At 59.4% G+C, this 57,671-nt stretch carries 47 protein-coding genes; 15 read left to right on the top strand and 32 right to left on the bottom strand.

What is annotated here, in order from left to right:
- Positions 1–362: 362 nt before the first annotated feature.
- The 5 genes from ACK59Z_RS12870 (at position 363) to ACK59Z_RS12850 (ending at position 7,829) form a co-directional block, all read left to right on the top strand.
- On the top strand, positions 363–1,184 hold the full coding sequence (locus ACK59Z_RS12870; RefSeq protein WP_108190312.1) for an ABC transporter permease: 822 nt from the start codon (positions 363–365) through the stop codon (positions 1,182–1,184).
- Positions 1,174–2,448, top strand: a complete 1,275-nt coding sequence (locus tag ACK59Z_RS12865; protein ID WP_108190311.1) for an ABC transporter ATP-binding protein — start codon at positions 1,174–1,176, stop codon at positions 2,446–2,448. The genes ACK59Z_RS12870 and ACK59Z_RS12865 overlap by 11 nt, the downstream gene beginning before the upstream one ends.
- A 14-nt stretch (positions 2,449–2,462) precedes the next feature.
- Complete coding sequence (locus ACK59Z_RS12860) at positions 2,463–5,525, top strand: glycosyltransferase (RefSeq protein WP_121162035.1); 3,063 nt, start codon at positions 2,463–2,465, stop codon at positions 5,523–5,525.
- Between the two features lie 109 nt (positions 5,526–5,634).
- Positions 5,635–6,738 carry a non-hydrolyzing UDP-N-acetylglucosamine 2-epimerase gene (gene wecB, locus ACK59Z_RS12855; protein WP_108190309.1) on the top strand — a complete coding sequence of 368 codons (1,104 nt, stop codon included), beginning with the start codon at positions 5,635–5,637 and terminating at the stop codon, positions 6,736–6,738.
- On the top strand, positions 6,729–7,829 hold the full coding sequence (locus ACK59Z_RS12850) for a glycosyltransferase (protein WP_108190308.1): 1,101 nt from the start codon (positions 6,729–6,731) through the stop codon (positions 7,827–7,829). Before wecB ends, ACK59Z_RS12850 begins: the two co-directional genes overlap by 10 nt.
- 16 nt (positions 7,830–7,845) lie before the next feature.
- Here ACK59Z_RS12850 and ACK59Z_RS12845 read toward each other — a convergent pair whose 3' ends face one another.
- From ACK59Z_RS12845 to mtnA, 16 genes are all read right to left on the bottom strand, one after another.
- Positions 7,846–8,757, bottom strand: a complete 912-nt coding sequence (locus ACK59Z_RS12845; RefSeq protein ID WP_108190307.1) for a glycosyltransferase — start codon at positions 8,755–8,757, stop codon at positions 7,846–7,848.
- Positions 8,758–8,792: 35 nt separating this feature from the next.
- On the bottom strand, positions 8,793–9,353 hold the full coding sequence (gene rfbC / locus ACK59Z_RS12840; protein WP_108190306.1) for a dTDP-4-dehydrorhamnose 3,5-epimerase: 561 nt from the start codon (positions 9,351–9,353) through the stop codon (positions 8,793–8,795).
- A 192-nt stretch (positions 9,354–9,545) separates the two neighbouring features.
- The gene (locus ACK59Z_RS12835) at positions 9,546–10,994 is read right to left on the bottom strand and encodes an MBL fold metallo-hydrolase RNA specificity domain-containing protein (RefSeq protein WP_108190317.1); all 1,449 of its coding nucleotides are present in this window, start codon (positions 10,992–10,994) and stop codon (positions 9,546–9,548) included.
- Between the two features lie 116 nt (positions 10,995–11,110).
- On the bottom strand, positions 11,111–11,362 hold the full coding sequence (locus ACK59Z_RS12830; RefSeq protein WP_108190305.1) for a LapA family protein: 252 nt from the start codon (positions 11,360–11,362) through the stop codon (positions 11,111–11,113).
- 19 nt (positions 11,363–11,381) lie between these two features.
- Positions 11,382–11,678 (bottom strand): integration host factor subunit beta, encoded by a 297-nt coding sequence (ihfB, locus tag ACK59Z_RS12825; protein WP_108190304.1) that lies wholly within the window; start codon positions 11,676–11,678, stop codon positions 11,382–11,384.
- A 609-nt stretch (positions 11,679–12,287) separates the two neighbouring features.
- Positions 12,288–13,706 (bottom strand): hypothetical protein, encoded by a 1,419-nt coding sequence (locus ACK59Z_RS12820; RefSeq protein WP_108190302.1) that lies wholly within the window; start codon positions 13,704–13,706, stop codon positions 12,288–12,290.
- Positions 13,699–14,760 carry an acyltransferase gene (locus tag ACK59Z_RS12815; protein ID WP_108190301.1) on the bottom strand — a complete coding sequence of 354 codons (1,062 nt, stop codon included), beginning with the start codon at positions 14,758–14,760 and terminating at the stop codon, positions 13,699–13,701. The genes ACK59Z_RS12820 and ACK59Z_RS12815 overlap by 8 nt, the downstream gene beginning before the upstream one ends.
- On the bottom strand, positions 14,750–15,721 hold the full coding sequence (locus tag ACK59Z_RS12810; protein WP_108190300.1) for a glycosyltransferase family 2 protein: 972 nt from the start codon (positions 15,719–15,721) through the stop codon (positions 14,750–14,752). Before ACK59Z_RS12810 ends, ACK59Z_RS12815 begins: the two co-directional genes overlap by 11 nt.
- Entirely contained in the window at positions 15,721–16,191 is a 471-nt protein-coding gene (locus ACK59Z_RS12805) for a GtrA family protein (RefSeq protein ID WP_108190299.1), read from the bottom strand. The genes ACK59Z_RS12810 and ACK59Z_RS12805 overlap by 1 nt, the downstream gene beginning before the upstream one ends.
- Before the next feature lie 279 nt (positions 16,192–16,470).
- Complete coding sequence (rpsA, locus tag ACK59Z_RS12800; protein ID WP_003252673.1) at positions 16,471–18,147, bottom strand: 30S ribosomal protein S1; 1,677 nt, start codon at positions 18,145–18,147, stop codon at positions 16,471–16,473.
- Between the two features lie 124 nt (positions 18,148–18,271).
- Positions 18,272–18,949 carry a (d)CMP kinase gene (gene cmk, locus ACK59Z_RS12795; RefSeq protein WP_003252672.1) on the bottom strand — a complete coding sequence of 226 codons (678 nt, stop codon included), beginning with the start codon at positions 18,947–18,949 and terminating at the stop codon, positions 18,272–18,274.
- 5 nt (positions 18,950–18,954) lie between these two features.
- Positions 18,955–21,162: a bifunctional prephenate dehydrogenase/3-phosphoshikimate 1-carboxyvinyltransferase gene (locus ACK59Z_RS12790; protein WP_047605316.1), complete on the bottom strand. Its 2,208-nt coding sequence runs from the start codon at positions 21,160–21,162 to the stop codon at positions 18,955–18,957.
- 189 nt (positions 21,163–21,351) lie between these two features.
- Positions 21,352–22,446: a prephenate dehydratase gene (pheA, locus tag ACK59Z_RS12785; RefSeq protein ID WP_004575796.1), complete on the bottom strand. Its 1,095-nt coding sequence runs from the start codon at positions 22,444–22,446 to the stop codon at positions 21,352–21,354.
- Between the two features lies 1 nt (position 22,447).
- Positions 22,448–23,533, bottom strand: coding sequence for a 3-phosphoserine/phosphohydroxythreonine transaminase (gene serC, locus ACK59Z_RS12780; protein ID WP_010952806.1), 1,086 nt, complete (start codon positions 23,531–23,533; stop codon positions 22,448–22,450).
- Positions 23,534–23,747: 214 nt separating this feature from the next.
- A complete protein-coding gene (gene gyrA / locus ACK59Z_RS12775) occupies positions 23,748–26,507 on the bottom strand; it encodes a DNA gyrase subunit A (RefSeq protein ID WP_012053386.1) in 2,760 nt (919 codons plus the stop codon).
- Between the two features lie 362 nt (positions 26,508–26,869).
- Positions 26,870–27,946: an S-methyl-5-thioribose-1-phosphate isomerase gene (gene mtnA, locus ACK59Z_RS12770; RefSeq protein ID WP_004575797.1), complete on the bottom strand. Its 1,077-nt coding sequence runs from the start codon at positions 27,944–27,946 to the stop codon at positions 26,870–26,872.
- Between the two features lie 110 nt (positions 27,947–28,056).
- Between mtnA and ubiG the strand changes: the two genes are divergently transcribed.
- The 3 genes from ubiG to ACK59Z_RS12755 all read left to right on the top strand — a co-directional run bounded on the left by ubiG (position 28,057) and on the right by ACK59Z_RS12755 (position 30,327).
- Positions 28,057–28,755, top strand: a complete 699-nt coding sequence (ubiG, locus tag ACK59Z_RS12765) for a bifunctional 2-polyprenyl-6-hydroxyphenol methylase/3-demethylubiquinol 3-O-methyltransferase UbiG (RefSeq protein WP_003252662.1) — start codon at positions 28,057–28,059, stop codon at positions 28,753–28,755.
- A gap of 2 nt (positions 28,756–28,757) precedes the next feature.
- On the top strand, positions 28,758–29,429 hold the full coding sequence (mupP, locus tag ACK59Z_RS12760; RefSeq protein WP_108190297.1) for an N-acetylmuramic acid 6-phosphate phosphatase MupP: 672 nt from the start codon (positions 28,758–28,760) through the stop codon (positions 29,427–29,429).
- Between the two features lie 157 nt (positions 29,430–29,586).
- Positions 29,587–30,327 carry a YciK family oxidoreductase gene (locus ACK59Z_RS12755; protein WP_003252656.1) on the top strand — a complete coding sequence of 247 codons (741 nt, stop codon included), beginning with the start codon at positions 29,587–29,589 and terminating at the stop codon, positions 30,325–30,327.
- 105 nt (positions 30,328–30,432) lie between these two features.
- On the opposite strand, the gene ACK59Z_RS12750 is transcribed toward ACK59Z_RS12755, so the two are convergent.
- The 7 genes from ACK59Z_RS12750 to ACK59Z_RS12720 form a co-directional block, all read right to left on the bottom strand.
- On the bottom strand, positions 30,433–31,218 hold the full coding sequence (locus tag ACK59Z_RS12750) for a TenA family transcriptional regulator (protein ID WP_003252654.1): 786 nt from the start codon (positions 31,216–31,218) through the stop codon (positions 30,433–30,435).
- Positions 31,219–31,248: 30 nt separating this feature from the next.
- The gene (locus tag ACK59Z_RS12745) at positions 31,249–33,705 is read right to left on the bottom strand and encodes an EAL domain-containing protein (protein WP_279913864.1); all 2,457 of its coding nucleotides are present in this window, start codon (positions 33,703–33,705) and stop codon (positions 31,249–31,251) included.
- 288 nt (positions 33,706–33,993) lie between these two features.
- Positions 33,994–35,826 carry an ABC transporter ATP-binding protein gene (locus ACK59Z_RS12740; RefSeq protein ID WP_003252650.1) on the bottom strand — a complete coding sequence of 611 codons (1,833 nt, stop codon included), beginning with the start codon at positions 35,824–35,826 and terminating at the stop codon, positions 33,994–33,996.
- Positions 35,819–36,451, bottom strand: a complete 633-nt coding sequence (locus ACK59Z_RS12735) for a DsbA family protein (RefSeq protein WP_003252648.1) — start codon at positions 36,449–36,451, stop codon at positions 35,819–35,821. Before ACK59Z_RS12735 ends, ACK59Z_RS12740 begins: the two co-directional genes overlap by 8 nt.
- Positions 36,452–36,454: 3 nt before the next feature.
- Entirely contained in the window at positions 36,455–37,387 is a 933-nt protein-coding gene (locus tag ACK59Z_RS12730) for a rhodanese-related sulfurtransferase (RefSeq protein WP_003252646.1), read from the bottom strand.
- Positions 37,388–37,613: 226 nt separating this feature from the next.
- On the bottom strand, positions 37,614–37,910 hold the full coding sequence (locus ACK59Z_RS12725; RefSeq protein ID WP_003252644.1) for a BolA family transcriptional regulator: 297 nt from the start codon (positions 37,908–37,910) through the stop codon (positions 37,614–37,616).
- A 10-nt stretch (positions 37,911–37,920) separates the two neighbouring features.
- Positions 37,921–38,445, bottom strand: coding sequence for a DUF2059 domain-containing protein (locus ACK59Z_RS12720; protein ID WP_003252642.1), 525 nt, complete (start codon positions 38,443–38,445; stop codon positions 37,921–37,923).
- Between the two features lie 154 nt (positions 38,446–38,599).
- Between ACK59Z_RS12720 and ACK59Z_RS12715 the strand changes: the two genes are divergently transcribed.
- Positions 38,600–39,994 (top strand): class II fumarate hydratase, encoded by a 1,395-nt coding sequence (locus tag ACK59Z_RS12715; RefSeq protein ID WP_003252640.1) that lies wholly within the window; start codon positions 38,600–38,602, stop codon positions 39,992–39,994.
- Between the two features lie 276 nt (positions 39,995–40,270).
- Here the strand turns inward: ACK59Z_RS12715 and ACK59Z_RS12710 are convergent, their stop codons facing one another.
- The gene (locus tag ACK59Z_RS12710; protein ID WP_088513602.1) at positions 40,271–41,224 is read right to left on the bottom strand and encodes a DMT family transporter; all 954 of its coding nucleotides are present in this window, start codon (positions 41,222–41,224) and stop codon (positions 40,271–40,273) included.
- A 236-nt stretch (positions 41,225–41,460) separates the two neighbouring features.
- Positions 41,461–42,954 carry a polyphosphate:AMP phosphotransferase gene (gene pap, locus ACK59Z_RS12705; RefSeq protein ID WP_003252637.1) on the bottom strand — a complete coding sequence of 498 codons (1,494 nt, stop codon included), beginning with the start codon at positions 42,952–42,954 and terminating at the stop codon, positions 41,461–41,463.
- A gap of 136 nt (positions 42,955–43,090) precedes the next feature.
- Here pap and mnmC point away from each other — a divergent pair, with 136 nt between their 5' ends.
- From mnmC to ACK59Z_RS12680, 5 genes are all read left to right on the top strand, one after another.
- Positions 43,091–45,055, top strand: coding sequence for a bifunctional tRNA (5-methylaminomethyl-2-thiouridine)(34)-methyltransferase MnmD/FAD-dependent 5-carboxymethylaminomethyl-2-thiouridine(34) oxidoreductase MnmC (gene mnmC / locus ACK59Z_RS12700; protein ID WP_108190294.1), 1,965 nt, complete (start codon positions 43,091–43,093; stop codon positions 45,053–45,055).
- A 130-nt stretch (positions 45,056–45,185) separates the two neighbouring features.
- Positions 45,186–46,973: an N-acetylglutaminylglutamine amidotransferase gene (locus ACK59Z_RS12695; protein WP_108078304.1), complete on the top strand. Its 1,788-nt coding sequence runs from the start codon at positions 45,186–45,188 to the stop codon at positions 46,971–46,973.
- A 3-nt stretch (positions 46,974–46,976) separates the two neighbouring features.
- Positions 46,977–48,722, top strand: a complete 1,746-nt coding sequence (ngg, locus tag ACK59Z_RS12690) for an N-acetylglutaminylglutamine synthetase (protein WP_409293118.1) — start codon at positions 46,977–46,979, stop codon at positions 48,720–48,722.
- A 206-nt stretch (positions 48,723–48,928) separates the two neighbouring features.
- A complete protein-coding gene (locus tag ACK59Z_RS12685; protein ID WP_108190292.1) occupies positions 48,929–50,113 on the top strand; it encodes an osmoprotectant NAGGN system M42 family peptidase in 1,185 nt (394 codons plus the stop codon).
- A gap of 83 nt (positions 50,114–50,196) precedes the next feature.
- Positions 50,197–50,424, top strand: a complete 228-nt coding sequence (locus ACK59Z_RS12680) for a YheU family protein (RefSeq protein ID WP_004575803.1) — start codon at positions 50,197–50,199, stop codon at positions 50,422–50,424.
- A gap of 14 nt (positions 50,425–50,438) precedes the next feature.
- On the opposite strand, the gene csrA is transcribed toward ACK59Z_RS12680, so the two are convergent.
- Together csrA and ACK59Z_RS12670 are read right to left on the bottom strand one after the other, a co-directional pair.
- Complete coding sequence (csrA, locus tag ACK59Z_RS12675) at positions 50,439–50,618, bottom strand: carbon storage regulator CsrA (protein WP_004575804.1); 180 nt, start codon at positions 50,616–50,618, stop codon at positions 50,439–50,441.
- A gap of 120 nt (positions 50,619–50,738) precedes the next feature.
- Positions 50,739–51,548, bottom strand: a complete 810-nt coding sequence (locus ACK59Z_RS12670; RefSeq protein ID WP_108190291.1) for an SDR family oxidoreductase — start codon at positions 51,546–51,548, stop codon at positions 50,739–50,741.
- A gap of 205 nt (positions 51,549–51,753) precedes the next feature.
- Here ACK59Z_RS12670 and ACK59Z_RS12665 point away from each other — a divergent pair, with 205 nt between their 5' ends.
- The gene (locus ACK59Z_RS12665) at positions 51,754–51,906 is read left to right on the top strand and encodes a DUF3309 family protein (RefSeq protein WP_003252624.1); all 153 of its coding nucleotides are present in this window, start codon (positions 51,754–51,756) and stop codon (positions 51,904–51,906) included.
- A gap of 73 nt (positions 51,907–51,979) precedes the next feature.
- Here ACK59Z_RS12665 and ACK59Z_RS12660 read toward each other — a convergent pair whose 3' ends face one another.
- The 5 genes from ACK59Z_RS12660 to ACK59Z_RS12640 all read right to left on the bottom strand — a co-directional run bounded on the left by ACK59Z_RS12660 (position 51,980) and on the right by ACK59Z_RS12640 (position 57,571).
- The gene (locus ACK59Z_RS12660; RefSeq protein WP_409293115.1) at positions 51,980–53,143 is read right to left on the bottom strand and encodes a hypothetical protein; all 1,164 of its coding nucleotides are present in this window, start codon (positions 53,141–53,143) and stop codon (positions 51,980–51,982) included.
- Positions 53,144–53,154: 11 nt separating this feature from the next.
- Positions 53,155–53,928, bottom strand: coding sequence for a hypothetical protein (locus ACK59Z_RS12655; protein WP_014861133.1), 774 nt, complete (start codon positions 53,926–53,928; stop codon positions 53,155–53,157).
- Positions 53,929–53,982: 54 nt separating this feature from the next.
- Complete coding sequence (locus ACK59Z_RS12650) at positions 53,983–56,451, bottom strand: CS1-pili formation C-terminal domain-containing protein (RefSeq protein ID WP_409293113.1); 2,469 nt, start codon at positions 56,449–56,451, stop codon at positions 53,983–53,985.
- A gap of 74 nt (positions 56,452–56,525) precedes the next feature.
- A complete protein-coding gene (locus ACK59Z_RS12645) occupies positions 56,526–57,017 on the bottom strand; it encodes a CS1 type fimbrial major subunit (RefSeq protein WP_108190287.1) in 492 nt (163 codons plus the stop codon).
- Positions 57,018–57,085: 68 nt separating this feature from the next.
- Positions 57,086–57,571 carry a hypothetical protein gene (locus ACK59Z_RS12640; RefSeq protein WP_409293110.1) on the bottom strand — a complete coding sequence of 162 codons (486 nt, stop codon included), beginning with the start codon at positions 57,569–57,571 and terminating at the stop codon, positions 57,086–57,088.
- Positions 57,572–57,671: the final 100 nt, after the last annotated feature.

The raw sequence follows: 57,671 nt of genomic DNA, 5'->3' as shown, positions 1-57,671 counted from the left end.
CCATGACCCGCTGGCCTCAAATCAAATTCCTGCAGGACATTTACCTAATGCTCTGCAGGTTTTTTCTGAAATTTGGCACCACCGGTTTGCCACCATCGAGCCCTGCTATCATCAGGACAAAGCACCGCCTCTACATATGCTAGACGCTCTCCCTCACCGCATTCGAAGGCTGCATCGGCCGTCTCCCACTCCACCTCTGGAAAAGCCTCTCTCAGACCAGTAGGATGTGATCGGGAATCAGCCCGGAAGCGCTACCGCAGTTGCGCCTCTGGCCAAACGATAGGGTGAGGCCTGCTGGGATATGCGGCCTGCAAGCGGGACTTATAAGCTCCCTATTTGGTTAATGGAAATGAGCGCGCTCAATGCAAAACTATTCAGTATCGCCGTTGGAGATGATTAAGAGCCTTTGGCGCAACAAGCTATTGATCGTACAACTCAGCAAACGAGAAGTTCTTGATCGTTACCGCGGGTCGGTCCTCGGACTATCTTGGTCCTTTTTCAATCCCGTTCTGATGCTAATAATTTACACTTTCGTTTTTTCCGTAGTATTCAAGGCACGCTGGGGTGGAAATCCGGAGGAAAGCAAGTCTGACTTTGCGATCATCCTCTACATCGGCTTGATACTTCACGGCCTGTTTGCTGAATGCATCAACCGCTCGCCCAACCTTATTACCTCCAATGTAAGTTATGTAAAGAAAGTGGTATTCCCGCTGGAAATCCTGCCTTGGGCGGCGTTGCTTTCTTCCCTATTTCACGCTTTTATCAACTTCCTCGTCCTGCTTATTGCAATGTTCTTACTGAATCAGTCAGTGCCCCTTACGGCTGCGCTGTTCCCGCTCGTCATACTGCCACTTATCTTGGGCACGCTTGGCTTCAGCTGGTTTATCGCCGCCTTGGGCGTCTACCTGCGAGATGTCAGCCAGGTCACAAACATGATCACCACTATCCTGCTTTTCATGTCCGGGGTGTTCTTCCCAATCACCGCCCTGCCGGTGGCCTACCATGAGTGGCTGCGCCTGAATCCTCTGGCGACCATCATCGAACAAAGCCGCAATGTCCTAATTTTTGGCCACTCCCCCGATTTGACCGCACTTGCGTACCTCTATGCACTGGGCCTGCTGACTGCAATCTGTGGCTTCGCCTGGTTCCAGAAAACTCGCAAAGGATTCGCAGATGTGCTCTGAAAATGTCATTACAGTGGCCGATGTCTCCAAGTGCTACGAGATCTACGAGAAGCCTCATCACAGGCTCCTGCAGATACTCAGCCGAGGCCGTCGAAATTATTGCCAGGAGTTCTGGGCAGTCAGGAATGTGTCATTCGAGATAAAGGCAGGTGAAACCGTTGGCATTATTGGCAGCAATGGCTCTGGCAAGTCCACGCTGCTGCAAATGCTGTGCGGTACGCTCAATACCACCGCGGGCGAGATCACGGTAAAGGGCCGCATTGCGGCATTGCTTGAGCTTGGCGCCGGGTTCAACCCCGAGTTTACCGGCCGGGAAAACGTGTATCTGAATGCTGCGATACTCGGCCTGACTCGAGAGCAGATCGACCAGCAATTCGAGGCTATCGAAGCATTTGCCGAAATAGGAAGTTTTATCGACCAACCGGTCAAGACCTATTCGTCTGGCATGTATGTACGTCTGGCTTTTTCCGTAGCGATCCACACCAGTCCAAGCATTCTGGTGGTCGACGAGGCGCTGTCTGTCGGTGACGCGCGCTTCCAGGCCAAATGCCTGGACCGAATCAAGCAGATGAAGCAATCTGGTGTGAGCATCCTGTTCGTTTCGCATGATGTGGGCGCTGTCCGCAGCTTGTGCGATCGGGCAGTCTGGCTCGACAAAGGTGTCGTACGCGGTATAGGTGATGTCTTCATGATTACTGCGCTCTACACCGAACACCTGTTCAACGGTAGCAAGCCTGAAACAGAATCTGGTGAGGCAGGGCAAGCCGAGCCTGCAGCCCTCCCCCCCCTGCAACACCGGCCGATCAATCACTGGGGCTCACACGTGGGGCTGATCGTCAGCGCCGGCCTGTACGATCGTCACGGCCAACAGAAAAGCCTGTTCGTCGATTACGAGCCTATTACCGTCAAAATTCGCTTCCGCCCACAAATACTGAAAGGAATCGATGGCCTTTCTGTATCATTTTCCATCAAGAACCTGGCGGGAACCGACTTGGTGGTCGGCAGCACTTGGAACCATGATCATTTTTTTGATGAGCACACGACCCAAGACGAAGTGACTTTCCAATTCGAAAACCCATTGATTACCGGTGAGTACTTGCTGGTCGCAGCTGTTGAAAATCGCTCATCGGCCAGCATTCACTATTACGAATACGTGGAAGGTGCGCAGTACTTTTCTTCTTCCTTTGTGAGCAACCCGTTTGGACAATTCATGCCACGAATGGCGGTGTCCATGGCGGCGACCAATGCAAACACTTCGATTTAAGGACGACTCGCCCGATGAAGCAGCCTTCTGCTCCTGATTCACATGACAGCCCGCTGGACGACGTCAACTCTTTGACATACTGGGATCATCGCTTTTCCACCGATTGGGAGGAAAACCATGGGCGCGAACAGAGTCGCTTCTTTAGCGAAATCGCCGTCGAATTGATGCCGCAATGGCTCACCGATTATTGGCGAAACGAGGGGCTCTCCCTTTGCGATTGGGGCTGCGCCCAGGGTGATGGCACCTCCAGACTCGCTGAAGTACTGGGCCTGAGCAAAGTGACTGGCGTCGACTTTTCGCCAGAAGCAATCGAAAAAGCCACTGAACAATATCCCGCGCAAGCTTTTCTCTGCACTGACTTTCTGGGTGAAGACAGTCCCCAGTGCTGGGATATCGTTTTTTCTTCGAATACCCTTGAGCATTTCGAGCACCCCTGGGAAGTACTGAAAAAGGTCGCTGCGCACGCCAAGGACTTTGTGGTGCTGCTACTACCGTTCCGGGAACAGGAGCGCATCAAAGAGCACTTTTACACGTTTGACTACGCCAACATCCCTTTCACCCTGAATGACTGGACCCTCGTCCACTCTCGCTCAATTACAACAAGTGACCGAACGCCTAATTATTGGCCAGGTGAGCAGCTGCTACTCGTCTATGTCAGCCACACTATGCTCACACAGGTCGGTCCGACCTTGGATCATATGGAAATTGAAACCGCAGCAGGTAGGCTGATGCCACATGAACTCGAGATTCACCAGCAGACCCGTGAGGCGCTTGATGAGCTGAACAGGGTCCGCCAGGACCTGAGCAAAGCCACCAAGGCCCTCAACGAAGCCAACCAGGCGCTGCGCGACTCATCAACGCGCGAAGAGAGCCTGCAGAACAGCCTTGCAGACTCACGTTTGTCCCAAGCCCGGCTCAAGGAACAGCTTGAGCAGCTAATGCAAAGCCACTCCTGGAAAATGACATCCCCGCTGCGCTTTGCAATGCGGGTAGCCAGGCACGGGTTGCTGGCTCAAGACAAACACACCGTCAAGCAGCTTTGCAAAAGCAGCTTCCACCGCCTGCCATTGCCCGCCAGCATCAAGCAGCAAGCACTTAACCTGTACCGGAAATCCAAAGGCCAGCCAGTCATGAATGCCCCACTGCCCGTCGCAGCAGGCAAGGTGGCTTTGCCTGCTATCACGCCGACAGCGCAAATACCTGGCGTTCCTGACTATATCTTCTGGGGGGTCATTGACTGGCACTTCAGACACCAGCGCCCACAACAACTGGCACAAGCCTTGGCTAACGCTGGTCGCCGGGTCTTCTATATCTCTGTCAATCTGGTCGACTGTCCTGATGAAGGGTTCAATGTCGAGCAGCTTGACAGTGCCGGTCGCCTGTTCCAGATCAATTTGTATGCCAAGGGCGCGCCGGTCATTTATTACAATCCGGCAGGCGTCGACACAACTCACCAGTTACGCAATTCTATCGGTCGCATGCTCACCTGGGCCAACTCCCGCGCTTTGGTCTCAGTGGTTCAACACGCTTTCTGGTATGAAACTGCTACCGTGCTGCCAAACAGCAAGGTGGTGTACGACTGCATGGACCACCATGAGGGCTTTGGCAATGTCTCCGAGGAAATGCTCGCCATTGAAAAAGCACTGGTGCTGAACTCTGATCTGACTATCACCACTTCGTCGTGGCTGGATGAATTGGTAGGTAAAAGCACCTCGAAACGCGCCCTTATCCGAAACGCCGGCGAGTATGGGCATTTTGCCAACCGCCCAGACAAACTATTCCAGGCACCTCAAGCACAAAAGGTCATAGGCTATTATGGCGCCATTGCCGAATGGTTCGATGTAGACCTGCTGGCGTCCATTGCAGCACGCTTCCCTCAACACTTGATCTTGCTGATAGGCGCCGATACCGTTAACGCATCGGCTCAGCTGTCTCAATACAAGAACGTTGTATTTACCGGGGAGAAGCCTTATGCCGAATTGCCTGGTTACTTGCACGCTTTCGACGTATGCCTGTTACCGTTCAAAGTTATTCCGTTGACGCTAGCAACCAACCCTGTAAAAGTGTATGAGTATCTGAGCGCCGGAAAACCTGTTGTGTCTGTAGATCTACCGGAAATGCTCCAATTCGAAAACCTGGTACATACGGCAAAGGATCATGAAGCGTTCCTTCAAGCGATTGAGCAGGTATTGACTCATCCTTGCAGCGATCAGGATATTATCGAGCGCCAGCAATTTGCCAGCAATCAGACCTGGCTGCACCGCGCCGAACAGCTCAGCCATGTTATCGAGAATCCTGAAATAAATGGGCCTCGTATCAGTGTTGTGGTTGTTACTTATAATAATTTGGAGTTGACCAAGGCCTGCTTGAGCAGCTTGGATGAACATACCAACTATAACAACTTCGAAATTATTGTCGTGGACAACGCGTCTGCAGACGGCTCACCGGATTATCTACGCGAATGGGCCAGCAAAGGCGGAAACCGTCGGCTGATTCTCAATGACGACAACCTGGGCTTCGCCGCAGGTAACAATGTGGGGCTTGCTGTCGCCGATGGCGACTATCTGGTGCTGTTGAACAATGACACCTACGTCACGCCTGGCTGGCTGAGCACACTGTATCGCCACCTGGAACGCGACCCCACACTGGGCATCATCGGCCCCGTCACAAACAATATTGGCAATGAAGCTAAAATTCAGATCAGCTACTCCAACATGGACGAAATGCTGGAAGCTTCCAATTTGTACACACGAGCCAATATAGGCAAGACACACAAGCTGCACACAGCGGCATTCTTCTGTGTAATGTTCTCCCGGAGTATTTACGAACAAGTGGGACCTCTGGATGAAGCCTTCGGTCGCGGTTTCTTCGAAGATGACGACTACTGCCGCCGCATTCAACAACTGGGCCGTTCAGTGGCGTGTGCTGAAGACGTGTTTATTCACCACCACCTGTCTGCCTCCTTTAACAAGCTACGCAGCGCCGACCGTCAAGCCTTGTTTGAACAAAACAAGGCGCTCTATGAAGCGAAATGGGGCCCTTGGGTACCGCATGGTTACAGAGCGGAGGGCAAATAGGCCATGACGCCCGTGGCTGCATGTTTTGACCCCCACTAAAGCTCCCGAAAATATCTGATGGGCGGCGGGGCTCTCCGCCGTTCTCAGCCACAAGCAAGCAGGTGTACGCATGAAAATTATCTGTACGGTCGGGACCAGACCAGAAGCCATCAAAATGGCCCCCGTAATTCTCGAGCTAAAGAAGCAACCTTGGGCAACGGTGCGCGTTCTTGCAACTGCGCAACACCGTGAAATGCTGGATCAAGTGATGGCGTTCTTCGATATCGTGCCGGACATCGACCTGAACATCATGAAGCCTAACCAGAACCTAACCGAACTGACTGCGCGGCTTCTGGTCGAGCTCGACAAAGTATTGCTGGAGGAGCAACCTGACGTCGTGTTGGCCCAAGGTGATACCACCACAGTATTTGCCATGGCGCTGGCCTGCTTTTACCGCCGCATCCCCTTCGGACATGTTGAGGCGGGCTTGCGCACGTGGGACATTCAAAATCCGTTCCCGGAAGAAGCCAACCGCGTGCTTGCAGGTCGTCTCACCCGCTGGCATTTCGCTCCGACAGAAAGTTCGAAAGACAACCTTTTACGCGAGGGTATACCGGCAACGGACATCACCGTAACCGGCAATACTGTCATCGATGCACTGTTGATGACGGCCCAAAAGGACCTGGAAATCGGCGTAGATATTGATCCAAAGAAACGCCTGATCCTGGTTACCTCCCATCGGCGTGAAAATTTTGGCGAACCCATCAAAAATATCTGTAGCGCGCTGAAAACACTCGCCGAGCGTAATAGCGACATTCAGATTCTATATCCGGTACATCCCAACCCTAATGTGCATGATGTGGCCCACGCCATGCTCGGTGATATTGATAACATCATCTTGTGCAAGCCGCTCGATTACGCACCGTTCATCGCTGCCATGAAACGCGCTTATTTGATCATCAGTGATTCCGGGGGTGTTCAGGAGGAAGCACCCGCGCTGGGAATACCAGTACTTGTACTGCGAGAAGAAACCGAGCGACCTGAAGCCGTCGATATGGGCGTAGTGAAGCTCGTTGGGCCCAACCAACAGCGCATTATTGACGAAGCCCAACAGTTGCTCGACGACGCAAGCGCCTACGAATCAATGGCGCGAGGGGTTTCACCTTATGGCGACGGAAAAGGCGCGGCTCGTATTGTCGAGGTGTTGAAGGAACACTTTGCACAATGCAGCTAATTTATCTTTCCCCCGTCCCGTGGAGCAGTTTTTCCCAGCGGCCGCAAAAGTTCGCAAATTGGTTTCATCACTCGACCAATGGCAATGTTATGTGGGTAGACCCTTACCCCAGTCGATTGCCACAGCTCAGCGATCTGACCCACTCACGCGGTAGCGACAGGGGGATTGAGGCTCAAGAACCTTGGGTTGATGTGCTCAAACCACGCTCATTGCCAATTGAGCCATTGCCCTTTTCCGGGGCAATTAACAGTAGATTGTTCTGGTCATCGAACCTGCAAAAAGCGCAGCGCTTTGGAACGGCGAACCCGACTATTATTGTCGTCGGCAAACCCTCTGAACTGGCGATCCGACTCATTCAATCATTGCCGGATTGCCCTGCCATTTACGATGCGATGGATGATTTCCCAGCGTTTTTTTCGGGCTTATCACGCACGGCCATGCAGAAACGTGAAGCTAAGTTGGCGACACTTTGCCACACCGTACTGGCATCATCCACGCTACTAGTGGAAAAATGGCGGAAGCAGCATTCGGACGTCCGTTTCGTGGCAAATGCTTTGGATACACAGATGATTCCGGCATGGTCCGAAAAAGCCTCTCACAGTGAGCGTAAACTGTTTGGCTATGTCGGGACCGTCGGCGCCTGGTTTGATTGGAACTGGACCATAAAGCTGGCACGTGCGCGCCCAGAGGATACAGTGCTTATTGTCGGACCTATCAGTAATCGTTATGCCGGTAAATTACCCAATAATATTGTCATTCGCCCGCCGTGCAGCCATCGCGAAGCACTCGAGCTGATGCACACTTTTGACATCGCGCTCATACCTTTTCAGAAAACATCTCTGACAGCGAGCGTCGACCCTATCAAATACTACGAATACATAGCCGCCGGCTTACCGGTAATTACCACCAGCTTTGGTGAAATGAATTACAGACGCAACGAAACGGGCGTTTATATTTGCGACGTTCAAGATTGCATTGACGAAGTCGTTCATCAGGCGCTGAATTATAGAGCCACACCCGAGTTCATCGAAACGTTCAAGCGCCACAACAGTTGGTCAAGCCGTTTTTTGAGTGCCGGAATTCTTCAATAAAGGCAAAAACACAAAATTAATATATATTTAGCAACAACATAATAAGAAATACCAGCCGATCCTTGGGATTACGGCGAGTCTGACCTATATTTCTCAACAAAAACCAGCGGTTTGAAATATCGATCTCGGGACGGTCTGGCGACGCTTCCCGCTCTGCTTGTAGCAGGGCGGCGATTTTCTCCACCTCGCCCCGATACCATCCTTCACGCACAAGATTTAGCCGTTTTAAAATTGGCTTTAAGCCGCTGTTAGCGCCCATCTGGTTGGTCGCATGCTGTCGATAGTCCAACTTGGGACGCGCGTCGATAAACCATACCCATCCAGAGCTTCGTGCCCACGCGTAGATCAGCCAATCATGCAATGCCACTGCATTCACCGATTGCCAATGGCTCTTTATGAATCTCTGAAAATCCTGCGCCAAGCATCGGCGCAATACATAAGTACAGCCCGGCCCCGCCGCCTCAAAAAAATAGTCATAGCGCTTTTGAGCAAAGGCTTTATTGATAAGTTTTTTTCGCCCGCCCGACCAAAAAGCAGTGACATTGGCCGAATAAGCATCCGCCACGCCACTGCGGATGATCTCATGCGCCGTTATCAACTTATCTGAATGCCATATGTCATCCTGATCCGAAAATGCCACGTAGTCATAACTTGAAACATCGACATCGCGCAAAAGCCGGAAGAAATTCTTACCCGCCCCTCCAAACACGCCACTGGGCAGCACCCGCAATGCGGGGTTACGCTGCCCATACTCCACTAACCACTCATGCGTTCCATCGTCAGACCGGTCAACGCTGGCATAAATGGTAACATCAACATGTTTTTGTTGCAGGATGGATTCAACCTGCTCGAACAACCACTCGACACCATTATAAGCAGCCATTAATACTGCGACATGAGGCCTGCTATTGGGCGCGGAACTAGGCATATTCAACAACCATTGAATCGACGGAGATGAAAAACTTATTCAAGGACGGCAGCTGCCAAGTACGGTGCCTCTTTATCCTTTGCGCTCACAATCAAATCCCGATCAAGACGCGGCCACGCTATCGCAATTTTCGGATCTGCCCAATTCACACTACCCTCACAATCGCGCGCGTAATAATCACTGACCTTGTAAAGCACCTGGGTACCTTCTTCCAGTGCCAAGAAGCCATGAGCGAAGCCAGCTGGAACCCACAGCATCCGCCCATTCTTGGCACTTAGCTCCACCCCTACCCATTTGCCAAATGTTGCTGACTCTTTCCTAATATCAACGGCCACATCGAAAATGGCACCCTGAGTGACGCTGACCAGCTTATCCTGCGGGTGGGGGGAGCGCTGGTAATGCAATCCACGTAGCACACCCTTCCTGGAACAAGACCTGTTATCCTGTACCAGGCGGGGTGCCTTGATGCCCAGCTCGCTCAGCGTAGCCTGAAATACACGCTCATTGAAACTTTCGACGAACCAACCACGCTCATCCTCATAAAAGTTCGGTTCAAGTATCAACACATCAGACAAATCAGTTCGGGTTACCTTCATCGCTCAATACCAGATTTATAAAATAGAAAGCTTATACACTGAGGTCATTCCAAAAACTTGAAACATGCGAAATGTCCACGCAGCTACTCCAGTCAGTCTAACACGCTCATCATCATGCGGGTACGCCTGATTGAAATGCATTGCATTCGAACATTTTCGAATGAGAGGACCAGGCCTGTCGCTGGGGGCTGATCATTGTGGAATCTTTATACATATTTTTTTTTGCTTTTCGCCATAACGCTTGCGCAACCTATCGGCCAAGGCAGCCTTCGCTCTGCGCTCACCATGTACCAGAATAATCTCCCGGGATACAGTCAATTCCCCGGCCGCAAACTGCAAAAGCCCTTGCTGATCCGCATGAGACGAATACCCGTTTAAGCTGGTTATCTTTGCTCGTATCTCATGCATTTCGCCATCCAGATCAATCTGCACAAACCCTTCAGCACCTTCGCTGGCCTGAATCACAGCACCGGGCGTACCCTTTGCCTGATATCCGACAAACACGACCTCATGGCGCGGATCACCCAACATGGCCTTCAGATAATTGACGATACGCCCACCTGAACACATGCCGTTACCTGCAATGACAATGGCCGGTCGCCTTGTGCTTTTCAGGTAATTGACCACTCTTTGATGATCTGTATGGCTATCGACGCAGATAAGTTGACCGAACCCAAGCGGCGCCCTACCCTCGCTCAATCGCTGCCTGGCCTCTGCCCCCCAATACTCATGCAAAGTCAGATACGCACGGGTAATGCGCTTGGCAAGAGGTGAATCAAGAATTACCGGCAATTCTGACCAGTCCATGGTCTGCAACTGCTCCGCGTCCTCGCCTGCACGGCGGGCCTTTAGCAATTGCCTGCGATGAAGGATGTCCTCCAACTCGCAAAGCAACTCCTGCGTTCGCCCCAAGCTGAATGCAGGTATCAGAACCGTGCCGCCATCAAGCAACGCATGATCAATAACCGACTCCAGCTGCGCTTGACGCCCCTTGCACTCAGGGTGCAACCGATCTCCGTAGGTACTCTCCAACACCAGGACGTCCGCACGTTCAGGTGGGCGCACATCCTGCAGAAGCGAATTACCTGGCGCACCCAGATCACCTGAGAAGACTATACGTGTCGAAATACCGTTCGCCGGGTAACTGACATCACACTCTATATACGCAGACCCAAGCAGATGACCAGCACGCTGCAGGCGAATGGAACAGCTAAGCGCATGGGTTTCGACCAATTGATGCCAGCGTTCGAACGGCAGAGGCGTAATCAAGCGATGCAACAGCGCCATGTAGCGCTCAACCTCAATGGGGCCCGCCTTGACACCAACCTTGTAAGCGTCTTCCAGCACAAGGGGCAAAAGCGCAGCGGTTGGCTCGCTGCACAGGATTGGCCCTCGAAACCCTGCAGCCAGCAGCGCTGGGATACGCCCCACATGATCGAGGTGTGCATGAGTTACGAGCAACGCTTGAATACCGCCGACATCAAAATTCAGGGTGGCGAATGCCGCCCCCATATCAAACTCGCGACCCTGTTCAAGGCCACAATCGACCAGCACGCTGGTTTCCGGATCGAGATGAAGCTGATGACAGGAGCCGGTGACACTTTTAATGCCACCATGGTGGGAGAGGCTAGGGTATTGCATGAAGCTCACGCTCGCAGTGATCGAATGAGGAAATGTGTATTTCTCCACTTCGAGCGATTGGAGCGCAGGCAAGCATTTCTGAGACTAATGAAGGAAATTTCTCTATTTTTAATCAATCAAGCCGTGCGACTTAAGGACGTACGAATTTTTCGCTTGCTGCGCTGAACACTGTAGGCCCCCAACAAAGGACCTATGGCCAGACCTATGATCAGAGCCGCCAACACAGGGAGCGCAACCGGCATCTCTGGAGTTACCTCCCCCAAAAACGTCAACTGCACTGCCTGCTGATTTTCCAACACGAAGAACAGTACCAACGCCGCCAACAGCAAGACGAACAAGGCAACCAAAGCGCGCTTAATATTACGCATCATTCTGCTCCTTTGCCGCTCATGGGTGAGCGTCCTCTTCTTCGTTGACTCGATCCCGCAACTCCTTACCCGGTTTAAAATGGGGCACGAACTTACCTTCGAGCTCTACTGACTGGCCTGTCTTGGGGTTTCGCCCGACGCGGGGGGCGCGATAGTGCAGTGAAAAGCTGCCAAAACCACGGATCTCTATGCGATCACCGGTGGCCAGACATTGAGACATCTGTTCAAGCATGGTCTTGATGGCCAGCTCAACGTCCTTGGACGAAAGCAAGCCCTGATGGGTGACAATACGTTCGATCAGCTCCGACTTCGTCATGATTTTCCCTTCGTTATCAAGCAGCTAGATCATTGCTTAATCAGGTTTTAGCACGCTCGGAAGGATTTGAACAGGGCAGTTCTTGACTTAAGAAGAAATTTCGAGATTGATCTGACGAAAAAAATTCATGCACCGCGCCCCCGGCTACCGCTGATCGGGTAGCCTCCTCATATCACCCTTGTACCCTGCGGCCCACGGGGAAAACGCATAGATAGCTATTGAAATCCACTTCGCAACGGTGTAATCAGAAAGGCCGGCATGGGGCCGGCCCATGGAGGTGGCTGTAATGGATGAAGCTGATTTTTTCGAACGATGCCAACAGCTCTCGCAAGAGTGCTCGTCGAGCTACAGCGCGATCCGCATTTACCTGATGGACAAACCTCTACCAGCCGATCAGCCTCCACCCATGGAGTACCGGGAACTCATTGCCCGATCACGCGAGGCTGTCTGTCGCTACATTTCACTCTCTTGCCAGCAGACCTCCCCGTTCGACAAGGGATAACGCAACAGCTACCCCTGCCCTGACATCGCTATCCGGGCAGAGGACCTATTGAACGACGAACACGGGCCGCGAATCGCAAGACCTAAATTTTGCGCGACCCGTCGGCGTTATTTTCTATACACCAGGCATGTTGCCGTCATCCCCAAAGACAACGAACCTTCAGGTGGCGTGTCACCCCAATTGCTAACCGTCAACTTCACAGGTGCCCAGTGAGCAATCTGCTCCCGCCCAGTGTTGATCTTCTGCAATACATAACCTGGAGCCCCGGGCTCAGCCTGAAAATCAACAGCGCCAGGCTTACCATTGGACAGATACAGCGCCTCCGTTGACGTCATCGCCCTGCTCATGCAACGGCCTTCATCGTAGATAAATTTCTGGATGTTGAACGAATGGAGGCACAACATGAGCAACGCAATAATAACGAAAACCCTTCCCACAAACAGGGTTCGCGATCTACCGTAGAAAATAGCGGCCAAAGCGGCACTCAGCACCAGTGAAGAACCGTACAGATAATGCGCACCCTTGATAGGAATGAGTAGTACAGGTGCCAGGAACAGGAAATACATCACAACGTAAGTCAGCACCGACTTTACGCCGTATGTCATTCCCAAGAGAACAACCACCAATGCGTGAACGACAAGCGCCAGGGCAATAGCAGTAACGGTGAGGAAAACCCAACCATTCGCCTCATTCAACCCATATGCGAATGGGTAGGCACTGTAGACCAGAAGATTATCCGGAATATTGACGATTGACGCCTTGTAATCAGCAACCTGCGGATTCCCAAAGGAGCCAATAATCGCCCTGAGCCTGAACCCTAGGAATATCATGATTGGCAGAGCCCATGTGACACCGGCCACCCAGAATCTTTTTACTTTAAGCACCGAAATGTCACTTGCCACAAGCAACAGCAGGAGACCTGGTAAGATCATTGCCGTTTCTTTGGACAGTATGGCCAAGGCGGAGAACAGGAACAGCAATAGCAGTAACAGCGGCGAACTATCGGACTGACGTATGTATTTCTCAGCAACCAATAAGGCCGCCAATCCAAAAAGCACATACCATCGATCCATGAGCGCTGCAGACCAGCCAGTCGACATCATGACCAACGGGTTTATGATAAAAATCAGAGATGCCAATAGCGCGAGACGATGGTTGCTAGTGAATCTGCACATAACCAGATAGAACAGAAAGCCTATTACTGCATGCGTCAGAATCGCTGAAAGATGCACCACAACCGGATAGTGCTCCATGAACAGCGCCAGCACCCCCTGCACAAAGAAGGAAACGGGCCGAACAGGTGCACCGAACGCCGACGTATCGTGAATCGGCAGGTACGCGCGCAGGTAGCTTTCGAACCCGTACCTTATGACATGATCCAATTTTTGAAGCTCATCATGGCTAAAATAGCCTGGGTTTGCGACCAGCAAAACCGTAGTCACCAATCCAAAAACCAGAATTATGAAAAATGCCTTGATAGACTTCAAAGCATACTCGTCACGAACTTTATCTTGGCCATTAAGCATACTTAGCGCGCTCTCCAACGGGGGCAGGACGCTTGAAATACATCCTCAAACGCATTGCTGGTTTTTCCACAAAATGCCAAGATGCAAATGCAAACAAAAATGCCAAAAAACAACTGAGCATCGTATGCTTCATATTACTGGCATCCGGATACAGCGACATGATCAACTGTTGAGACAGCCAGCCATAAAGATACACACCATAGGAGTAGTCGCTGAACTTATTGAACCATTTTCCACCCGGACAAAAGGCAAGGCTAAATACTATGTAAGGCAGTAGTAAGTTATAGACGAAACCAAAGGTGGGTGTCCCATGTGTCGCGGCAGCGGAGAATAGCAATACCATCAGGACCCACGGGCTCAACGTAAGAGTATCCCTGTTAACCCAGGCGAAGCTACCGATCATGAACATCAGCGCCACATGCAAGTGGTTTTCAAAGGCAAATATGAATGACCAAGCTTCGGGATCGAAGAAACCGACTGCTAGAGCAATGCAAAAAATAAGATTGAAAACTGCGCGATTAGCCAGCACCCCTACCAGCGAAACAATCGCTACAATTGCATACAGCCGAATTTCTACGTATAACGACCAGAGGGAACCATTGACCGCATTATTAAAATGATTCTCGAACACACCGGGAAGGTTGTAAACAGTGCTGGCAAGCGAACTGTTCTTCCAAAAATAAGACCACGTCTCGCTCACACTCCAGTAGCTACTTGATGTCGTAAGCAACGGCCCCACAACCAGAACGGTGACACTCACACAGACAATAAGCGCCGGATATATCCGTAGCACCCGGGAAGCCAAGTAGTACTTAATCCCATTATTACTTGCGGCGCTGGCAGTGATCAGAAAACCACTGATTACAAAGAACGCATCGACGGCTACGCCACCAATAAATTTAAAGCCAACAACCTGTAGAAAAATATCGGCAGGCCCATGACCTGTTATCGCGCTTGCGTGCCCATAAATCACGCTAAATGCCGCAAGCAACCTGATGAGATTTAAGTTATTACTCTCTCGCTTAAAAAGCACCCCAAGTGTATTAGCGTGCATTATCTGCCCCTCCGAACGCCTTGGAAACCTGCGATGGAATACGCTGATCAATCAAATAAAGAGGCCGATTTTTAGTTTCGCCAAACACCCTTCCCAAATACTCTCCGAGAACACCAATAAAAAATAACTGAATACCACCAATGAACAAGATGGTTACCATGATGGTGGGGTAACCTTTTACCACATCTCCCCATATCAGCGTTTTAGCCAGGATGAACAGTCCAAAGACAAATGATATTAACGACACCAGAAAGCCAAGATAGGTAGCTACTTTCAAGGGCGCAATCGTGAAGGAGGTAATGCCCTCAAGAGCGAAGTTCCAGAGCTTCCAATAATTGAACTTCGTAACCCCAGCAACCCGTGGATCACGCCGATACTCTACGGCCTTCGAAGGGTAGCCCACCCAAGCAAACAGCCCTTTCATGAAGCGGTGATGCTCTCTCAGCTCACGCAATGCTTCGACCACACGACGCGTCATCAAACGACAGTCACCAGTATCCTGTGGTATTGATACCTTCGAAATTTTCAGCATCAATTTGTAAAACAAAGAAGCAGTAGCCTTTTTTAACCAACTTTCCCCATCGCGATGAGTCCTTTTTGCATATACGACGTCAAAGCCGTTCTCCCACTCCTCTACAAAAGTGATTAGCAACGATGGCTGGTCCTGAAGATCTGCATCGAAAACTGCCACCGCATCACCCTGTGCGTAATCCAGTCCCGCTGTCATCGCTGCTTCTTTTCCGAAGTTTCGAGATAACGAAATACCACTGACACGCGGGTCTGCCTCTGCAAGCGCCTGGATAATTTTCTGAGTAGCATCAGTACTACCGTCATTGACAAATATCATTTCGCAGTCATATCCGGGCAACTGCTCGATAACCCGTGTCATTTCTTCATGAAACAGATTAATTGATGCTTCTTCATTAAAACAAGGGACGATCACTGAAATTGACTTTTTCATTATTTATTCTTCTTGAACACCCAAGACTTGGATAATGAGAAATTAGAAGCCATCGACAGAGCTGTGGCCAAAATCTGCGCAACCCATTTATTCCACTGCAACGTATCAGCGAGCAATCCCATGCAAGCCGTATTTATTGACCAGCCGATAAACACCATGACATAGAATCGCCATGCAACCCTCGTGTGCTTTTCGCTAACGCCAAAGGTAAAGAAATAGTTGATAAGGTAGTTCAGCACTGAACCCAAAAAATACCCTAGACCGGAGCCCAGCGCGGCAGAAGTCTGGAAGGCATGTACGCAAACCCAGAGTGTCAGGTACTGAAGTAACGTTGCCATGCCCCCCGCGAACAGAAAGCGAACCAACAAAGTTTTCGTGCCTCCTGCTTTTAATAGCCCACCTTCGCCATTAGCGCCTTGCGCGCCTGTTGGCGACCGAGATTCGCCCGAGCGGTTGTAATGCGTACTCATCCTTAGTTAGGCTCCCCACATCCTCAGGCCCGACTCATAAGCTGCCGACTCTTGACAGGAACTGCAGCATCAAGCGCTCAGGATAACCTAGCTTTTGTTCGAAATCCCGCAAAAGCCGCCCGCAATATCGGAAAGACATCTATCTATCGGGCCTTCTACCCCGACAAAGGCTTCAGCTGTTTGAACAACCATAGCGAGGCTCCTCATTAGCAAGCGCATTGCCTCTACACATAAAAAAGGGCGACCCGAGGGTCGCCCTTTTTACCGATCAAACAGAACTCAGTTCTGCTTGGCCATTGCTTCGCGCAGCAGCGCAGCCATGGTGGTGTCGGCAGCAGCTTCCGGAGCGTTTTTCAGGCTCTGGATAGCTTCGCGCTCTTCAGCGTCGTCTTTCGATTTGATCGACAGGCTGATAACGCGGGACTTGCGGTCAACGCTGATGATCTTGGCTTCGATCTCTTCGCCTTCCTTCAGAACGTTACGCGCGTCTTCAACGCGGTCACGGCTGATTTCGGAAGCTTTCAGAGTGGCTTCGATGTCGTCGGCCAGGGTGACGATGGCGCCTTTGGCGTCAACTTCTTTCACGATGCCCTTGACGATAGCGCCCTTGTCATTGACAGCAACGAAGTTGGAGAACGGATCGTCTTCCAGCTGCTTGATGCCCAGGGAGATGCGCTCGCGCTCTGGGTCAACCGACAGGATGACAGTTTCCAGCTCGTCGCCCTTCTTGAAACGACGCACGGCTTCTTCGCCGGTTTCGTTCCAGGAGATGTCGGACAGGTGAACCAGGCCGTCGATGCCGCCGTCCAGACCAATGAAGATACCGAAGTCGGTGATCGACTTGATGGTACCGGTGATCTTGTCACCCTTGTTGAACTGGCCGGAGAAGTCTTCCCATGGGTTGGACTTGCACTGCTTGATGCCCAGGGAGATACGACGACGCTCTTCGTCGATGTCCAGAACCATGACTTCCACTTCGTCGCCAACCTGAACGACTTTCGACGGGTGGATGTTCTTGTTGGTCCAGTCCATTTCGGAAACGTGTACCAGACCTTCAACGCCTTCTTCCAGCTCAGCGAAGCAGCCGTAGTCGGTCAGGTTGGTAACGCGAGCCTGTACGCGAGTACCTTCTGGGTAACGGGCAGTGATAGCTACCCACGGATCTTCGCCCATCTGCTTCAGACCCAGCGAAACGCGGTTGCGCTCACGGTCGAACTTCAGAACGCGTACGTCGACTTCGTCGCCAACGTTAACGATTTCCGATGGGTGCTTGATGCGCTTCCAAGCCATGTCGGTGATGTGCAGCAGGCCGTCGATACCGCCCAGGTCCACGAATGCGCCGTAGTCGGTGAGGTTCTTGACGATACCTTTGACTTGCTGGCCTTCCTGCAGGGTTTCCAGCAGGGCTTCGCGCTCGGCGCTGTTCTCGGCTTCCAGCACGCTGCGACGGGAAACGACAACGTTGTTGCGCTTCTGGTCCAGCTTGATGACCTTGAATTCCAGCTCTTTGCCTTCCAGGTGGGTGGTGTCACGCACTGGGCGGACATCAACCAGGGAGCCCGGCAGGAACGCACGGATGCCGTTAACGTCGACAGTGAAGCCGCCCTTAACCTTACCGTTGATAACGCCCTTGACCACTTCTTCGGCGGCGAAAGCTGCTTCCAGAACAATCCAGCACTCGGCGCGCTTGGCTTTTTCACGGGACAGCTTGGTTTCGCCAAAGCCGTCTTCGACCGCGTCCAGCGCAACGTGAACTTCGTCACCGACCTTGATGGTCAGCTCGCCAGCTTCGTTGTAGAACTGCTCGAGCGGGATGACGCCCTCGGACTTCAGGCCAGCGTGTACGGTAACCCAGTCGCCGTCGATGTCGACAACGATACCGGTGATGATCGCACCCGGCTGAAGATTGAGGGTTTTCAGGCTTTCTTCAAAGAGTTCTGCAAAGCTTTCGCTCATTTTAATTCCTGTAGATTCGGGCGAAACAGACGCCCATAACCACATTCCAGACAATGTGGGTTCGTTTTAAGTAAAGGAAAGCCGGCAGGACGTTGACTGGTGCCCCTGCCTGCTTTCCTGGCTATCAGATAAGGTCGCGCTGGGCGATCTCGCTTCTGATACGTTGCAACACCTGCTCGATGGACAACTCGGTAGAGTCCAACTGAATGGCATCGGCCGCTGGCTTCAGCGGGGCCACTGCACGTTGGGTGTCACGTTCATCACGCGCACGAATCTCATCCAGCAGACTCGACAGACTAACATCTTCACCCTTGCCCTTCAACTGCAGGTAGCGGCGACGTGCGCGCTCCTCCGCGCTGGCGGTGAGGAAGACCTTCAATGGCGCATCCGGGAACACCACGGTACCCATGTCGCGACCGTCAGCAATCAGCCCCGGCACTTCGCGGAACTCACGCTGACGCACCAGCAGCGCATCACGCACTGCCGGCAACGAGGCCACCATCGATGCACCAGCACCGACGGTTTCGGTACGGATGACGTTGCTGACGTCCTCACCCTCAAGGATGATCTGTTGCAGCTTACCGGGCTCGGCAGCAATGAACTGCACATCCAGATGGGCGGCAAGTTTGGTCAGCAGCTCTTCGTTGGTCAGGTCGACGCCATGGTTGCTGGCATTGAATGCCAGCAAGCGATACAGCGCGCCGGAGTCCAGCAGCTTCCAGCCCAGCTCGCGGGCAATCAGCCCAGCGACCGTGCCCTTGCCCGAGCCGCTTGGCCCGTCGATGGTGATAACCGGTGCCATTGAATTCACGACTTGCCCTCTTCTGCCACGCGAATCCCCACTTCGGCGCACAGCGCCAGGAAGTTGGGGAACGAGGTGGCGACGTTGGCGCAGTCGTGAATGCGAATCGGCGCACTGGCGCGCAGCGAAGCCACGCTGAAGGCCATGGCGATGCGGTGGTCACCATGCCCATGCACTTCGCCGCCGCCCAACTGGCCGCCGTCGATGATGATGCCGTCCGGGGTCGGCTCGCACTTGATGCCCAAGGTGGTGAGGCCATCGGCCATCACCTGGATGCGGTCGGACTCCTTCACCCGCAGCTCTTCAGCACCACGCAGCACGGTACGCCCTTCAGCGCAGGCAGCGGCCACGAACAATACCGGGAATTCGTCGATGGCCAGCGGCACCAACGCTTCAGGAATGTCGATACCCTTCAGCTTGGCACCGCGCACACGCAGGTCGGCCACGGGTTCGCCGCCCACTTCACGCTGGTTTTCCAGGGTGATGTCGCCGCCCATCAGGCGCAGGATGTCGATAACGCCAGTACGGGTCGGGTTGATGCCGACATGCTCCAGCACCAGCTCGGAGCCTTCAGCGATAGAGGCTGCGACCAGGAAGAACGCTGCCGAGGAAATGTCAGCCGGCACTTCGATCCGGGTAGCGGTCAGCTTGCCACCGGACTGCAGCGAGGCCACCGGGCCATTGCTGTCGACCGAATAGCCAAAACCGCGCAACATGCGCTCGGTATGGTCACGGGTAGGCGCAGGTTCGGTGACAGTGGTCTTGCCTTCGGCGTACAGGCCGGCCAGCAGCAGGCAGGATTTGACCTGGGCGCTAGCCATCGGCAGCGTGTAGGTCAACCCTTTGAGCTTGTGGCCACCGCGAATGGTCAGCGGTGGGCGGCCGTCCGGGCCGGTCTCGACCACAGCACCCATTTCGCGCAGCGGGTTGGCCACACGGTTCATCGGGCGCTTGGACAGCGAGGCGTCGCCGGTCATGGTGACATCGAACGACTGACCGGCCAACAGGCCCGACAGCAGGCGCATCGAAGTACCGGAGTTACCTACGTACAGCGGCCCAGGTGGCGGCTTGAGGCCATGCAGGCCCACGCCGTGAATGGTCACACGACCGTGGTTGGGGCCTTCGATGACCACACCCATGTCACGGAATGCCTGCAGGGTCGCCAGCGCATCTTCGCCTTCGAGGAAGCCTTCGACCTCGGTAGTACCTTCGGCCAGCGAGCCGAGCATGATCGAGCGATGGGAAATCGACTTGTCGCCCGGTACACGGATCCGCCCGTTCAGGCGGCCACCCGGTTGGGCCTGGAAAATCAGATCGTTGGCGTTCATAGCGTCCACATAGGCCCGGCGGGCCAGGATTTTACTGAAATGCTCGCGGGCAACCCGTGCGCGGGTGAATACACCCAGCAGTTGGTGCCCATCCCCTTCAGCGATCGCGTCGCGCAGGGCGTCGAGATCGCTGCGATATGTATCAAGCGTGCGCAGGACAGCGTCGCGGTTGGCGAGGAAGATGTCATGCCACATGGTCGGATCGCTGCCGGCGATTCTTGTGAAATCGCGGAATCCACCCGCAGCGTACCGGAAGATCTCGAGGTTTTCATTGCGTTTGGCCAGTGAGTCGACCAGGCCAAAGGCCAGCAGGTGTGGCAGATGGCTGGTGGCGGCCAGTACTTCGTCATGGCGCTCGACCGACATGTGCTCCACATCGGCATCCAGCGCACGCCACAGGCGGTCAACCAGGGCCAGCGCGGCGGGGTCGGTTTCGGCCAGCGGCGTGAGGATGACCTTGTGCCGGCGGAACAAGGTGGCATTGGAGGCTTCTACCCCGCTCTGCTCGGAACCGGCAATGGGGTGGCCCGGGACGAAGCGCGGCAGGCGATCACCGAAGACGGCACGCGCTTCCCGCACGACGTTGCCCTTGGCGCTGCCGACGTCGGTGATGATTGCATCACCCAGGTCGAGCTGGGCCAGGCGCGCGAGGACTTTTTCCATGGCCAGGATCGGTACGGCCAGCTGAATGACATCGGCGCCCACGCAAGCGGCGGCGAGGTCTTCTTCGCAGCGGTCGACCACGCCCAGGGCCACGGCCTGCTTGCGCGAGGGGGCGTCCAGGTCGACACCGACCACTTCGCGGCACAGGCCGCTTTCACGCAGGCCCTTGGCGAACGAGCCGCCGATCAGGCCCAGGCCGACCACGACCAGGCGGTCGATGATAGGTGCGGGTTTGGTTTTTGCTGCATTTACCACTGGTGCGAACCCTGTTCTGAAATCTGGACAGCCGGTAAGAGCCATTGGGGCTGCTTTGCAGCCCATCGCGACGCAAGGCCGCTCCCACAATGCGCTACACCTGTGAGAGCAGCCTTGTGTCGCAATGGGGCGCGAAGCGGCCCCAACAACCTCAGATCAAAGCACCGCCTTCGGATACGAGCCCAGCACCTTCAGCGCCACAGCCTCCTGGCTGATCTGCTCGAGCACCGCCTTGATCAGCGGGTCGCGGTGGTGACCGACGAAATCGATGAAGAACACGTAGGTCCACTTGCCGCTGCGCGACGGGCGGGTCTCGATGCGGGTCAGGTCGATGCCGTTCTGATAGAACGGCACCAGCAACTCATGCAACGCACCTGGCTTGTTGCTCATCGAAACGATGATCGAGGTCTTGTCGTCGCCGGTCGGCGGCACTTCCTGGCTACCGATCATCAGGAATCGCGTGGAGTTGTCCGGGCGGTCTTCGATCTTCTCGGCCAGACGGGTCAGGCCGTACAGGTTGGCCGCCATATCGCCGGCGATCGCCGCCGAATTCCACTCACCCTTGACCCGCTTGGCCGCTTCGGCATTGCTCGATACGGCCACGCGTTCCACGTTCGGGTAGTGCGCGTCCAGCCATTTTCGGCACTGGGCCAGCGACTGGGCGTGGGAATAGATGCGGGTGATGCTGTCGGTCTTGGTGTTCTCGCCCACCAGCAGGTGGTGGTGGATACGCAGCTCGACTTCACCGCAAATCACCATGTCATGCTCGAGGAAGCTGTCCAAGGTGTGGCTGACCGCACCTTCAGTGGAGTTTTCCACCGGCACCACACCGAAGTTGACGGCACCGGCCGCCACTTCACGGAACACTTCGTCGATGGCCGCCATCGGCCGACTGATCACCGCGTGGCCGAAGTGCTTCATGGCCGCCGCCTGGGTGAAGGTGCCTTCAGGGCCGAGGTAGGCGATTTTCAGCGGCTCTTCCAGGGCCAGGCACGACGACATGATTTCGCGGAACAGCCGCGCCATCTCTTCGTTGCCCAGCGGCCCCTTGTTGCGTTCCATCACGCGCTTGAGCACCGCAGCTTCACGCTCGGGACGGTAGAACACCGGCTTCTCGCCCTCTTTCAGCGAGGCCGTCTTGACCCGGGCTACTTCTTCGGCGCAGCGGGCGCGGTCGCTGATCAGCTCGAGGATTTTCTCGTCGAGGCTGTCGATGCGCACGCGCAGCGCCTTGAGCTCCTGTTCGGACATGTCAGCCATGCTCCTTCTCGAATTCAGCCATGTAGCCTACCAGCGCTTCTACCGCTTCCAGGCCTAAGGCGTTGTAGATGGAGGCGCGCATGCCGCCCACCGAACGGTGGCCCTTGAGGTTGAGCAGGCCACGCGCATCGGCGCCAGCGAGGAAGGCCTTGTCCAGGCGCTCGTCAGCCAGGCGGAACGGCACGTTCATCCACGAACGGGCGTTGACGCTGATCGGGTTGGTATAGAACTCGCTGCGGTCGATGAACCCGTAAAGGCGGTCTTTCTTGGCACGGTTGCGCTGCTCCATGGCCTCAACACCGCCCTGCTCTTTCAGCCACTCGAAGACCAGGCCAGAGAGGTACCAGGAGTAGGTGGCCGGGGTGTTGTACATCGACCCGTTGTCAGCCGAAACCTTGTAGTCGAGCATGGTTGGGCAGCTGCTGCGGGCATGACCCAGCAGGTCTTCGCGCACGATCACCACCACCAGGCCGCTTGGGCCGATATTCTTCTGCGCGCCGGCGTAGATCAGGCCGAACTGCGACACATCGATCGGGCGCGAGAGGATGTCGGACGACATATCGACCACCAACGGCACGTCACCGGTTTGCGGCACCCAGTCAAACTGCAGGCCACCGATGGTCTCGTTGGACGCATAGTGCACGTAGGCAGCGTTTTTGGTCAGGTTCCACTCGTTCTGGCCGGGGATGGCCAGGTAGTCGTAAGGCTTGGCAGTGGCGGCGACGTTGACGTTGCCGAAACGGCGCGCCTCCTCGATGGCCTTTTTCGACCAGATACCGGTTTCGATGTAATCGGCCGTGCCGTTTTCCGGCAGCAGGTTCAGCGGGATTTCAGCGAACTGCTGGCTGGCGCCCCCTTGCAGGAACAGCACCTTGTAATTGGAGGGGACGGACAGCAGGTCACGCAGGTCCTGCTCGGCCTTTTCGGCGATGGCCACGTAATCGTCGCTGCGATGGCTCATTTCCATCACCGACAACCCCTTGCCACGCCAGTCCAGCATCTCGGCCTGCGCGCGCTGCAGGACAGCGTCAGGAAGCGCGGCAGGGCCTGCGCAGAAGTTAAAGGCTCGTTTGCTCACATCCACTCTCGCTCTGCCAAATAGAACAAAAACTATCAAATGGGTTAGCAGCGACCCTGTGGGAGCGGGCGAGCCCGCGAACACCGGCAAAGCCGGTGCCATCTACCGCAGTGTCTGCTTCGCGGGCATGCCCGCTCCCACAAGGCCGGGCTTTGCCAGCTGTTATCAGTCAAACGGGGCGACCTTGGTCGCCCCGTTCGGGTTTCACGCTTGATTACTCTTGCGGGGCCTCTTCGGCGCCTGCAGCTTCGTCTGGCGCTTCGGCTTCGACACCCTCCTCGTCCGCCTCGATCACTTCATCGAGCTCGTCCTCGGATGGCTCCTGGATACGCTCCAGGCCCACCAGTGTCTCATCGGCCGCCAGCTTGATCAGCGTAACACCCTGGGTGTTGCGGCTCAGGCTGGACACCTCGCCAACCCGGGTGCGAACCAGCGTGCCCTGGTCGGAAATCAGCATGATCTCCTCGCCTTCCTGCACCTGGATAGCCCCAATCAGCAGGCCGTTGCGCCCTTTGGTACCCATGGCGATCACACCCTGGCCACCACGGCCGCGACGCGGGAACTTGGACAGCGGGGTGCGCTTGCCAAAGCCACGCTCAGAGGCGGTGAGGATCTGCGAGCCGGACTCCGGGATCAGCATCGAGATGATCCGCTGGCCTTTGCCCAGTTTCATGCCGCGAACACCACGGGCGTTGCGACCCATTTCACGCACGACGCTCTCGGCAAAGCGAATGACCTTGCCAGCGTCGGAGAACATCATGACTTCCTTGGCGCCATCGGTGATGGCCGCGGCAATCAGAGTGTCGCCTTCCTTCAGCTTCAGGGCGATCAGGCCGTTGGAGCGCGGACGGGCGAACTGCACCAGCGGGGTCTTCTTGACGGTACCGGAAGCGGTCGCCATGAAGATGTACGCGCCGGTCGGCTCTGCAACCCACTCCGGGGTGTCGCCGTCTTCTTCGTCGACTTCCTCGGCCTCCACCAGCTCACCCTCGAGCACGGTGTCATCAGCCTCGTCCAGTTCTTCGTCGAGGTCGGCGTTCTGCTGCAGCGCTTCGAGGTCGATCTGCAGCATGGCGGTGATGCGCTCACCCTCCTCCAGCGGCAGCAGGTTGACCAGCGGACGACCGCGGGCAGCGCGGGACGCTTCGGGGATTTCGTAGGTCTTCTTCCAGTACACCTTGCCCTTGCTGGAGAACAGCAACAGGGTGGCATGGCTGTTGGCGACCAGCAGGTGCTCGATGTAGTCCTCGTCCTTCACGCCGGTCGCCGACTTGCCTTTGCCGCCGCGGCGCTGGGCCTGGTAGGCGGACAATGGCTGGGTCTTGGCATAACCACCATGGGAGATGGTGACCACGCGCTCTTCTTCCGGGATCATGTCGCCGTAGTTGAGGTCGTGGCTGGCATTGAGGATTTCGGTGCGGCGCACATCGCCGTACTCGGCACGGATGGCCTCCAGCTCCTCGCGAATTACTTCCATCAGGCGCTCGGCGCTGCTGAGGATGCGGATCAACTCGCCGATCTGCTCGAGGATTTCCTGGTACTCGGCCAGCAGTTTCTCGTGCTCCAGGCCGGTCAGGCGGTGCAGGCGCAGGTCGAGAATGGCCTGGGCCTGTTCCGGCGACAGGAAGTACTTGCCGTCATGCAGGCCGTACTGCTCCGGCAGGTCCTCAGGGCGGCAGGCGTCGGCGCCGGCACGCTCGACCATGACCTGCACGGCACTGGATTCCCACGGTGTCGAAACCAGGGCTTCCTTGGCTTCGGACGGCGTCGGCGAGGCCTTGATCAGGGCAATGACCGGGTCGATGTTGGACAGCGCGACCGCCTGGCCTTCAAGGATATGGCCGCGTTCACGGGCCTTGCGCAGCTCGAATACAGTACGACGGGTCACCACTTCACGGCGGTGGCGGACGAACGCTTCGAGCAGGTCCTTGAGGTTGAGCAGGCGCGGACGGCCGTCGACCAGGGCCACCACGTTGATGCCGAATACGCTCTGCAGCTGGGTTTGCTGGTAGAGGTTGTTGAGCACTACCTCCGGCACCTCGCCGCGACGCAGCTCGATGACGATGCGCATGCCGTCCTTGTCGGACTCGTCGCGCAGCTCGGTGATGCCTTCGATCTTCTTCTCTTTGACCAGCTCGGCGATCTTTTCGATCAGGCGCGCCTTGTTCAGCTGGTACGGCAGCTCGGTGATCACGATCTGCTGGCGGCCGCCAACCTTGTCGATGTCTTCGATCTCGGAGCGGGCGCGCATGTAGATGCGGCCACGGCCGGTGCGATAGGCCTCGATGATGCCCTGGCGACCGTTGATGATGCCGGCAGTCGGGAAGTCCGGGCCAGGGATGAACTGCATCAGTTCATCGATGGTGACTTCCGGGTTGTCGATGAGCGCCAGGCAGCCATCGATGACCTCACCGAGGTTGTGCGGCGGAATATTGGTCGCCATGCCCACGGCAATACCGCTGGAGCCGTTGACCAGCAGGTTGGGAATACGCGTCGGCATGACCGCCGGGATCTGCTCGGTGCCGTCGTAGTTGGGCACCCAGTCGACGGTTTCCTTGTGCAGGTCGGCCAGCAGCTCGTGGGCCAGCTTGGTCATGCGCACTTCGGTGTATCGCATGGCGGCAGCGTTGTCGCCGTCCACCGAACCGAAGTTGCCCTGGCCGTCGACCAGCAGGTAGCGCAACGAGAACGGCTGGGCCATACGCACGATGGTGTCGTAGACCGCAGTGTCGCCGTGCGGGTGGTACTTACCGATCACGTCACCGACCACACGGGCGGATTTCTTGTACGGCTTGTTCCAGTCGTTGCCCAGTTCGCTCATCGCATAGAGAACGCGGCGATGCACGGGCTTCAAGCCGTCACGCGCATCGGGCAGCGCTCGCCCGACAATCACGCTCATCGCGTAGTCGAGGTAAGACTGTCTCAGTTCGTCTTCGATATTGACCGGGAGGATTTCTTTGGCCAGTTCGCCCATGAGAAGCCTGATTCCTTTTTCTGGTGAAACTTCGCAGCTCCATCAAGGGCCGAACGAAGCTCGCCGCCGCAGCGCATAAGGGTGCGACGACTTACGACAAATCAATGAGTTGTGCCATGGATCTGCGCAATGAAGGCCGCCACTTTGGGCGGTCTTGGAAACTGCCGGATATTATCACAAAGGCGGGGGCGGTGGGGAGATCTGTACGGCAGTGCACGGTCATTGTGGGAGCGGCCTTGTGTCGCGATAGGGCTGCACAGCAGCCCCGGCAATTTTTGCTTCTTCGCCGACATCCCGGGGCCGCTTTGCGGCCCTATCGCGACACAAGGCCGCTCCCACAAAGTACGCGTTCTACCGGGGTATCAGTGCAGGCGCTTGCGGCAAATCAACTGGGCCAGTTTGGCGGTATCCGGGCGCTCGACAACACCCCGTTCGGTCACGATAACGTCAATCAGGTCGGCCGGGGTCACGTCGAACACCGGGTTGAATACCTGCACATCCCGTACCGCCGGGGCACCGCCAAAGTCCAGCCACTCGTCGGCGTCACGCTCTTCCAGGGGAATATCCTCGCCGGTTGCCAGGTTCAGGTCGATGCTGGTGCTCGGCGCCACCACCATGAAGCGCACACCATGGTGCATGGCGCTGACCGCCAACTGGTAGGTGCCGATCTTGCTGGCCACGTCGCCATTGGCAGCGATGCAGTCCGCGCCCACCACCACCCAGGTGATGCCCTTGGTCTTCATCAGATGCGCCAGCGCCGAGTCGGCGCACAGGGTCACCGGGATGCCCTCGTTGGCCAGCTCCCAGGCCGTCAGGCGCGAGCCCTGCAGCCAAGGGCGAGTCTCACCGGCATAAACCCGCTCGACCATGCCTTCCAGGTAGCCGGCACGGATCACCCCCAGTGCGGTGCCAAAGCCGCCACTGGCAAGGGCGCCGGCGTTGCCGAAGGTGAGCAGGGCCTGGGCATTGCCCTGATGACGACGGATCAGCTCGATACCCTGCTGGGCCATGGTCAGGTTGGCCTCACGGTCGCTTTCGTGAATGGCCACCGCTTCGGCCTCCAGCGCCGCCAGAACGTCTTCTTCCGGACGCAGGCGCAGCAGACGCTCGCGCATGCGGTTCAGCGCCCAGAACAAGTTGGCGGCGGTAGGACGCGCTTCGGCGAGGGTGAGAAAGTCGTCTTCCAGTTCCATTTCCCAATCGCCGCCTTCGGCCAGCCGCTCTTCAAGGGCCAGTACCAGGCCGTAAGCTGCGGCAATACCGATCGCCGAGGCGCCGCGCACTGCCATGTCACGGATGGCTGCGGCCACCTGCGCAACATTGTCGCAGGCCAGCCAACGCTCCTCCGACGGCAGCAGGCGCTGGTCGAGCAGGTGCAAGGCGCCGCCCTGCCAGCGGATCGCGGTCACCTTCTCCGCCGCCAAAAGTCGCTCGCGCATCGCCTCTCCCCGTCATTCGGATATCAAAAACCGGCGATTATAGCGACCCTCGCGGCCAAGCGCTCGGGTATACTCCGGCGCAATTTTGCGAAGTTTCAGAGGACTGTTCAATGAGCAACGTCGACCGCGCCGAAATCGCCAAGTTCGAAGCGCTGGCCCACCGCTGGTGGGACCGCGAAAGCGAGTTCAAGCCGCTGCACGAAATCAACCCGCTGCGCGTCAACTGGATCGACGAGCGCGTCAGCCTGGCCGGCAAGAAAGTGCTGGACGTGGGTTGTGGTGGCGGCATCCTCAGCGAAGCCATGGCCCTGCGCGGCGCCACGGTCACCGGTATCGACATGGGCGAGGCGCCACTGGCGGTGGCTCAGCTGCACCAGCTGGAGTCCGGCGTGCAGGTGGAATACCGGCAGATCACCGCCGAAGCCCTGGCCGAGGAAATGCCCGAACAGTTCGACGTGGTGACCTGCCTGGAAATGCTCGAGCACGTGCCCGACCCGTCTTCGGTGATCCGCGCCTGCTACCGCATGGTCAAGCCGGGCGGCCAGGTGTTCTTCTCCACCATCAACCGCAACCCAAAGGCCTACCTGCTGGCCATCGTCGGCGCCGAGTACATCCTGAAGATGCTGCCGCGCGGCACCCATGACTTCAAGAAATTCATCCGCCCGTCCGAGCTGGGCGCCTGGAGCCGCGATGCAGGCCTGCAGGTGAAGGACATCATCGGCCTCACCTACAACCCGCTGACCAAGCACTACAAGCTCAACAGCGACGTCGACGTCAACTACATGATCCAGACCCTGCGCGAGGAATAAGCATGCGTTTGCGAGCAGTACTCTTCGACATGGACGGCACCTTGCTGGACACGGCGCCGGACTTCATCGCCATTTGCCAGGCCATGCTCGCCGACCGCGGGCTACCGGCCGTTGACGACAACCTGATCCGTGGCGTGATCTCGGGTGGCGCCCGCGCCATGGTCGCCACTGCGTTCGCCATGGACCCGGAGGCTGACGGCTTCGAGGCCCTGCGCCTGGAGTTCCTCGAGCGTTACCAGCGCGACTGCGCGGTGCACAGCAAGCTGTTCGAGGGCATGACCGAGCTGCTGGCCGACATCGAGAAAGGCAACCTGCTGTGGGGCGTCGTCACCAACAAGCCGGTGCGCTTCGCCGAGCCGATCATGCAGCAGCTGGGCCTGGCCGAGCGTTCGGCGTTGCTGATCTGCCCGGACCACGTGAAAAACAGCAAACCCGACCCCGAGCCGCTGATCCTGGCCTGCAAGACGCTGAACCTGGACCCGGCCAGTGTGCTGTTCGTCGGCGACGACCTGCGCGACATCGAGTCTGGCCGCGACGCAGGTACCCGCACGGCGGCGGTGCGCTACGGCTATATTCATCCAGAGGACAACCCCAACAACTGGGGTGCCGACGTGGTGGTGGACCACCCACTGGAACTGCGCAAAGTGATCGACAGCGCGCTGTGCGGCTGCTGAACCCAGACCGATGACCGGGCACCGCCTCTTTGTAGGAGCGGGTTCACCCGCGAATGCGCCAGCCCAGACAACACTGGCGCCTGATCGGACGCATTCGCGGGTAAACCCGCTCCTACAATAGCCCCAGGCCGCCCACACGAACTCGAAGGACAGAACCATGTTCGACTACACCGCCCGCCCCGACCTGCTGCAAGGCCGGGTCATCCTGGTTACCGGTGCCGGCCGTGGCATTGGTGCCGCGGCTGCCAAGGCCTATGCCGCACTGGGTGCCACCGTGCTGCTGCTGGGCAAGACCGAGGCCAACCTGAACGAAGTCTACGACCAGATCGAAGCCGCCGGCCATCCGCAGCCGGTGGTCATCCCGTTCAACCTGGAAACCGCCCTGCCACACCAGTACGACGAGCTGGCGGCCATGATCGAAGGCCAGTTCGGCCGCCTCGATGGCCTGCTCAACAATGCGTCGATCATCGGCCCGCGCACGCCGCTGGAGCAGCTGTCGGGCGACAACTTCATGCGCGTGATGCACATCAACGTCAATGCCACCTTCATGCTCACCAGCACCCTGCTGCCGCTGCTGAAGCTGTCGGAGGACGCTTCGGTGGTGTTCACCAGCAGCAGCGTCGGGCGCAAGGGCCGGGCTTACTGGGGCGCCTATGGCGTGTCGAAGTTCGCCACCGAAGGCCTGATGCAGACCTTGGCCGATGAACTGGAAGGCGTGGCGCCGGTGCGCGCCAACAGCATCAACCCAGGCGCCACGCGCACGGCAATGCGGGCCCAGGCCTACCCTGGCGAAAACCCGCAGAACAACCCGCTGCCCGAAGAGATCATGCCGGTGTACCTGTACCTGATGGGGCCGGACAGCACAGGGGTGAACGGGCAGGCGTTCAACGCCCAATGATGTTTTGCCTGTACCGGCCCTCTCGCGGGTGAACCCGCCCTACAGGGGATCGCATAACCCGGTAGGAGCGGGTTCACCCGCGAAGAGGCCGGTGCAAGCGAACGATCAGCCCGCAGCCAACGCCGGTCGCATACGGCCTTGCTGGCGCCCTTCCAGCTGCATGCAGCGTTCCAGGAACAGGAACATGCAGTCGTAGCTCTTGCAAATGGCCCTGCGCAGTTCGTTACGCAACCCCAGGGTGGGGTTCTCACCGGCCAGGGTACAGATGATTTCCAGCGCCTCCCACGGGTGCGCATCGTCATACTGGGCATGCATCTTCAGCCACTTCATCGCCCGCTTGCGCCCTTCTTCAGGGAACCCCTGCGCATAGGTGTCAGTCGAGCACACCACCGCCGACCATTCACCGGTCGCGCCTTCGATGGCGTAGTTGGTCGCCGCCATGGAAATGGCCAGGTTCTCGGTGGCGCATACCCGCCAGCACCAGTCGTTCAGGCCGTTCAGCTCGGGCGGCACCTCTTGCGCCTGCAACTCGTGCAGGTGCACACCGTGCGCCTGGCACCAGTTCACCCAGTAGTCGGCATGGTTGAGCTCGACACGGATGTTGCGCATCAGCCAGCGCCGCGCCATGTCCTCGCCCTGATGCCGGCCATAGCGGGTTTTGGTCAGGTTATGCGCCATGTACAACGAAAACTGCTCCACCACCGGCCAGCCACCGATCAGGTACTGACGGATGGTCGATTGCTTCAGCTGGCCATCGCGCAAACGTGCATAAAACTCATGCTCAACCACCCGGCGCTTGCTCTCGCGGCAGTCTTCAATCAGTTGCTGGGCCCATTGGGGGTAACTGGCGGGGTCCATCAAAGGCCCGATACGAACGAATGCGTCAATCACTTTCAGCTCCTTGATCCTTGTGATTTCCAACTAGCGAAACGTGCCAGGTGCTCGCTGCAACAGAGGCCGGGCGGCGATCCGTTGGCGCTGCAGACTGTCACAGGTGAACACCTGGGGGCGTTCGATCAGGTAGCCCTGGGCGTAATCCACGCCTATTTCCTGCAAGGCCTGCTCGATCAAGGGTGTTTCGACGAACTCGGCGATCGTGCGCTTACCCATCACATGGCCGATATGGTTGATGACCTCGACCATGGCCCGGTTGACCGGGTCGTCGAGCATGTCCTTGACGAAACTCCCGTCAATCTTCAGGTAGTCCACGGGCAAATGCTTGAGATAGGCGAACGAGGACATGCCGGCGCAAAAATCATCCAGCGAGAAACGGCAACCCAGCCCTTTCAACTCATTGATGAAGCGAATGGCGCTGCCCAGGTTGGCAATGGCGCTGGTTTCGGTAATTTCGAAACAGATCATTCGCGGCGGAATGGCGTATTCGACGAACAACCGCTGGAGGTATTCAAGGAACTTGTCGTCGCCAATGCTGGACCCTGACAGGTTGATGGCACAAGTCGACAACGGCCCTTCACGCCCTTCTTCCAGGCACTGGCGTATGACCATGAACACATTGCGTACCACCCAGCGGTCCAGCGCGGTCATCAGGCCGTAGCGCTCGGCCGCCGGGATAAAGCTGCTGGGCAGGATGGTGCGGCCGCTTTCGTCGTGCAGACGCAACAGAATCTCGATATGGCCCGGGCCCTCGAAGGTTTTGAGCGGGGCGATTTCCTGGGCGTAGAGGCAAAAGCGGTTTTCTTCCAGGGCCACATGCAGGCGCTGGATCCAGGCCATTTCGCCAAAACGCATGGACAGCTCGCTGTCGTCGGCGTGGTACACCTGTACACGGTTTCGGCCCTTTTCCTTGGCCATGTAGCAGGCCATGTCGGCGGCGCGCAGCGAAGCCTCCAGGGTACCGGGCGCCTGGGCCATGTGCACCAGGCCAATGCTGACCGTGGTCACGAACGGCCGCCCTTTCCATACGAAGTGCAGGCTCTGCACCATCTGGCGCAATTGTTCGCCAATGCGCTCGGCCTGGTCGGGCGGGCAGTTTTCCAGCAGCACGCCAAACTCATCGCCGCCCAGCCGCGCCAGCGTATCGCCCTCACGCAGGCCGGACTGCAGCACCGCGCAGATATGCCGCAGCAACTCATCGCCGGCAGCGTGGCCACAGGTGTCGTTGACCAGCTTGAACTGGTCGAGGTCGAGGAACATCAGCGAATGCCGCCCGGCCTGGCGCGCCAGGTCGTTGAGCGCCTGTTCCAGGCGGTACTCGAACTCGCGGCGGTTGGCCAGCCCGGTCAGGGCGTCGTGGGTTGCCTGCCAGGACAGATTGGCGATGTACTGGCGTTCCTGGGTCATATCGTGCAGCACCAGCACGATGCCACTGACCTGGCCATCATTGACGATCGGCGAGCCTACCAGGTTGATCGACACGGTACTGCCGTCCAGGCGCTGGATCAGCCGGGCATGCTCGGAGCCGCCCTTGAGGCTGCCGCTGAGCACCTGTTCGACCAAGCTGCGCCCGTCCTCCTCGGCGTGTTCGTCCACCAGGCTGAACAGCGCCGACAGCGGCAGGCCCTGGGCCTGCCCGGATTGCCAGTGGGTCAATTGCTCGGCGGCCGGGTTCATGTAGCCGATACTGCCTTCGACATCGGTGGTGATCACCGCATCCCCGATGGCCTGCAGGGTAATCTGCGCACGCTCTTTTTCTTCCTGCAGGGCGCTGGCAAAGGCTTGGCGCTGGGCCAACAGCTTGCTGGAGCGGCGCCAGGCAATGGCGATCAGGAACATCGCGGTCAGCAGGTTGGTGATCAGCAGCACCCGCAGCAACATGCGCGAGCCTTCGCCCAAGGCATCACTGAACGCCTTGGCCGCCGGGGTCACGCCTTCGTTGATGGCGACAATGCGGGCCTTCCAGTCGCTGACGGTGTCGGCATCCACCGGGCCATTGGCAAAACGCTGGCGCATTTCACCGGCCAGTACATCCAGCTTGGCCAGATAGTCGTCACCGATGTCCCAGTAATCGATGGCTGTCTGCATATAGCTGACATGGCGAAAGTTGCGGTAGAACCAGATGATCCGCTCGACATCGTCAGGGTGGTTGCCACCTTGCAGAACCGCCTGTCGCGCGGCGTCCAGATCAGGGCTGGGGTGGTCGAGCACTTCGCGCAGACGATGGTCACCCTGCGGTACGGTAATGGCCTGGCGATAGCGTTGGTAGGTGCTGTCGTCCTGCGTCTCGCCGTACAGACTGAGGTAATAGATGGCATCTTTCTGCGCCTTGGACCACAGGCTTTCGCCCGCGACATAGGCGCGCACGGCCGAGAGCGTATAAAGGCTAAGGCTGCCCAACGCCACCTGAAGGACCACGACGGCGATGAAAGGCCATGTGATGCCGAGCAACTTTGGCGCTTCGAGTGTGCGATTTCCCTTCATGGAGTCCCTGTCACAGAGCAGATAAGGCGTAAATCGACCCAGACAAGCACAGCGTAGGCCATTTGCCATCGCTGTGAAGGGGATTTTTATGACAAGGAATCGGGGAATTTGTACAGCGTATGCGCTGGCCATTGTAGGAGCGGGTTTACCCGCGAAGAAGACACCGCGGTGGATGGCACGGGCTTCGCCCGTGTTCGCGGGCAAGCCCGCTCCCACAGGGATCGCACCAGCTTTTAGAAATTGAGCAAGACAGTTGCTCCCATAAGCCCGGTGAAGGCAGCCAGATAGTCAGCTCTGCTGCAGGTGCCCATAAAGCTTGGCGTATAACCCACCCTCGGCAATCAGCTGCTGATGGTCGCCGTCTTCGGCCACGTGCCCGCCATCGAACACCAGTACCCGGTCGGCCTGTTTCACCGCCGACAAGCGATGGGCGATGATCAGCGTGGTGCGGCCGCTGAGGAAGCACGCCAAGGCCTGATGCAGGTTGTACTCGGTGGCGGCATCCAGCGCTGAGGTGGCCTCGTCGAGGATCACTACCTTGGGCTCAGCCAGTACCATGCGGGCAATGGCCAGGCGCTGGCGCTGGCCACCGGACAAGCGCACGCCTGAACGCCCCACCACACTGTCCAGGCCTTGCGGCAAGGCGGCGATGGTGGCATCCAGCTGAGCGATGCGCAGCGCCTGCCAGCACGCATCATCGCTGCAGTCGCGGCCCATGGTCAGGTTGGCACGCACGCTGTCGTTGAACAGCGACGGGTGCTGCAACACCACCGCGACATTCTCGCGCAGGGTTTCCAGGCCGATTTCCTGCAGGCTGGCCCCGCCAAAGCGGATGGTCCCGGCCTGGGCGCTGTATAGGCCCAGCAGTAGCTGCACCAGCGTGCTCTTGCCGCCGCCGCTGGCACCGACAATCGCCACCTTCTCACCCGCGGCGATAGACAGGTCGAGGTGGTCGAGCACCGGCTCGTCGGCATAGGCAAAGCGCAGGTCGCGCACGTCAATGCCCACCGTTTCGCGGCCGGCGAACGGGTCGCTGGCGGCCGGGTATTGCGGCTCGTCGGCACGCGCCAGCAGCTCGTTGAGGCGACTCAGCGCACCGCCGGCGGCGTAGTAGGCATATTGCAGATTAAGCAGTTGCTCCACCGGACCGATCATGAACCACAGGTAGCTGAACACCGCCAGCATCTGGCCGATCGACAGGTCGGAAAACAGCACGGTCAGCATGGCCGCCGCGCGGAAGATGTCGATGCCGAACTGGAACAGCAGGCCACTGGCACGGCCACTGGCATCGCTTTTCCATTGCGAGTCCACGGCGTAATCGCGCACTTCGCGGGCACGCAGGCCCAGGCGGCCAAGGAAGTAGCCCTGGCGGTTGCCAGCGCGGATTTCCTGAATGGCATCGAGGGTTTCCGCCAGCGCCTGGGTAAAGCGCGCGGTGCTGTCGTTTTCAAGCTTTTTCAGGTGTTTGACGCGCTTGCCCAACTGCACGGTGAAGTAGATCACCAGCGGGTTGAACAGCAAGATCAGCAAGGCCAGCTGCCAGTGCATCCAGATCAGGATCGCCGCCGTGCCGGTCAGTGTCAGCATGGCCACCAGGAAGCGGCTGAGGGTTTCGCCAACAAACTTGTCTAGGGTGTCCAGGTCGGTGACCAGGTGGGTGGTCACCGTGCCGCTGCCCAGGCTTTCGTACTCTTTCAGCGAAATACGCTTGAGGCGCTCGATCAGGCGGATGCGCAGGCGGTAGACGATGTCCTTGGCCAGCCCGGCGAACAGCTTGGACTGGATCACGTTGAACGCCAGCGCAGCCAGGCGCAGGCACAGGGTGAGCGCCAGCATCAGGCCGATGTAGCCGGCTGCTACCTGCCAGTTGGACGGCAGCAGGTGGTTCATCCACTTCAGCGCGGCATCGCCATGGCCGAGCAGTACTTCGTCCACCAACAGCGGCAGCAGCAGCGGAATGGGCACACTGCAACACGCCGCCAGTAACGCAATGAGGTTGGCGGACCAGAGGTTTTTCTTGTGATGCAGGGCCAGGCGGCGGATTTCCGCCCAGCTCAGTCGATCGCCCGCAGTGTATGGCTTGCCCGGTACCGGGTCGGGTGACCCTGGTACATCAAGCACAGGCGGCCTGCTGCAGCCAGCGGCCGAGCAAGGGTTGCAGGCGCTCCAGCGGCTGGTAGCCGTTGGTCAGCAAGGCCAGTTGGCCATTGCGCTCGGCCAGCAAGGTCGGGAAACCGGCAATACCCAGGTCCTGGGCCCAGGCGAAGTCGGCCGCGGTGGCGGCGCGGGTATCGGCACGGGCGAAGGTTTCGGCGAACGCGGCACGGTCGAAGCCACTCTGGGAGGCCAGCTCGACCAGCTGCGGCGCGGTGGTCACATCGGTACCCTGCTCGTAGAACGAACGCTGGATCAACGCCAGCAGCGGCCAGACGCGCTCGGCATCCAGCTCGCGGGCCGCGACCAGGGCGCGACAGGCCGGCTCGGTGTCGTAGACGAAACCGTCAGGCATGGCCCCCTCGAAGCGGAACGGCTGGCCGGTAGCATCAGCCACCGCCTGCCAGTGTTCCAGGATGTACTTGCGAGTGGAGCTGTCCAGGGCGCTGCCGCCCGTACGCAGCCCGCCCGTTACCAAGCGGGCAGGCACGCCTGCCTCACGCGCCTGGGCGATCAGGGCCGCGGCCACTGGCGCAAAACCCCAGCACCAGGAGCACATCGGGTCCATCACATAGATCAGGCGTGCAGACATGCTTCAAGCCTCGGCTTTGTAGTTGTAACCGATCGGGTGCGGCAGGTTGCGGGCCTTGGCCAGCTCGATCTGCTTCTGCCGGTCGATGGCACTGCGCCGGGTCTTCTCGCTCAGGCTGTCCCAGCAATGCGGGCAGCTGACACCTGGCGAATAGTGCTCGGACGCGCGCTCCTCTGCATTGATCGGATGGCGGCAGGCGTGGCACTGGTCGTACTCGCCTTCGCTCAGGTCATGGCGCACCGTAACCCGGTTGTCGAAGACGAAGCAGTCGCCGTCCCACAGGCTTTCTTCCTGAGGCACTTCCTCGAAGTATTTCAGGATGCCGCCCTTAAGATGATAGACCGACTCGAAGCCTTCACCGAGCATGTAGCTGGAGGCCTTTTCGCAACGGATGCCGCCGGTGCAGAACATCGCGACCTTCTTGTGCTTGCTCGGGTCGAAATTGGCCTTGATGTACTCCGGGAACTCACGGAACGTTTCGGTCTTCGGGTCGATGGCGCCCTTGAACGTACCGATGGCCACTTCGTAGTCGTTGCGAGTGTCGATCAGCAGCACTTCCGGGTCGCTGATCAGGGCGTTCCAGTCCTTGGGCTCGACATAGGTGCCAACGGCCTGGTTGGGGTCTACGCCCGGCACGCCGAGGGTGACGATCTCTTTCTTGAGCTTGACCTTGGTGCGGTAGAACGGCTGTTCGTCGCAATACGACTCTTTATGGTCGACATCGACCAGGCGCGGGTCGTTGCGCAACCAGGCCAGCAGGCCATCGATGCCTTCGCGGGTGGCCGATACGGTGCCGTTGATGCCCTCGTGGGCCAGCAGCAGGGTGCCTTTGACGTTGTTGTCGAGCATGGTCTTGAGCAGCGGCTCGCGCAGCTCGACGTAGTCTTCCAGGGTGACGAACTTGTACAGCGCCGCGACGACGATGGCTTGAGACATGTAACGGAATCTCCAGGTGGTTGCCCTCGTAAGGGGCGGACCGGGTTTGACGGTATAGAAAAGCATGGGGGCGCTTTGCGCCCCTTTCGCGACACAAGGCCGCTCCCACAGGGGAGCGCGTAACCTGATGGCTAGTGCGGTTTTTGTGGGAGCGGCCTTGTGTCGCGAAAGGGCCGCAAAGCGGCCCCCGGATTTTGCAGGATTCTACCAGAACAACAGAAAGGTTTCAGTGCCCGCCGCCGGCGCACACCGGCGAGGCCGGTGCAACGCCGACCTTGGCCCACTCTTCGGCGGTGTAGGTGTGGATGGCCAGGGCGTGGATCTCGCCCATCAGCTCACCCATGGTGGCGTACACCTTCTGGTGGCGCTTGACGCTGTTCAACCCGGCGAACTGCTCGCTGACGATCACGGCCTTGTAGTGGGTCTCCTGACCACGACTGTGCATGTGACTTTCGTTGAGCACTTGCAGGTGTTGCGGCGCCAGCGCGGCCAGTTGCTGTTCGATACGTTGTTGCATGGTCATTGCGGCGTACTCACTTCTTCGCTGGTGCGGCGGCCTTGCCTGCGTTCGGGTCCAGCTCTTTGGTCATGTCTTCCAGCAGCTTGTTCACCACCGGTACTGCTGGCTCCAGGCTCTGCTGGGTCAGCTGTGCCGACTGCTGAGTGACCTTGGGCATTTCACGCAGCACTTTCTTGCCCAGCGGCGATTCGTAGAACTTGACCAGGTCTTTCAGCTCCTGCTCGGTGAAGGTCTGGGTGTACAGGTCGACCATCTTCGGCTTCAGCTTGTTCCAGCCGATGGCGTTGTCCAGGGCGGCATTGGCCTTGGCCTGGTAGCTTTCCAGCACCGGTTGCTTGGCGGCCGGGGCCTTGGTCTGGGCGAAACGCTGGGCGAACATCTGCTGCACTTGCATGTACACCGGGGTGCCCAGCTTGTCGGCGTTGGCCAGGGTCAGGAATTTCTCGGCAGCAGCGTTGTGGCTGGCGGTGGCAGCGAGTACCTGGCCACTGGCGCAAACCAGGGCAACGGCGGCACAAAGGACACGGAGACGGGTCATTGCATTTCCTTCAAAGAGAGGGAGGCGGGCACCTCAGAGTAGAGCATTCTGCGCCGTGGTGGCGATGTGCTCAAGTGGCACGACGAGCGACGGAACCGCTCGGTCGAATCAGGGCCTAAACTGCGATTTCGAACTACACAGGAGTGAGTACAGAATGAGCCGTATCGAGACAGACAGCCTGGGCCCGGTCGAAGTTCCGGAGAACGCCTACTGGGGTGCGCAAACCCAGCGTTCGCTGATCAACTTCGCCATCGGCAAGGAACGCATGCCCCTCGCGGTGTTGCACGCCCTGGCACTGATCAAGAAGGCCGCGGCACGCGTCAACGACCGCAATGGCGACCTACCGGCCGACATCGCCCGGCTGATCGAACAGGCCGCCGATGAAGTGCTGGCTGGCCAGCACGACGATCAGTTCCCGCTCGTCGTCTGGCAGACGGGCAGTGGCACCCAGAGCAACATGAACGTCAACGAGGTGATTGCCGGACGCGCCAACGAACTGGCCGGCAAAGGCCGTGGCGGCAAGGCGCCGGTGCACCCCAATGACCACGTCAACCGCTCGCAGAGCTCCAACGACTGCTTCCCCACCGCCATGCACATTGCGGCAGCCCAGGCGGTGCAGGAAAAGCTGCTGCCGGCCGTGACCGAACTGTCTTCAGGGCTGGCCGAGCTGTCGATGCGTCACCACCAGCTGGTAAAAACCGGTCGCACACACATGATGGACGCCACGCCGATCACCTTCGGCCAGGAAGTGTCGGCCTTCGTCGCCCAGCTCGATTACGCCCAGCGCGCCATCCGCGCCACCCTGCCGGCGGTGTGCGAACTGGCCCAGGGCGGCACTGCCGTGGGGACCGGGCTCAACGCCCCGCAGGGGTTTGCCGAGGCCATCGCTGCCGAGCTGGCGGCGCTGTCCGGCCTGCCGTTCATCACCGCGCCGAACAAGTTCGCCGCCCTCGCCGGCCACGAGCCGCTGACCAGCCTGGCGGGGGCCCTGAAGACCCTGGCCGTGGCCTTGATGAAAATTGCCAACGACCTGCGCCTGCTGGGTTCCGGCCCGCGCGCCGGCCTGGCCGAGGTGCGCCTGCCGGCCAACGAGCCCGGCAGCTCGATCATGCCGGGCAAGGTCAACCCCACCCAGTGCGAGGCGCTGTCGATGCTGGCCTGCCAGGTGCTGGGCAACGACGCGGCCATCGGCTTTGCCGCCAGCCAGGGGCATTTGCAGCTGAACGTGTTCAAGCCGGTGATCATCCATAACCTGCTGCAATCCATCGAGTTGCTGGCCGATGGTTGCCGCAACTTCCAGCAGCATTGCGTGGCGGGTATCGAGCCGGATGCCGAGCAGATGGCCGCGCACCTGGAGCGTGGGTTGATGCTGGTGACGGCGCTGAACCCGCATATTGGCTATGACAAGGCGGCAGAAATTGCCAAGAAGGCTTACAGCGAGGGCAAGACCTTGCGCGAGGCGGCCTTGGCGTTGAAGTACCTGACCAATGAGCAGTTCGACCAGTGGGTGCGGCCGGAGAACATGCTGGCGCCGGGCGGCAAGGGCTGACTGCTCTGTAGCCTGTACCGGCCCTTTCGCGGGTAAACCCGCTCCTACGCCCAGAGGCGATCCATTGTAGGAGCGGGTTCACCCGCGAAAGGGCCCGTACAGGCAATCGACAGACCTAGTGTGGTGTTTTGCAAATACGGCCAATAACTCGCGAGCGATTTTTGCGCTCAAGCAAGGCGTCGCGACGAGTCGTAGCCCAGCTACGGCGAGGAGCGACAACGCCGCATGAGCGCAAAAAGCGCCGCGCGTTATGGTCGTTATTTGTGAAACACCACACTAGGCCAACCGCGCCCTGCGGGCCCGCCAACCCGCCACCAGAGAGGGCCCCAGCGCCACCAGCGCCGAACCGAACACCACCGTGACCGCCCCCAAATAGCCCAGGGCATTAATGTCCTCGGCATGCACATACTCAGGCCAAACCAACGCCGCCAGCGCCACCGCAACGAAGGTCACCAGTGGGGTCAGCGCCAGCGTGGCACTTACCCGTGAGGCCTCCCAGTGCGCCAGTGCTTCGGCAAACGCGCCGTATGCCACCAGGGTATTCAGGCAACAGGCCAGCAGCAGCCAGCCTTGCACCGGGGTCAGTTGCAAGGCCTCCAGCGGGTGCACCCAAGGTGTCAGCAACGCAGCGCAGCTGAGGTAGATCACCATCATCACCTGCTGCGAGTGCCACACGGTCAGCAACTGCTTCTGGCTCAGGGCGTAGAACACCCAGATGCTGGTCGCCAGCAAAATGGTCAACACGCCGGTGGTGTAGGTACCCAGCGAAGTCAGCAGCTCTTCCAGGCGCTGGTTGAAGAACAGGCCAAACCCTGCCAGCAGCACCAACAGGCCCACGCCCTGCCCCACACTGAAGCGCTCGCGGAACACGAACACGCTGGCCACCAGCAACAGCACCGGGCCGATCTGTACCACCAGTTGTGCGGTGCCTGGGCTAAGCAGTTTGAGACCGATCAGGTAGAGCACGTAGTTGCCCATCAGGCCGAGCACGGCCACCAGCACCAGGCCCTTGCCCTTGGGCGCCAGTTTACGCATGGACGGCAAACGCCGCTGAGCCGCCAGCCAGGCGAACAGCAGGCTGCCGGAGACCAGCAGGCGGTACCAGGTGACAGTGATCGGGTCGACCACTTGCAATACCTGCTTGAGCTTGATCGGCAAGATGCCCCAGAGCAGCGCCGTCAGAAGTGCCAGGAACAGCCCATAGCCCCAGCGGCCAGAAGTGGTGTGCATAAAATCCTCGATCAAGCCCGTGGTGGGGGTTGTAGAATTCTACGGGGTTGGAGGACGGGGACGGTGGAGAGTGCCGAGAAAAGAATTCATCAGGTCATTCTTTTGGGGCATGGCTGGGGGGAGGTGTTGCCTGTTCTGGCCCTTTCGCGGGTGAACCCGCTCCTACAAGGGATCGCGTACCCCTGTAGGAGCGGGTTCACCCGCGAAAGGGCCAGAACAGGCAACATCACCTTCGGCTATTTCTTGTGCTTGGCAAACGCCGCCTCAAGCGCCTGGTTGATGGTGCGCACCACCTTCACCCGCGCCCAGCGCTTGTCATTGGCCTCTACCAGCGTCCAAGGGGCAATCTCGCTGCTGGTGCGGTCGACCATGTCGCCCACCGCCTGGGAGTATTCGTCCCACTTGTCGCGGTTGCGCCAGTCATCCTCGGTGATCTTGTAGCGTTTGAACGGAATTTGCTCACGCTCTTCGAAGCGCTCCAGTTGGGTCTGCTGGTCGATCGCCAGCCAGAACTTGACCACCACCACGCCGGCATCCACCAACTGCTCTTCAAAGTCGTTGATCTCGCTGTAGGCACGCATCCAGTCAGCGGGGCTGCAGAAGCCTTCCACCCGCTCCACCAGCACCCGGCCATACCAGGAACGGTCGAAGATGGTGAACTTGCCCCGTGCCGGGATGTGCCGCCAGAACCGCCACAGGTACGGCTGGGCGCGCTCTTCTTCGGTAGGCGCGGCAATCGGCACGATACGGTACTGTCGCGGGTCCAGCGCTGCCGCCACGCGGCGGATGGCGCCCCCCTTGCCGGCGGCGTCATTACCTTCGAACACCGCCACCAGGGCGTGCCGGCGCATGCGCTTGTCACGCAGCAGGCCGGCCAGACGGGCCTGTTCGGTGATCAACTGTTCCTGATAGTCGGCCTTGTCCAGGCGCAAGGTCATGTCCAGGGCGCCAAGCAGGCTGCGGTCGTCGATGCTGTGGCCCAGCGGGGCCACGTTGCCCTGGTGCTTGCCCTTGGGATTATTGGCCAGCGCGGCTTGCAGGCTTTCCAGCAGAATGCGCCCCACCGCCAGGCTGCGGTAATTCGGGTCTACCCCTTCGATGATGTGCCATGGCGCATAGTCGCGGCTGGTGCGGCGCAGCACGCGCTCACCAAAGCGCACGAAGCGGTCGTAGGTTTGCGACTGCTGCCAATCCAGCGGGCTGATCTTCCAACTGTGCAGCGGGTCGTCCTTGAGCGATTTCAGCCGTGCCTTCATCTGCTTCTTGGACAGGTGGAACCAGAACTTGATGATCAGCGCACCTTCATCGCAAAGCATCTGCTCCAGGCGCTCGGCACCGGTAATGGCCTGATCGAGCACGGCATCCTTGAACACCCCGTGCACCCGCCCCTGCAGCATCTGGCTGTACCAGTTGCCAAAGAACACACCCATCCGCCCCTTGGGTGGCAAGGCCCGCCAATAGCGCCAGGCGGGTGGGCGGGCCAGCTCTTCGTCGGTCTGCTGGTCGAAGGTGAGCACATCGATCATGCGCGGGTCCATCCACTCGTTGAGCAGTTTTACCGTCTCACCCTTGCCGGCGCCTTCAATGCCGTTGATCAGCACGATCACCGGAAACCGCGCCTGCTGCTTGAGTTCGTACTGGGCTTCGAGCAGGGCCTCGCGTAAAGCGGGTACCTCGGCGTCGTAAGCCTCCTTGTCGATGCTGTGGCCGATTTCGGCAGATTCGAACATGCACTGGCTCCTTCAATGGATAAGCAAGACTAGCGGATTTCATTTCGGCCTGTATTGACCTCTTCACCAATGAACGCGCTCCCACAGCTCAGCCGGATGGCATAAAATCCCGCCATCCGCTGCAACCGAGCCCACCATGCCCACCCTCCTCCAGCACGCCCAGATCGACTGGGACGACCAGGGCCGCCCCCATTCGCGGCACTATGACGACGTCTATTTCGCAGTCAACGAAGGCATCGAAGAAACCAAGCACGTGTTCCTCGGACAGACCCGCTTGGCCGAACGTTTTGCCAACCTGGCGCCGCACGCCTGCACGGTGATCGGCGAAACCGGTTTTGGCACCGGCATGAATTTTTTCTGCGCCTGGCAGCTGTTCGACCAGCACGCACACAGCGACGCGCGCCTGCACTTCGTCAGCGTCGAGAAGTACCCCCTCGACCACGCCGACATGGCCCGCGCAGTGCGCCTGTGGCCTGAACTGGCCGCCTATACCGAGCCACTGCTGGAGCAATACGTGGCGGTGCACCCGGGCTTTCAGCAGTTCACCTTCGCCGGTGGCAGGGTCACCCTGACCCTGTTGATAGGCGATGTGCTGGAACAGCTGCCGCAACTCGATGCGCAGATCGATGTGTGGTTCCTCGACGGCTTCGCCCCCGCCAAGAACCCCGACATGTGGACCCCGGAGCTGTTTGCGCAACTGGCGCGGCTATCGCATCCGGGCACGGTGCTGGGCACCTTCACCACCACCGGCTGGGTACGCCGCAGCCTGGTGGAAGCCGGCTTCGCCATGAAGAAGGTGCCAGGCATCGGCAAGAAGTGGGAGGTGATGAGCGGCGCCTACGTCGGCCCCCGGCCCGGCCCATGCGCGCCCTGGTACGCGCGCCCCGCGGTGACACAGGGGGCGCGCGAGGCGCTGGTGATCGGTGCCGGACTTGCCGGCAGCAGCAGCGCCGCCAGCCTGGCCCGGCGCGGCTGGCAGGTAACCGTGCTGGAGCGCCACGAAGCCCCCGCCCAGGAGGCTTCGGGCAACCCGCAAGGGGTGCTGTACCTCAAGCTGTCTGCCCATGGCACCGCGCTCTCGCAGATGATCCTGTCCGGGTTCGGCTACACCCGGCGTCAGCTGCAGCGCTTGCAGCGTGGCCGTGACTGGGATGCCTGCGGGGTGCTGCAACTGGCCTTCGACAGCAAGGAGGCCGAACGCCAGGGCAAGCTGGCTGCCGCCTTCGACCACGGCTTGCTGCACTGCCTGGCGCGCGCCGATGCCGAAGCCATCGCCGGCGTGGCGTTGCCTGGCGGCGGGTTGTTCTACCCCGAAGGTGGCTGGGTGCACCCGCCAGCGCTGTGCCAACAGCAGTTGCAGCACCCTGGTATTCGCGTGGTGACCCACCAGGACGTGCTCGAACTGCGCAAAGTGGATGAGCATTGGCAAGCCTGGGCTGGCGACCAGCTGTTAGCCCGCGCTCCAGTGGTGGTCCTGGCCGGCGCGGCGGATGTGCTGCGCTTCGAACCTTGCGCGCAGTTACCACTCAAGCGCATCCGTGGGCAGATCACCCGCTTGCCGGCCACCGCCAGCAGCCAGGCACTGCGCACCGTGGTGTGCGCGGAGGGCTATGTGGCACCGCCGCGCGAGGGTGAACATACACTGGGCGCCAGTTTTGACTTCCACAGCGAAGACCTTGCACCGACGGTGGCCGAGCACCAGGGCAACCTGGCGCTGCTGGACGAAATTTCCGTCGATCTGGCGCAACGGCTGGCTGTGGCTGAACTGGACCCCGAGCAATTGCAGGGACGTGCTGCGTTCCGTTGCACCAGCCCGGATTACCTGCCGATCGTCGGGCCCATTGCCGACGCGCAGGCGTTTACCGAAGCCTATGCAGTACTGGGCCGGGATGCGCGGCAAGTACCGGATGTGCCCTGCCCTTGGCTGGGCGGGTTGTATGTGAACAGCGGACATGGCTCACGCGGGCTGATCACGGCGCCGTTGAGTGGCGAGCTGGTGGCGGCCTGGGTATGTGGGGAACCGCTGCCATTGCCGCGGGCGGTAGCGGAGGCTTGCCATCCGAACCGGTTTGGATTGCGCCGGTTGATCCGGGGGAAATGATTGCATCGGGTTGCCTGCCCGGCCACATATAACCAAACATTCTAAAACTCTCGAAAAGCACATAGGTCAGTTCCTTAAGGTGCCCTAATCCGGGGCATCACCTCCCCAACGGAAAAACCGGTAAGGACTTATGTGCGGATTAGCAGGAGAGTTACGTTTCACCCCCATCGACCAAGCCCCTCGCCCAGCCGACCTGGCTGCGGTAGAGCGCATTACCCATCACCTGGCCCCGCGTGGCCCGGATGCCTGGGGCTTCCATAGCCAAGGCCCGATCGCCCTGGGCCACCGGCGCCTGAAGATCATGGACCTGTCCGACGGCTCGGCGCAGCCGATGGTCGACAATACGCTGGGCCTGTCGCTGGCCTTCAACGGTGCCATCTACAACTTCCCCGAACTGCGCGAGGAATTGCAGGCGCTGGGCTACAGCTTCTGGTCCGACGGCGACACTGAGGTGCTGCTCAAGGGCTACCACGCCTGGGGCGCGGCGCTGCTGCCCAAGCTCAACGGCATGTTTGCCCTGGCCATCTGGGAGCGCGACAACCAGCGCCTGTTCCTGGCCCGCGACCGCCTGGGCGTCAAACCCCTGTACCTGTCGCGCAACGGCGAGCGCCTGCGCTTTGCCTCGACCCTGCCGGCACTGCTCAAGGGCGGCGACATCGACCCGATGCTCGACCCGGTGGCCCTCAACCACTACCTGAACTTCCACGCCGTGGTACCGGCACCGCGCACCCTGCTGGCCAATGTGCAGAAGCTGGAGCCCGGCACCTGGATGCGCATCGACCGGCATGGCGAAGTGGAACGCCAGACCTGGTGGCAGCTGAAGTACGGCCCCAACCCGGACGAGCGTGAACTTGATCTGGAAGGCTGGACCACCCGCGTACTCGACGCCACCCGCGACGCCGTAGCCATCCGCCAGCGGGCAGCCGTCGATGTGGGTGTGTTGCTGTCCGGCGGCGTCGATTCCAGCCTGCTGGTCGGCTTGCTGCGCGAAGTGGGCGTTGACGACCTGTCGACCTTCTCCATCGGCTTTGAAGATGCCGGCGGCGAGCGCGGCGACGAGTTCCAGTATTCGGACCTGATCGCCAAACACTACGGCACCCGTCACCACCAGTTGCGCATTGCCGAACACGAAATCATCGACCAACTGCCGGCCGCCTTCCGCGCCATGAGCGAGCCGATGGTCAGCCACGACTGCATCGCGTTCTACCTGCTGTCGCGGGAAGTGGCCAAACACTGCAAAGGCGTACAGAGCGGCCAGGGTGCCGATGAGCTGTTCGCCGGTTACCACTGGTACCCGCAGGTGGACGGCGCCGACGATGCCTATGCGGCCTACCGTGACGCATTCTTCGACCGCAGCCACGCCGAATACCGCGACACCGTGCAGGCCCCCTGGCTGCTGGAAACCGACGCTGCCGGCGACTTCGTGCGCGAACACTTCGCGCGCCCCGGCGCACCGGCTGCCGTGGACAAGGCCCTGCGCCTGGACAGCACCGTGATGCTGGTCGACGACCCGGTCAAGCGGGTGGACAACATGACCATGGCCTGGGGCCTGGAGGCGCGGACGCCGTTCCTCGATTACCGCCTGGTGGAACTGTCGGCACGCATTCCCGCACGCTTCAAGCTGCCCGACGGCGGCAAGCAGGTGCTCAAGCAGGCAGCGCGACGGGTGATCCCGCATGAGGTGATCGACCGCAAGAAGGGTTACTTCCCGGTACCGGGCCTGAAGCATCTGGAAGGTGCCACCTTGGGCTGGGTACGCGAACTGTTGACCGACCCCAGCCAGGACCGAGGGTTGTTCAACCCGGCCATGCTCGACCGCCTGCTGAGCAACCCACACGGCCAGCTGACGCCATTGCGCGGCTCCAAGCTGTGGCAACTGGCGGCGCTGAACCTGTGGCTGAGCGAACAAGGAATCTGACCGATGAAAGCCCATGAAATCGCTTATGGTCAGCGCCTGCTGCGCGGCCAGGCGCCGTCCTACGAGCGCCTGCAGGCGCGCCTGGCCGGCGACGGCAGCCAGCCCCACGACCAACCGCGTGCCGTGCACTGCGGCTGGGGCCGGCTGTTGATAGGCCACACCTACCCCGACCCGGCTTCCCTGGCCGAGGATCTGCTCGACGAGCACCCGGGCGAACGCGACATCGCCCTGTACGTGGCCGCACCGCAGCAGGTGCTGGCCCAGGCCCCCCAGCAGCTGTTCCTCGACCCGTCCGACACCCTGCGCCTGTGGTTCACCGACTACCGCCCGGCGCAGCGGGTATTTCGCGGCTTCCGCGTGCGCCGGGCACAGAACCCCGCCGACTGGCAGGCGATCAACACGCTGTACCAGGCGCGCGGGATGCTCCCCGTCGACGCCGAGCTGCTTACCCCCCGGCACTTGGGTGGCCCGGTGTATTGGCTGGCAGAGGACGAAGACAGCGGCGCGATTATCGGCAGCGTCATGGGCCTGAACCACACCAAGGCGTTCGATGACCCCGAGCATGGCAGCAGCCTGTGGTGCCTGGCGGTGGACCCACACTGCACCCGCCCCGGCGTGGGTGAAGTGCTGGTGCGCCACCTGATCGAACACTTCATGAGCCGTGGCCTGGCCTACCTGGACCTGTCAGTGCTGCACGACAACCGCCAGGCCAAGCGCCTTTACCAGAAACTGGGTTTTCGCAACCTGCCCACCTTCGCAGTCAAGCGCAAGAACGGTATCAACGAGCAACTGTTCCTCGGGCCTGGCCCGCAAGCCGCCCTCAACCCCTACGCTCGCATCATCGTCGACGAGGCGCTACGCCGGGGCATCGAAGTGCAGGTCGATGACGCCGCTGGCGGCCTGTTCACCCTGAGCCTGGGCGGGCGGCGCATTCGCTGCCGGGAATCGCTCAGCGACCTGACCAGTGCCGTGACCATGACCCTGTGCCAGGACAAACGCCTGACCCAGCACGCCCTGCACAACGCCGGGCTGCAGGTGCCCGCGCAACAGCTGGCGGGCAATGCCGATGACAACCTGGCGTTTCTCGAAGAGCATGGCGCGGTGGTGGTCAAGCCGGTCGATGGCGAACAAGGCCAGGGCGTGGCGGTAAACCTGACCTGCATCGACGACATCACCCGCGCCGTGGCACACGCCCGCCAGTTCGACAGCCGCGTGCTGCTGGAAAGCTTCCATGCCGGGTTCGACCTGCGCATCGTGGTGATCGGCTACGAGGTGGTGGCCGCCGCCATCCGCCACCCGGCGCAGGTGCTGGGCGACGGTAAGCACACTGTGCGCCAGTTGATCGAAGCCCAGAGCCGTCGCCGCCAGGCCGCCACCGGTGGCGAAAGCCGCATTCCGCTGGACGACGAAACCGAGCGCACCTTGCGCGCAGCGGGCGTTGGCTATGACGACGTGTTGCCGGCCGGCCAGCGCCTGGCCGTGCGGCGCACGGCCAACCTGCACACCGGCGGCACCCTGGAAGACGTCACCGAACGCCTGCACCCGGTGCTGGCCGATGCTGCCGTGCGGGCGGCACGGGCACTGGAAATTCCGGTGGTTGGGCTGGACTTCATGGTGCGCGATGCCGGGCAGCCGGAGTACGTGATCATCGAGGCCAACGAACGTGCTGGCCTGGCCAACCATGAACCGCAGCCCACGGCCGAGCGTTTTATCGACCTGCTGTTTCCCCATAGCCGGCCTTTGGCGTAAACCCGTGCCGGCCTCTTCGCGGGCAAGCCCGCTCCCACAGGGATATCACCGCCCTTGACGGTTGCGTTGTACCTGTAGGAACAGATTTACCCGCGAAGGCAGCGCGGTACCTGTAGGAGCGGGTTTACCCGCGAAGGCAGCGCGGTACCTGTAGGAGCGGGTTTACCCGCGAAGAGGCCGGCACAGGAGTAAAGGAGTCCCCAACCATGTCCGAGCAACACCCCGAACCCGATCTCGACTACCTCAAACGCGTGCTGCTGGAAATGCTCGCCATCCCCAGCCCCACCGGCTTCACCGACACCATCGTGCGCTACGTGGCCGAACGCCTTGACGAACTGGGCATCCCCTTCGAGCTGACCCGCCGCGGCACCATCCGCGCCACGCTGAAGGGCCGGCAGACCTCGCCCGACCGCGCCGTCTCTGCCCACCTGGATACCATCGGCGCCAGCGTGCGCCAATTGCAGGACAATGGCCGCCTGGCCTTGGCGCCCGTCGGCTGCTGGTCCAGCCGCTTTGCCGAAGGTAGCCGGGTCAGCGTATTCACCGACACCGGCGTATTCCGTGGCAGCGTGCTGCCGCTGATGGCCAGCGGGCATGCCTTCAACACGGCCATCGACCAAATGCCGATCAGCTGGGACCACGTGGAAGTGCGCCTGGATGCCTACTGCGCCACGCGCGCCGACTGTGAGGCACTGGGCGTGAGCATTGGTGATTTCGTGGCCTTCGACCCATTGCCCGAGTTCACCGAAAGCGGCCACATCAGCGCCCGTCACCTGGACGACAAGGCTGGCGTAGCCGCATTGCTGGCGGCATTGAAGGCCGTAGTGGAAAGCGGTCGCCAGCCGCTGATCGACTGCCACCCGCTGTTCACCATCACCGAGGAAACCGGCTCGGGTGCAGCCGGCGCCCTGCCCTGGGATGTCAGCGAGTTCGTCGGCATCGACATCGCCCCGGTGGCACCCGGCCAGGCGTCAAGCGAGCATGCGGTGAGCGTGGCCATGCAGGACTCGTCGGGGCCTTACGACTACCACCTGTCCCGGCACCTGCTGAAACTGGCCGGCGACCATGACTTGCCGGTGCGGCGCGACCTGTTCCGCTACTACTTCAGCGATGCCCATTCGGCGGTGACTGCCGGGCACGATATTCGTACCGCGCTGGTGGCGTTCGGTTGCGATGCCACCCATGGTTACGAGCGCACCCATATCGACAGCCTGGCAGCGCTGAGCCGGTTGTTGTCAGCCTACCTGCTGAGCCCGCCCGTGTTTGCCAGTGACTCGCAGCCCGCCAATGCGTCACTCGAGCGCTTCAGCCACCAGTTGGAGCATGATGCGCAGATGGAGAGCGACACGCGGGTACCGGCCGTGGACAGCCTGGTCGGAAACAAAGGCTAAACGCCCTTGGGGCTGCAAAGCGGCCCCAACACCTCGAATGTTTCGCGTAGCATGCCCATACCTATTTCAGACACCGCCCGACCATGCTGATCCCCTACGACCAATTGCAAGCCGAAACCCTGACCCGCCTGATCGAGGACTTCGTCACCCGCGACGGCACTGACAACGGCGACGACACCCCGCTGGAAACCCGCGTGCTGCGGGTACGCCAGGCATTGGCCAAAGGCCAGGCTTTCATCCTGTTCGACCTGGAAAGCCAGCAATGCCAGTTGCTGGCCAAGCATGATGTGCCCCGCGAGCTGCTCGAATAGCAGGTCAGGCCTCTTCAGGCCTTGCTCTGCTTGGACGCCTTGATGCGCTTGTAAACTTCGGCTCGATGCACCGGCACCTCACGCGGAGCAGCCACACCAAAGCGCACCACGCCGTCCCGGGTCTCTACCACCATGATCCGGATGTCATCGCCAATCACGATGACCTCCCCTACTTCGCGCCCTATTACCAGCATGTTCCGATCCTCCTGCGAAAGGGAAAACCGGAGCCTGCCTCGTAGGTATTCAGCTACTCAATAGCGCCACTACGATTCAGAAGCCTCTTACACTTTTGAGTAACTTCTCCTACAGACCAATCATCGCGACGGGGCTTTTGCCCGCATTTTCATCGCCATTTCGGCCATCTCGTCATACAGCCGCTCAGGGGCCTGGCGTTTCAGTTGCCAGGCCTGGCGCCCTGCTTCATGCGGCAGGATGAGAAACTCGCCTGCAGCGACCTGCTGATGGATATAGTCGGCAATGTCTGCCGCACTGATCGGCGAACCTTCGAGCAGCTTGCCCACCTGCGCCTTCATCGCCGGGTTCGGGCCGCGGAACGAGTCCAGCAGGTTGGTCTGGAAGAACGACGGGCACACCACGTGCACTGCCACCTCTACCTGACGCAACTCCACCAGCAGGCTTTCAGACAAGGCCAGCACACCGGCCTTGGCCACGTTGTAGTTGCTCATGCCCGGGCCCTGCATCAGTGCGGCCATCGAGGCGACGTTGATAATGCGCCCCTTGCTGCGCTCCAGCAGCGGCAGGAAGGCCTTGCAGCCCTTGACCACGCCCATCAGGTTGACCGCGATCTGCCAGTCCCAGTCTTCCAGTGACAGTTCAGCAAAGAAGCCGCCCGAAGCGACGCCCGCGTTGTTGACGATCACATCGACGCCACCGAACTTCTCTTCGCAGGCCTGGGCAAGGGCCGTCAGCTGGCTGTAGTCGCGCACGTCGCAGCGCTGGACGAAGCCGTCGCCACCGGCCTGGCGAGCCTGCTCCAGCGTTTCGCGCAGGCCGGCTTCGTTGACATCGGCCAATGCCAGGCGCCAGCCCTCACGCGCCCAGCGCAGGGCGATCTCGCGACCGAGGCCGGACCCGGCGCCGGTGATCATGATGCGTTTTTGCATGGTCGCAGGCCTTGTTTTGACAGGGAGTCCGGTGAGTCTAATCAAGGCGTCGCCATCCGGGAGGATTCATCAGGGCAGTGAATGGGCGGGCATGATTGGTAGACGGCTGCACGGGGATGGAATCTTTACCAACCCGCACCGGTCCGAATTATCGAGAGGCCAGCAATCTCAGGCTCTTGCCCCCTAATCACGCAAGGACTTTGACATGACCACGATCCTTATCATCATCCTGATTCTGCTGCTGATCGGTGGCTTACCGGTCTTCCCCCACTCGCGCAGCTGGGGCTATGGCCCTTCCGGCATAATCGGCGTGGTGTTGGTGATTCTGTTGGTATTACTGTTGCTTGGGATGATATGACGCGCTGCGGATAGCCACTTCAAACAGTCACGTGAGGTGAATGGCAAGCGGGTCACACCACCCGGTTGCCATTCTACAGGTTCGCATCAAACACCATTGTCACGACGGCCTGATACTCGATACCAGGCAACATGTCCTGCTTCTGGGTGTGGCCGCGAGGGTATACATGAAAATGCAACTGCCCTTGGCTGCCGGTCACACCCTCTGGCGGGACGTCCAGGCTCATGGCGTTCTCAGCTCCGCCAAAGGACATTGCCTGCCGATAGAGCGAACGGCCATTGTAGGAAACCCCTGGCAAGGTCATGGCCAGGTACAGCGGTATGCCATGGCCCTTGGCCGACCGTAGATTGCACGTACTATCCAGCCCGGTGCTGCACTGCGCCCAGACGTTGAATGGCCCACTGGCAGTCAGGCTGAAATCCACGTCTTTTTCCAGTTTCTCTGCCACACCCCGCCCGCGGCTCCCATGCCCGTGCGCCTGCTGCGGCACCAGTACCACCTGCTCGGAACCCGGCTCAAAACGCACCTCAAGGTCATGCACCACCTCCAGTTCGACGTTGATCGCCACTGAATCGGCCGTGAGCCCAGCGACTGTTCGGCTCGAGCCCAGGCCTATATCCCTGTCGGGGCCTATCGAATAGACCACGCGCCCTCGGTACACGCCCGACTTCAAGCTCGCCGGCACAGGCGTCTTCAGCTTGTAGCCCAGCGTAAGGTGACTCACATGGTAAGTGCTCGCATTCGCCGCATTGACGTTGGCCCAGCACCCGTTGCTGGCTGGCGACCACAGAAACAGGCGATGCGCCGCGCTCGCCAACGCAACCTGGCAACCACTCGAGTCCAGGCCCGTGCGCGCCGCAAGCGTAGGTGCCCCATCGTCCGAAGTTACCGCACCGCCCAGGTGGGTAATGGCAAAGTCCATGCTGACTTGCTCGCCGGTCTTGTCACGGACCATCAGTAGCGCAGTTGGCTGGACAGGGGCCGAGAGGTAGAGGCCATCGGTGCCTTCGCCATCGACTGTTTTCGAGTATTCGACCCCCACATCCAGCAGATCCTGCAGCGGATCGCCACAAAGCTGCGGCAACTGAGTACAGACAGGGGATGACCGGGGTGTCAGGTTTTCAAATTGCCGGGTCTCGCCACGGTAACGCAGCTTGAGCGTAATGTCGGCCGCCTGCACCCACGATGAGCCGAGCACGCCAGACAGCAGTACCAGCATTGCACACTTGCGAAACATGCCCCTACCTCTCACTCTGCCTTGAAGTTCATGGCTTTGCGTGCATCGCCTTCCACCTGTTCGAAGCGGTATTCGACACCGGGCTTCTCGACGAACTCGCGCGTACGTCCAGGACGAAGATGGTGCTTGGCCGGAGGCTCACACTCGTCCTCGTTCAGCACACAGACCTGGACGTTGTCGAGCAGCACCGTCGCATTGCCCTCGTTGCGCACGGTCCATTTCCCACCGGCTCGCTCGATCGAGGTCTGATACCGCGTGGCAGCAGGCTTGATAATCAAAATGGTGCCGTAGCCGGCCAGAAACTGCACACCGGCACTGAGTTCTTTGCGGTAAGCGTCAAGCTCCGTTTCATCCAGTGCGAAGCTGTCATCCTGTTCCGGCACCACCGGGACGAAGCGCAGCCGGTAGTAACGCTCCTGGTTCCGTTCACCGCGATACAGCAACCGCACGGCCTGCATGCCGCGTGCCGGGATGATCATCCGCGCAGGGCTGGCAACAACGCTGCGCTGATCGAAGGGCAGCTCATCGACTTCCACCTCACGGGGTTCGGCCTGGCCGTCGTAGACCAGCTCCAGCACGCTGACCTTGACGAACGCAGTACTGTCCCCCCGGTTGTAGATGCGTTTGGCATAGGTGCCCTTGCCTGGCTCGAGGTAGTCATAGAGCGCGCCGACATCCAGCTGTGGCCCGGCCTGGGCAAACCACGGCAGCATCAGCGCAACGAACAACAAGGGTGACAAGTGAAATGTGAACCTGTGCATCTTCAACCTCTGTTTACTCAACATCCAATCCATCGACCCGGGAATCGGGCCCTCTATAGCGTCATGCCGAAAGCCGTCTCAGCCCACATTGGGCACACACCGCTGATCACCCACGATCAGCAGGTCATCCTCGCGATCAAAGTTGTCCGGCGGTAATGTCAGAAGGCAGCTACCTGCCGTGTCATGGCGAATTTCCAAGGTGGGCCGTGACTCACTCATTTCGACGTTGAAATAGCCATCCACCTCGACAACCGTGCGCCCGGCGTCATTGACCACATGCGCGCCGTGCAGTGGCTGGCCTTGCCCGTCGAGCAGCCGACCAAACACGGTGACCGTTCGCATGACCTTCACTGAGTGGTACCCCACCCCACCGCGGTTGAGGTGATAGTCCACAGCGAGGGGTTGGATCTGTGCTGGCGGCACGTCCTTCGTGTCGAAGTCGAAGCGCACATGGCCAGACTTGAACGCCGTCACCGGCACGATATTGCGCCCGGGGTGCAGCACTGCACTCATGCCCTGGCCATCGTTGGCGCGCAGCTTTACACCGTGCAGATCGCTTTCGACATCGATGATCAAGCCGGCTTCGAGCGGCAGGTTGCTGCCACCCATGGCCAGCTTCCCGGCGCCCAGCGCCAGGGTGCTTTCCAGGTTGAGGCCACCGCTGAGGTTATTGTTGAAAGAGGAACTCTGGGCATAGGCATCGCCCTGCAGCGCCTGGCTGTTAAACCGCCCATTGGCCGCCAGGCTGGTGCCATAGCTGTCGAGCGTCGCACTGCCCCCCAGGCTGTGCACGGGGCCCAGGTCGACGTTCTGCCGATACCACAGCGAAGCGTAGGGGTCACTGCCCCCCTCACGCGAGGCGCGGCTACCCACATCGACCCCAAGCTGCCTGCCATCGCGCTCAAGCTTCATGCTTACAGCAACGTTGACGCCGCGGCTGCGGACACCGGCGCTGCTGCGCGTTCCAGGCCTGTCGAAAAGTGACAGGCGAACACTGCTCTGATGCCCCCGCAGTTTCCCGTAGAACGCCCAGCTCAGGTCGGCACCCAGGCCGCTTGCCGAGCCCGCACTGTGTTCCAGGCGCAGCGTCGCTGAACTGCGCGAGGTTACCCGCTGGTTGATCGAAAAGGCGGTGCGGCTGCGCACTTGACGCTGTGACGTATCGTCGCGACCGTTACTGCCAGGCTCCAGCCAGGTCTGGTTGTGGCTCAGCAACAACGAGCCCCAAGGGTGGGTATAGGTCAACTGCAGATCGCCGCCGTTGCCCAGGCCCTGGGTCTGATTGAGGCTGGCGTAAAGCTTGAACCGTTCATGCACGTCCCAGTCCAGCGAGGTCCCCAACTGCAGGTCAGCATCGACCTGTTGCACTGACAACCCCAACACCGCAGCAGGATGTATCAGGTAGTTGGAAAGGGCACCGAACACCGGGCTCTGTTCACGATTGTCATCCGAGTTGCTCAGCAGCTCGACCTGCTGGCCGAGGTAGAGGTTGTAGCGCCAGCGGTTATCCATGTTCTGCCACCGGCTGGGCTTGTAGATGGACACTTCGCTGCGCGAGGTCTCCAGGCCGTCTTCGAGCAAACGCAGCTCCACATCATAGATGCCGCCGGGCAATACCCGCGTGTCGATCGCCTGCAAACCGGGCTGTACCGGCTGGCTGTTGATCAGCGAACCATTGCGATAGATTTCGACGATACCCGGGCGGTTCGGCGTGACGTAGACCGGGATGGCGCTGGCTTGGCCATTGTCGACCAGCAGGCTGTCACTGCTGCCCAGCATCAAGCCAAGCGTGCTATCAGGGCGGCGCCCGAGTAGCGCTGGCTGGCGCACCAGGCCTTGTGCGCCAGTGGAGAAGTAACCCAGCCGAAAGAAATGCGCTTCCTGCAGGCTCTCCGCGTAAAGCTGGTTCATGCGGTAACGCATATCGCCTTGCTCAGATGGGCTACGATCCACGCGTGCATCGGCAAGCGTCGTCCAGTTATGCAGGTTGCCCTGACCGAGCAGGCCGATTCTGCCCGTGGTCTGGTTGCCATCATTGACCAGGTTGAGCTGGTTACGCAGCAGCAACCCAGCGTCACTCTGCTCCGGGAGGCGGTGAAAGAGCGCGTCCTGCTCCCGCTTCTCGGCATTGGACGTCAGCAATGACAACTGGGAATTGGCCAGGCTGTAATGGATAGCCTGCAACCCGTCCGGGCAGTTTTGCAGGCAGTCGCCCAGCATGCGCCCGCCTTCCAGGCGCTGTTGCCATAACTGCCTGAGTGTGGCCGGCTCTGCGCTCTGCTCAGTGTCGGTAAACGCCAGCAACTGCACACGGTTATCACGGCTCAGCACCACCATGGCATCGCCGAGGTAGCGTTGATCCAGCTCCACTCGCACGGCAAGCGGCACATCGAAAAAGTGCGCCTCGAAGTCTTCTGGCAAACGCCCGAATGTATTCAGGTCAATGGCACTGGACGCGCGCTCGGCCAACACTTCGAGCGGCATAAGGCAGGCAGCACCCAGCAGCCAGACAGCGAGTGCGCGGCCGGGTGCAGCAAACTGGAACATGATTCAATCCACTTCAACACCTGCCCCTACACTGGTAAACATCCAGTAAGTTGAGGCAGGCGGCACTGCTTCAATCAAAGGCTGGTGGAGGAAGTTTCAAACAACACGCTCACTGTCCCGGTATACTCACCCTTTACATAACCATTGTCGGGCTTTATGGCCTTAAACGTAATGGGAAGATCATTGCCAGCTTTAGCATCTTCCGCGCTCATGACCTCCGCGGGCGTCAACTCCAACTTTTTATCCCCGACAGTGATGATAAGATCAATCTTCTGGTCGGTTTGTTGGTCTTGCAGCGATGCTGTGTGCAGCAGGTGGGCCTGAATAGCGCCGACATCACTCTGTGCCGAGAACTTTTCACTGACCGCCTTGAAGTCTTCGCGCTCCGGCTCATATTCAAGCGTCACGCCTTTCTCCAGCCAGCCCCCTACGGGGGCCACTGAAAAATCATTCCCGGGAATGATCGCCGTCACTGAAATACTCTGGGTGATCGGCTCAGGGGCGGACGCGACAGCGGCACCGGCAAACAATGCAAGGAACGGGACAGCCAATACATAGGATTTCACATCAAACTTCCTTTAACGGTTGCACATCAAATAGCGGGAACCCTGGGGCACCCGAATGAAATTGCGAATCAGGGCGCCCCTGTTTCAAACATCAAGGTGGCTTGCGTGACATAGGTGCCGGGCACGCGAGTCGACGCCGATCCCCCCATCGGATAGAACCTGAACTGAATGGTTTTCCCCTGAGCGGCTTCAGCAGCACTGACGATTTCAACCGGTGCCGTGCCCATTCTTATGCGATTCAACATGATGTGGTATCGACGGGACGCTTCCCCACCGCCCACCCGCGTGAACTGATACTCCGAACGATCTGTTTTCGCGTAAATCGGGCCGTAGGTACTTTTTACAAACACTTCTTTTTCAATTTGCTTGAAGATGCCCCGGTCCGGGTCATATTCAGCCTGAAGTACGTCCTCCCACCAACTGCCAACCGAGTTCACCTGAAATTCAGGTACCGACACGACAGCCTGGACACTGATGTCCTGCGGTATTTCCTTTGCCCCTGCAGCGCCCGCCACGCCAAGCAGAGCGAAGGTGATTAAACAGCGTAACTTCATTGAACATTCCCCAAATGTGCCGGCATCTATGCACTTACGACATGAGGGAACTTTATGGGCAGAGCCCCACTATGTATGTAGGATGTTTCTGACTGCATAA

Origin of the sequence: Pseudomonas sp. KCJK9058 (assembly GCF_046230975.1) — a bacterium.
Classification (GTDB): Bacteria; Pseudomonadota; Gammaproteobacteria; order Pseudomonadales; family Pseudomonadaceae; genus Aquipseudomonas; species Aquipseudomonas alloputida.
This window is presented reverse-complemented; position numbering and strand designations above follow the sequence as displayed.

Excerpts from the sequence above, each read along its gene's own strand:
- ACK59Z_RS12870 (WP_108190312.1), top strand. The coding sequence starts at position 363 with ATGCAAAACTATTCAGTATCGCCGTTGGAGATGATTAAGAGCCTTTGG.
- ACK59Z_RS12865 (WP_108190311.1), top strand. The coding sequence starts at position 1,174 with ATGTGCTCTGAAAATGTCATTACAGTGGCCGATGTCTCCAAGTGCTAC.
- ACK59Z_RS12860 (WP_121162035.1), top strand. The coding sequence starts at position 2,463 with ATGAAGCAGCCTTCTGCTCCTGATTCACATGACAGCCCGCTGGACGAC.
- wecB (WP_108190309.1), top strand. The coding sequence starts at position 5,635 with ATGAAAATTATCTGTACGGTCGGGACCAGACCAGAAGCCATCAAAATG.
- ACK59Z_RS12850 (WP_108190308.1), top strand. The coding sequence starts at position 6,729 with ATGCAGCTAATTTATCTTTCCCCCGTCCCGTGGAGCAGTTTTTCCCAG.
- ACK59Z_RS12845 (WP_108190307.1), bottom strand. The coding sequence starts at position 8,757 with ATGCCTAGTTCCGCGCCCAATAGCAGGCCTCATGTCGCAGTATTAATG.
- rfbC (WP_108190306.1), bottom strand. The coding sequence starts at position 9,353 with ATGAAGGTAACCCGAACTGATTTGTCTGATGTGTTGATACTTGAACCG.
- ACK59Z_RS12835 (WP_108190317.1), bottom strand. The coding sequence starts at position 10,994 with ATGCAATACCCTAGCCTCTCCCACCATGGTGGCATTAAAAGTGTCACC.
- ACK59Z_RS12830 (WP_108190305.1), bottom strand. The coding sequence starts at position 11,362 with ATGCGTAATATTAAGCGCGCTTTGGTTGCCTTGTTCGTCTTGCTGTTG.
- ihfB (WP_108190304.1), bottom strand. The coding sequence starts at position 11,678 with ATGACGAAGTCGGAGCTGATCGAACGTATTGTCACCCATCAGGGCTTG.
- ACK59Z_RS12820 (WP_108190302.1), bottom strand. The coding sequence starts at position 13,706 with ATGCTTAATGGCCAAGATAAAGTTCGTGACGAGTATGCTTTGAAGTCT.
- ACK59Z_RS12815 (WP_108190301.1), bottom strand. The coding sequence starts at position 14,760 with ATGCACGCTAATACACTTGGGGTGCTTTTTAAGCGAGAGAGTAATAAC.
- ACK59Z_RS12810 (WP_108190300.1), bottom strand. The coding sequence starts at position 15,721 with ATGAAAAAGTCAATTTCAGTGATCGTCCCTTGTTTTAATGAAGAAGCA.
- ACK59Z_RS12805 (WP_108190299.1), bottom strand. The coding sequence starts at position 16,191 with ATGAGTACGCATTACAACCGCTCGGGCGAATCTCGGTCGCCAACAGGC.
- rpsA (WP_003252673.1), bottom strand. The coding sequence starts at position 18,147 with ATGAGCGAAAGCTTTGCAGAACTCTTTGAAGAAAGCCTGAAAACCCTC.
- cmk (WP_003252672.1), bottom strand. The coding sequence starts at position 18,949 with ATGGCACCGGTTATCACCATCGACGGGCCAAGCGGCTCGGGCAAGGGC.
- pheA (WP_004575796.1), bottom strand. The coding sequence starts at position 22,446 with ATGTCCGAACAGGAGCTCAAGGCGCTGCGCGTGCGCATCGACAGCCTC.
- gyrA (WP_012053386.1), bottom strand. The coding sequence starts at position 26,507 with ATGGGCGAACTGGCCAAAGAAATCCTCCCGGTCAATATCGAAGACGAA.
- mtnA (WP_004575797.1), bottom strand. The coding sequence starts at position 27,946 with ATGCGCGAGCGACTTTTGGCGGCGGAGAAGGTGACCGCGATCCGCTGG.
- ubiG (WP_003252662.1), top strand. The coding sequence starts at position 28,057 with ATGAGCAACGTCGACCGCGCCGAAATCGCCAAGTTCGAAGCGCTGGCC.
- mupP (WP_108190297.1), top strand. The coding sequence starts at position 28,758 with ATGCGTTTGCGAGCAGTACTCTTCGACATGGACGGCACCTTGCTGGAC.
- ACK59Z_RS12755 (WP_003252656.1), top strand. The coding sequence starts at position 29,587 with ATGTTCGACTACACCGCCCGCCCCGACCTGCTGCAAGGCCGGGTCATC.
- ACK59Z_RS12745 (WP_279913864.1), bottom strand. The coding sequence starts at position 33,705 with ATGAAGGGAAATCGCACACTCGAAGCGCCAAAGTTGCTCGGCATCACA.
- ACK59Z_RS12735 (WP_003252648.1), bottom strand. The coding sequence starts at position 36,451 with ATGTCTGCACGCCTGATCTATGTGATGGACCCGATGTGCTCCTGGTGC.
- ACK59Z_RS12730 (WP_003252646.1), bottom strand. The coding sequence starts at position 37,387 with ATGTCTCAAGCCATCGTCGTCGCGGCGCTGTACAAGTTCGTCACCCTG.
- ACK59Z_RS12725 (WP_003252644.1), bottom strand. The coding sequence starts at position 37,910 with ATGACCATGCAACAACGTATCGAACAGCAACTGGCCGCGCTGGCGCCG.
- ACK59Z_RS12720 (WP_003252642.1), bottom strand. The coding sequence starts at position 38,445 with ATGACCCGTCTCCGTGTCCTTTGTGCCGCCGTTGCCCTGGTTTGCGCC.
- ACK59Z_RS12715 (WP_003252640.1), top strand. The coding sequence starts at position 38,600 with ATGAGCCGTATCGAGACAGACAGCCTGGGCCCGGTCGAAGTTCCGGAG.
- ACK59Z_RS12710 (WP_088513602.1), bottom strand. The coding sequence starts at position 41,224 with ATGCACACCACTTCTGGCCGCTGGGGCTATGGGCTGTTCCTGGCACTT.
- pap (WP_003252637.1), bottom strand. The coding sequence starts at position 42,954 with ATGTTCGAATCTGCCGAAATCGGCCACAGCATCGACAAGGAGGCTTAC.
- mnmC (WP_108190294.1), top strand. The coding sequence starts at position 43,091 with ATGCCCACCCTCCTCCAGCACGCCCAGATCGACTGGGACGACCAGGGC.
- ACK59Z_RS12695 (WP_108078304.1), top strand. The coding sequence starts at position 45,186 with ATGTGCGGATTAGCAGGAGAGTTACGTTTCACCCCCATCGACCAAGCC.
- ngg (WP_409293118.1), top strand. The coding sequence starts at position 46,977 with ATGAAAGCCCATGAAATCGCTTATGGTCAGCGCCTGCTGCGCGGCCAG.
- ACK59Z_RS12685 (WP_108190292.1), top strand. The coding sequence starts at position 48,929 with ATGTCCGAGCAACACCCCGAACCCGATCTCGACTACCTCAAACGCGTG.
- ACK59Z_RS12680 (WP_004575803.1), top strand. The coding sequence starts at position 50,197 with ATGCTGATCCCCTACGACCAATTGCAAGCCGAAACCCTGACCCGCCTG.
- csrA (WP_004575804.1), bottom strand. The coding sequence starts at position 50,618 with ATGCTGGTAATAGGGCGCGAAGTAGGGGAGGTCATCGTGATTGGCGAT.
- ACK59Z_RS12670 (WP_108190291.1), bottom strand. The coding sequence starts at position 51,548 with ATGCAAAAACGCATCATGATCACCGGCGCCGGGTCCGGCCTCGGTCGC.
- ACK59Z_RS12665 (WP_003252624.1), top strand. The coding sequence starts at position 51,754 with ATGACCACGATCCTTATCATCATCCTGATTCTGCTGCTGATCGGTGGC.
- ACK59Z_RS12660 (WP_409293115.1), bottom strand. The coding sequence starts at position 53,143 with ATGTTTCGCAAGTGTGCAATGCTGGTACTGCTGTCTGGCGTGCTCGGC.
- ACK59Z_RS12655 (WP_014861133.1), bottom strand. The coding sequence starts at position 53,928 with ATGTTGAGTAAACAGAGGTTGAAGATGCACAGGTTCACATTTCACTTG.
- ACK59Z_RS12650 (WP_409293113.1), bottom strand. The coding sequence starts at position 56,451 with ATGTTCCAGTTTGCTGCACCCGGCCGCGCACTCGCTGTCTGGCTGCTG.
- ACK59Z_RS12640 (WP_409293110.1), bottom strand. The coding sequence starts at position 57,571 with ATGAAGTTACGCTGTTTAATCACCTTCGCTCTGCTTGGCGTGGCGGGC.